Here is a 56,276-nt window from a genome sequence, read left to right as displayed (position 1 = left end):
GACAAGGCCTCCACAGAAGATCGACCCGCCGAACGATGCCCCACATCACCCACAGTGACCTCCGCATCCCTCCCAACCCCGCGCGCGTCGTCATTCGGCCCTTCCACATCGCTCCAGATTCCCGACCGCTGAAGCCGGGCCAGGTTTCGCGGGCGCGGCGCATCGTCGACGCCGTGCTGGCGATGGACATGCGGACCTGCGAGTCCGAGCTGGCGCTGGTGAACCAGGACTTCGGCGACCGACACTGGCAGACGCGCGGCGTCCATCTGGAGCGCTATGCCCAGATCAAGGCCCAGCTCGGTCTGAAGTCCGGCCTGCGCGAGACGCGCAAGGCGCTGATCGGCGCCTACTTCTGCCATGAGTACAGCTACGCCGGCGCGGCCCTGACCAACCCCAGCATCACCCCCCACCCGGACCAGTCCGGCCTGGTCGGCGGCGCGGTGCGGGTCGTCCTGTCGATGCGGGCGGTGGGTGAGGGCCACATCTCCTCGATCGCCTTTCGCGAGGGGATCGTGACACCCGACGGCGACCTGACCCTGATGCCCGAGCCCCGCGTCGCGATGGCCGCCCACGCCTATGATCCCCCGCCGGAGGGCATTCCGGAGGGTCCGGTGAGGGCTTGCCGCTATGACGAGGCCTCGCTCTCCGGCACGGTGATCTTCCCGTTCACCCAGGCCCAGCGAAACGGCCTGGAGGATCTGCGGCTCGTGCGGTTCATCGCGCCGGGCGAGGATCCGGTCTGGTACGGCACCTACACGGCCTACAGCGGCATGGCGATCGCCTCGGAGATGCTGGTCACCCAGGATTTCCGCAACTTCGATCTGCTGCCGATGAGCGGCACGGCGGCGCGCAACAAGGGCATGGCGCTGTTCCCGCGAAAAGTTGGCGGCCAGTACGCGATGATCGGCCGGCAGGACGGCGAGAACATCTGGTTCCTGCGCTCGGACGACCTGCTGGACTGGAACGGCGGCGACATGATCGTCTCGCCGCGCTTCCCCTGGGAGCTGGTCCAGATGGGCAATTGCGGCTCGCCGATGGAGATCGACGAGGGCTGGCTGCTGCTGACCCACGGTGTCGGCGCCATGCGCAAATACGCCATCGGCGCGGTGCTGCTCGACAAGGACGATCCGACGAAGGTGCTGGGCCGGACCGCGACGCCGCTGATCTCGCCGTCGGACGAGAACCGCGAGGGTTACGTGCCCAACGTCGTCTACACCTGCGGCGGCCTGGTCACCGGCCGGCGCCTGGTCCTGCCCTACGGCGTCGCCGACAGCTCGATCGCCTTCTGCTCGCTGGATATCGACGAGCTGGTGGGGGAGCTGGTCTAAAACCTGCCTCTCCCTATTGGGAGAGGTAGGACCTCTGCGCTACCTGAGCGCCGCGTTGATCTTGGCCAGGGCCGCAGAGCCGGGCGTGAGTTCGGCGTCGGTCAGGGCGTTCAGGGCGCGCGGCACGGTGTTCAGGGCGTCGTGCAGGTCCTCGGCTTCCGGGTCGACGTAGAGCAGGCCGGTGACGATCTCGCCGACGGCCTGACGCTCCTGGAGGTAGGCCATCGCACGGGTGCGGTCCGTCGCGTCGTAGTCGCTGGCCACCTTGCGCAGCAGCAGTGTCGAGCCGTCGTGCTGGGCCACCTCGACCAGCGAGCCGGGCTCGTAGGAGGTGGTCACCGGCACCCGGCCGAGCAGCACGTCGAGCCGGTTGACCGCCTCGTTGTGCTCCCGCACCCAGTCGAAGCTCTTGGTCGAGCCCTTGTGGTTGTTGAACGCGATACAGGGGCTCAGCACATCGATGAAGGCCGCGCCCTTGTGCGTCAGCGCCGCCTTGATCAGGGGCACCAGCTGGTCCTTGTCGCCCGAGAAGCTGCGGCCGACGAAGGTGGCGCCCAGCTGCAGGGCCAGGGCGACCAGGTCGATGCCGCTATCGGAATTGACCACGCCCTTCTTGGACTTGCTGCCCTTGTCGGCCGTGGCGGAGAACTGGCCCTTGGTCAGGCCGTACACGCCGTTGTTCTCGACGATGTAGGCCATGTTGACCCCGCGCCGCATGGCGTGGGCGAACTGGCCCAGACCGATCGAGGCGCTGTCGCCGTCGCCGGAGACGCCCAGATAGATCAGCTCGCGGTTGGCCAGATTGGCCCCGGTCAGCACCGATGGCATCCGGCCGTGCACGGTGTTGAAGCCGTGGCTGGCGCTGAGGAAGTAGTCCGGCGTCTTGGACGAGCAGCCGATGCCCGACAGCTTGGCCAGACGGTGCGGCTCAAGGTCGATCTCGAAACAGGCCTGAACGATGGCGGCGCTGATCGAGTCGTGGCCGCATCCGGCGCACAGGGTCGAGACCCGACCCTCGTAGTCGCGGCGCGTAAAGCCCAGCTTGTTGGTCGTCAGGGACGGATGATGGAACTGCGGTTTGACGATGTAGGTCATTGGGCCATCTCCCCGGCGGCGTTCACATCGACCGCGCCCATGCCCCGGGCCAGCTCGGCCTGGATGAAGCGCGCCGTGATCGGCGAGCCGTCGTAGTTGAGCACCTTCACCAGCCGGGCCGGATCGACCCCGCCCTCGTTGATCAGCAGCGCGCGAAGCTGGGCGTCGCGGTTCTGCTCGACCACGAAGACCAGCTCGTGATGGGCGATGAAGTCGAACACCTCGCCCGGGAACGGGAAGGCGCGGACCCGCAGGGCGTCGACATGCAGACCGCGAGCCTCGAGCCCCGCCAGGGCTTCGTCCATCGCCGGCGAGGTCGAGCCGTAATAGATGACGCCGTAGGCCGTCTGCTTGCCCGCCTTGCGCTGGATCGGCGCCGGAACGAGCGACTTGGCCGTCTCGAACTTGCGCAGCAGCCGTTCCATGTTGTCGACATAGACGGCGCCCTCCTCGCTGTAGCGGGCGTAGGGGTCGCGCGAGGTGCCGCGGGTGAAGTAGGCGCCCTTCGACGGATGGGTCGCCGGCAGGGTGCGGAACGGGATGCCGTCTCCGTCGACGTCCTTGTAGCGGCCGAAGTCCGCGCCGGCGTCGAGCATCTCGGCGGTCATGACCTTGCCGTGGTCGAGGACCTTGCTGTCATCCCACTTGAACGGCTGGATCAGCCACTCGTTCATGCCCATGTCGAGGTCGAGCATGACGAAGATCATCGTCTGCAGCCGGTCGGCGAGATCGAAGGCCTGGGCCCCGAACTCGAAACACTCGTTCGGGCCTTCCGGCAGCAGCAGGACGTGTTTGGTGTCGCCGTGGCTGGCGTAGGCCGCCGACAGGATGTCCGACTGCTGGGTGCGGGTCGGCATGCCCGTCGAGGGACCGCCGCGCTGCACGTCGAAGATCACCGCGGGGATTTCGGCGAAGTAGCTGAGGCCGATGAACTCCTGCATCAGCGAGACGCCCGGGCCTGAGGTGCAGGTGAAGGCCCGCGAGCCGTTCCAGCCGGCGCCGACGACGATGCCGATGGAGGCGATCTCGTCCTCGGCCTGGACAATGGCGTAGCGCGCCTCGCCCGTTTCCGGGTCGTGCCGCAGCTTCTTGCAGTAGTCGATGAAGCCTTCCGCCACCGAGGTGGACGGGGTGATCGGATACCAGGCGCAGACCGTCGCCCCGCCATAGACCGCGCCGAGCGCCGCGGCGGTGTTGCCGTCGACAAAGATGCGGTCGCCCACCGCGTCGGCGCGCTTCAGCTGCAGGCCGAGCGGCTTGAGGTTGGCCTTCGCATGGTTGAAGCCGATGCCCATGGCCTCGATGTTGGCCGGGATCAGCGCCGGCTTGGAGGCGTACTCCTCGGCCAGCAGGGCCTCGACGACCCCGGGCTCGATCCCGAGCAGGTAGGTCAGCGCGCCCAGATAGATGATGTTCTTCAGCACCTTGCGCTTGGACGGCTCGGCGTAGGCGGCGTTGCACAGGGCGGTCAGCGGGATGCCGACGACGGTGATGTCATCGCGGAACTTGCTGGCCGGCATCGGCTTGGTGGAGTCGTAGAACAGGTAGCCGCCGCTATCGATCTCTGCGACGTCGCGGTCCCAGGTCTGCGGGTTCATGGCGACCATCAGGTCGACCCCGCCGCGCCGGCCGAGCCAGCCCTGGCCGCTGACGCGGATCTCGTACCAGGTCGGCAAACCCTGGATGTTGGACGGGAAGATGTTGCGTGCGGCGACCGCCACGCCCATCCGGAGGATCGCCTTGACGAACAGGCCGTTGGCCGAGGCCGATCCGGATCCGTTGACGTTGGCGAACTTGACGACGAAGTCGTTCACAGCCTCGATCGGACGGGTCATTTCGAGCATCCCCCGCCAGCGTGGGTCATTTCGATGACGAACTTCTGCATGTCCCAGGCGCCCGTCGGGCAGCGCTCGGCGCAGAGGCCGCAGTGGAGGCAGACGTCCTCGTCCTTCACCAGCACACGGCCGGTCGGCAGGCTGCCGGAGACGTAGAGGTCCTGCGTCAGGTTCAGCGCCGGCGCCTTGAGACGGGGTCGCAGTTCCTCTTCCTCGCCGTTGACGGTGAAGGTGATGCAGTCCGTCGGGCAGATGTCGACGCAGGCGTCGCACTCGATGCACAGCGGCGCGGCGAAGACGGTCTGGACGTCGCAGTTCAGGCAGCGCTGCGTCTCGGCCCAGGAGCGGGGATCGTCGAAGCCCAGCTCGACCTCGGCCTTCACATCGGCCAAGGCCTCGGCGATCGGCAGCAGCGGCACCTTCTGACGGTCCTCGTCGGACACGTCATTGTCGTAGCTCCACTCGTGGATGCCCATCTTCTGGGAGGAGACGAGCACACCCGGCGGCGGCCGCAGGCGCAGGTCCGCGCCACGGCAGAAGTGGTCGATCGAGATGGCCGCGTCGTGGCCGTGCGCGACGGCCCAGATGATGTTCTTCGGCCCGAAGGCGGCGTCGCCGCCGAAGAACACATTCGGCAGGCTGGACTGGAAGGTCGTCTCGTCGACGACCGGCATGCCCCACTCGTCGAAGGTCAGGCCGATGTCGCGCTCGATCCAGGGGAAGCTGTTCTCCTGGCCGATGGCGACCAGGACGTCGTCGCATTCGAAATGCTGGTCCGGCTCGCCCGTGGGCTTCAGCGACCGCCGGCCCTTTTCGTCATAGACCGCGCCGACCTTCTCGAAGGTCACGCCGGTGAGCTTGCCGTTCTCGTGGGTGAACGCCTTGGGCACCAGGAAGTCGTGGATCGGAATGCCTTCGTGCTGGGCGTCTTCCTTTTCCCACGGCGAAGCCTTCATCTCGGCGAAGCCCGAGCGGACGATGACCTTCACATCCTCGCCGCCGAGACGGCGCGAGGTGCGGCAGCAGTCCATGGCCGTATTGCCGCCGCCAAGCACGATGACGCGCTTGCCGATCTGATCGATGTGGCCGAACGACACGCTGGAGAGCCAGTCGATGCCGATGTGGATGTTGGCGGCGGCCTCCTGCCGGCCGGGAACGTCGAGGTCGCGGCCGCGCGGCGCGCCGGTGCCGACGAAGATGGCGTCGTAGTCTTCCTTGAGCAGGGCGCCCAGGCTTTCCACCCGCTCGCCGAGCCGCATCTCCAGCCCGAGATCGGTGATGAAGCCCATCTCTTCGTCGATGACGCTTTCGGGCAGGCGGAACCGCGGGATCTGGCTGCGGATCATGCCGCCGGCCTTGGCGTCCGCGTCGTAGACGGTGACGTGATAGCCGAGCGGCGCGAGGTCGCGGGCGACCGTCATCGCGGCGGGGCCCGCCCCGACACAGGCGATGCGCTTGCCGATCAGCTGGGAGGGCGCCGACGGCATCCGGGCGGCGACGTCACCCTTGTTGTCAGCGGCGACGCGCTTGAGGCGGCAAATGGCCACCGGCTCCTCGTCGACGCGCCCGCGCCGGCAGGCCGGCTCGCAGGGACGGTCGCAGGTCCGCCCGAGAATTCCGGGAAAGACGTTGGACTTCCAGTTGACCATGTACGCGTCGGCGTGACGGCCTTGGGCGATCAGACGGATGTACTCGGGCACAGGCGTATGGGCCGGACAGGCCCACTGACAATCGACAACCTTGTGGAAGTATTCCGGCGCCTCGGTGTTCGTAGGCTCCAACGCGTAGAACTCCTCTCCCCCCGCTCCCGTGTCTGAGTGAGAAAGGCCGTCCCAGCTACTGAAGGACCGGCCGCCCTACGCCCGCACAAGATGCTCGAACATTTGTTTTAACGCGCGTTGTTCGGCCTATCCAGCCCGCCGCGACGATTAATCGCTTTCGGGCGTCAACGCCGGCGCGCGGGACGTCATGCCCGAGGCCGCCGCGTCGTCGGCGATCTGGTCGTCCGAGGCCGGATCGATGCCGGCGTCGCGCGGAACGGGGACCGCCGCGGCCTTGGGCTCCGGCGCCGAGGGGGCGGGAAGCGTGCCCGGATCGGGAAGCTGGCCGGCCGCCGTCGCCGCCGCGTCATCCGCCGCCGTACGGGTGTCCGCGCCGTCGCCGGACCCTGCGTTCAGGAACAGCAACGCCGACAACGTCAGCGCGATACCCGCCAGGATCCCGACCAGCAGCCAGAACCAGCTGCCCCCCGATTTCTGAGCCATGAGTCTTCTACCCCCTACGTGCCCTGCCAGGTTCTGACAGGACCGATATCAACATGGACGAACGCCGAGTCCGGATAGTAGCCGACCCCACCGCCCTGCAAGGTCAGCGCCGCGTCGCGGAAGCCGGTCAGCGACACGTCATTGAGTCGCACATCCATAGCCTTGCCTTCCATATGCAGGCTTTTCTTCGCCACCTGGCTGGAGCCGTTGGCTGCGGCGCTCTGGCCGCTCAGCATGGCGTTGGTCTGGACCGAACGGAAGGCCGAGATGATCCTGTAGGGCTCCTTCGAGCCGGTCAGCGACTGCAGCGTGAACAGAATGTCCAGCAGCCGCACATCGATCGGATGCACCTCGGTGGAGCGGAAGTCGCGCAGCAGCTTGTTGATCGCGCCCAGGGCGTCCCAGACGTACTTGCCGTCTTCCCAGTAGACCACCTCGAGGTTCTCGTCGGTGTGGAGGTGGCGGAACTTCAGATGACGCGGTCCGGGCGGCGGCGGCGTCAGCGGAACCGGCGACAGCAGGAAGTCCGGATAGGCGTCTTCGGGATCGTCGCGCGGTCCGTAGCCGTCGGCGGCCGGCGGCGCGGCGTCCTGGGCGCGCGCGGTCACGGCCGCGGTGGTCGCCAGCCCGGCCAGACCGGCCGTCAGCAGCGACCGGCGCGGGATCAAGCGCCGCGCCCCTGCGCCGCGATCCGCTGCATCAGCAGGGTGTCCCAGCCATAGGGGTCCTGGCGGAAGTTCACCTGGCCGTCGGGCGTCACATAGGCCGTCCAGTACAGCAGGAACACGGCCACCGGCCGGGCGACGGCCGCGCGGGTGGTCTTGCCGCCGGCTATCGTCGCGTCGATGGCTTCCGGCGTCCAGACCGGGTCACCCTCCATGATCGCGCGGGCGAGGGCCAGCGGCTTTTCGAGCCGGACGCAGCCGTGGCTGGCCAGCCGCGTGTACCGCGAGAAGCCGCCCTTGCTGGGCGTGTCGTGCAGGTAGACGGCGTAGGGATTGAGGAAGTCGAACTTGATCAGGCCGAGCGCGCTGCCCGGGCCCGGCGCCTGCTGCAGACCGCCACCCGGCAGGATGCGGAAGCCGGCGCTGGCGAGATAGGCGCGCCCCTTCGGGAACAGCTCACGCGCGGCGATGCCGGCCGGCACGTTCCAGGGCGGGTTCAGCACGATGCTGTGGATCTCGGACTGCAGCAGCGGCGTCTCGCCACCGTTGGGCTTTCCGGTCACCGCGCGCATGGACAGCGCCGGCTGGTCGTTCTTGTAGAGCGTCAGAACCCCGGCGGCGACGTTCACCTGGACCCGGTCGGCCGGCAGGGTCGGCGGCAGCCAGCGCCAGCGTTCCATATTGGCGACGATCTGGTCGAGGCGGCGCTGAACCGGGATGTTGAGCGCGTTGCGGGTCGAGGCGTTGACCACGCCCGTCGGCTCCAGGCCCATCCGCTTCTGGGCGCGCTTGACCGCCTCTGCCAGCGCCATGTCGAACAGCGGCTCGCCGACCGGCGCCAGGGCGCCCGGCGTCGCCGGGGCCGCAGGCTGGGTGCGCGCCGTCACGGCCGGTGCGGCGGGATCCTCTATGGCCAGTCGCGCACGCAGGGCCTCGACGGCGAAACCTGTCGAGCCGAGCTTGAGCTCCGGGCCCTCCGGCAACGACTGCCAGCCGCCCCGTTCGCGGATCGTCCGATAGGTGACCAGTCCGCGCTGCAGCGTCTCGTAGCCCGGATAGTCGGGCGGCAGGCTCTTCAGCCAGGCTTCCAGCCGATCATCATAGACCGCACGGGCCAGGCCCGCCCGGGCGTCGAACGGCATCGGCCGCAGGCCCCAGTCGTCGCGGAAGCCCGCGGGCGCCAGACGGCCGGTCTTGACGGCGCGGGCGTAGCGGATCGCGGCCTCGATCAGGCCGGCGTCGCCGGAGCTGCGCGGCGCGAACTCGCCGGGCTCGAAGCCGTGACGATCGGACTCGGCCAGGGTGCGCTGCAGGAGCGCGGCCTGGGCCGGCGTCAGGGTGATCGGCGCGGTGGGCGAGAGCGGCGCGGCGCGCGCCAACGAGGGCGAGGGCGACGGCGCCTGGGCCATCGCCGGCGACAGGGCGCTCACCATGACAGCCGCGGCAAAGCAGACCGTGGCGACTTTACGCGTCAGAAGCGGCATCGAACCCGTGCGCCCTTTCATTCCCAGCACCAAACCCTAGCAGAGCATTTATCGCTGCGCGCAACGTTGTCTCCCCTCACACGAAAAGAGATCACAGGTGTTGCAGTCCCGCCTGTTCCTCCCCCTGGAGGCGAATGCCGCCGCCCCTGATCGACAACGCCGGTCTGGCGAAGACGTTTCATGCTCCGGAGCCTGCACACTATCGCGTCGCACGTCTCGCAATCGGGCGCGTGTTGGGCCATATGAAGGCCATGACCGAGATCGCCACCACGCGCCCGTTCAAGACGGGCCTCCTGCGCGGCCTGCGCGGGCGCTGCCCCAACTGCGACAAGGGCCGTCTGTTCAGCAGCTACCTGAAGGTGGCGCCGACCTGCGAAGCCTGCGGGCACAACCTCGGCGCCTACAAGGCCGATGACGGTCCGGCCTATTTCACCATCCTGCTCGTCGGCCACCTCGTCGTCGCCCCGGCGTTCTTCTTCCCCTTCATGTGGGAGACCTCGCCCTGGGTGATCGTGCCGGTCGCGCTGTTCGCGCTGACGACCCTGATCCTGCTGCTGCTGCCGCGCATCAAGGGCGCCTTCCTGGGAGCCCTGTGGTCGATCCGGCCCGCGCCGGCCCACGGCTGACGCCTCACGCGTTTGTGGCCGGCGGCGCGATTGACCGGCGGCGGCGGGAATTGGACTGTCGGGTTTCCGACAGCACAGGAGCGCCCGCGTGGCCCACAAGTTCGAAATCTACAAGGACAAGGCCGGCGAGTTCCGTGTCCGGTTCAAGTTCAATGACGAAGTGATGTTCTCGACCGAGGGCTACAGCTCCAAGGCCTCGGCCCAGAACGCTATCGCCTCGATCAAGAAGAACGGTCCGGACGCGCCGACCGAAGACAACAGCTGACGGCCGCCGGCAGCGGACCTGAACAGCCCCCGGAACCTGACACCCTCGCCGGGAATTGATCTGGCGAAGCCGGGGCCGTTCTGTTCAGGAGACATCGCATGCTGGGGACCATCCTCATTGTCGTTCTTATTCTCGCGGTCATCGGGTCGCTGCCGACCTGGGGCCACTCCAGGTCCTGGGGCTATCTTCCCAGCGGCGGCCTGGGCCTTGTACTGGTCATCCTGATCATCCTGTTCCTGATGGGCAGGCTGTAGGGTCCGGCGCCCTTCCCCTCACCCCATGCCGCGCCTAACCTCCCCTGAACTGAACCGGTTCGGGGGGACGGCATGGCGGTGACGGAAACAGGCGTGTTCGGGGAAACGCCGGACGGCCCGCCGCCGCCCGGCATGACCGCCGGTCAGCGCCTGAAGGCGATCCTCGGCGGCTCGGCAGGCAATCTGGTCGAGTGGTACGACTGGTCGACCTACATCTTCTTCACTGTCTATTTCGCCAGCCACTTCTTCCCGGAGGGCGACCAGACCGCGCAGCTGTTCAAGGCCGCGGCGATCTCGGCCGTCGGCTTCCTCGCCCGGCCGCTCGGCGCGTGGCTGATGGGCGCCTATGCCGACCGCGCCGGACGGCGTGCGGCGCTGACCCTGTCGGTGTCGATGATGTGCGTCGGCAGTCTGGTCATCGCGCTGGCGCCGACCTACGCCCAGGTCGGCGCGCTCGCCCCGGCGATCCTGCTCGGCGCCCGGATTCTGCAGGGCCTGTCGGTCGGCGGCGAATACGGCGCCAGCGCCACCTATCTGTCCGAGGTGGCCGGCGCGAAGCGGCGCGGCTTCTGGGCCAGTTTCCAGTACGTGACCCTGATCGCGGGCTCGCTGTCGGCGCAGGGCATGGTCGTGCTGCTGCAGAACGTCATGCCGGAAGCCGACCTCAAGGCCTGGGGCTGGCGCATTCCGTTCTTCATCGGCGCCCTGCTGGCGGTGGTGGTGTTCTGGATCCGCAGCGGCATCCACGAGAGCCAGGGCTTCGAGAACGCAAAGGCCGAGGGCGAAAACCGCGGCCGGACGATGCTGCTGTTCGTCAAACACCCGCGCGAGACCCTGATGGTCATGGGCCTGACGGCCGGCGGCTCGCTCGCCTACTATGTCTACACCAGCTACATGCAGAAGTTCCTGATCAACACCTCGGGCTTCAGCAAGGCGACGGCCAGCGAGATCATGCTGGCGGCGCTGTTCTGCTTCATGCTGCTGCAGCCGCTCGTCGGCTGGCTGTCCGACCGGATCGGGCGCAAACCGCTGCTGCTGTTCGCCTTCGGCGGCGGCATGATCGCCACCTGGCCGCTGCTCAACGCCATTGCCGGAACAACCAGCGCGGTCACGGCCTTCGGGCTGATCATGATCGCCCTGGTGTTCCAGTCCGGCTACAGCGCCATTTCCGGCCTGTTCAAGGCCGAGATGTTCCCGGCCCACATCCGCGCTCTCGGCGTCGCCCTGCCCTACGCCATCGCCAACTCGATCTTCGGCGGCTCGGCCGAGGCGGTGGCGCTCAGCTTCAAGAAGGCCGGGCAGGAGAGCAACTTCTACCTCTACGTCACGGCGATCCTGGCGGTCGGCCTGTTGACGGTCATCCTGATGCCCGACACCCGCAGGACCAGCCTGATCAAGGAGGACTGACGGGCCGGTCGGGCCTAACCCGGAGGGTACGATGGACAGTCTGAACCTGCAGAACCCGGTTTTCGCGACCTGGATCATCGCCGCGGCGCTGATGATCCTGAAGGCCGTCGCCATGTCCTGGCTGACGGTCGTGCGGATGATGCAGGTGAAGGGGGGCTACCGCTCGCCCGAAGACCTGCGCAAGACGCCGCTGAACCCCGATCCCGATCCGCGCCAGCTCGAGCCCGACGAACGCGTCGAGCGGGTCCGTCGGATCCAGCAGAACGACCTCGAAAACCTGCCCTTCTTCCTGGTCGCGGGACTGCTGTTCGTCTTCGCCGAGCCGGAGCTGTGGCTGGCGCGGCTGCTGCTCTACGGCTACGTGGTCTCGCGCCTGCTGCACTTCGGCGCCTACATCACCGCCCAGACGCACGATGTGCGCGCCACGCTGTGGACCGTCGGGTCGCTGATCCTGATCGCCATGACCGTGATCGCGCTGCTGGCCGCCCTCGGAGCCTGATCATGCCGCTCGCCGACATCGCCGCCCTGGCGTTTTTCACCCTGTGCTGGCTGTTCTACGAGCAGCTGCTGCGGATGGTGTCGCGCGAGAGCAGCCTGAACACGGACATGACCGTCGTCCGCGCCGCCTGGATGCGCCAGATGGCCCGGCGCGAGAGCCGGTTCATGGACGGCCAGCTACTGGGCCACGCGCTCAATTCGGCCAGCTTCTTCGCCTCGTCCAACCTGCTGCTGATCGCCGCCGCCGCCGGGGTGCTGTTCGGCGGCGAGCGGTCGTTCGCGAGCCTCTCCAGCCTGGAGCTGATTCAGACCTCCTCGCGGATGCTGTTCGAGCTGCAGATGGCCGTGATCCTGATCGTGCTGGCGCGCGGCCTGCTGGCCTTCATCTGGTCGATCCGCCAGATGAACTACTGCCTGACGATCTTCGGCGCGACGCCAGAGGGCGAAGGCATCGACCCGGCCGAACTGGACGCCTTCGGCGAGGCCGGCGGCGAGGTGCTGAACCAGTCGTTGTCGGCGTTCAACGCCGGGGTGCGTGGCTATTACTTCGCCCTGGCGGCGGCAGCCTGGATGTTCGGCCCGATCGCCATGGCCATCGCCACGGTGGGCGCGGTCAGCCTGCTGGTCTGGCGTCAGCGGCAGTCGCCGTCGGCGAAGGCGATCCGCAAGCTGCGGGCGCGGATCGAGGGCTGAAGCCGGCGCCGACGCTTCAAACCAGGCCGTCATGGCCCGACTTGTTCGGGCCACCCAAGCGTGATGGCGCCCGGCGATTGGCCGCTGACGATCAGTGAGTCACCGTCCCGAACTGTGTGCTTGGGTGGCCCGAACAAGTCGGGCCATGACGGTGATTGGACTGAATACCGCGCTAGATCCCCAGTTCGGCCCGCACCTTCTTCGTCAGCTTCGCCGCGATCAGCCCGTGCGCGCTCTTCAGCCAGCCCTCGACCTCGCCGGCCTCCTGCCCGGCCAGGCTGGCGAACCAGACCCATTTGGCCCGCGCCAGATAGGGCGCCGGCTTGCCCGGCCCGGTCTCGGTCAGCACTTCGAAGGCGATGTCGCTGGCCTTGAAGCAGAAGGTGTCCGCCGCCGGGCCGTAGACGGCGAACATCTTGCCGCCGACCTTGTAGACGTGATCGTCGCCCCACTGGACGTCCATGGTGACGCCCGGCAGGGCGCGGCAGACCGCGTCGAAGGCCTGTGGCGTCACGCCCCGACGCCGACGCCGATCGGGCAGGTCACGCCGGTGCCGCCGATGCCGCAGTAGCCGTTCGGGTTCTTGGCCAGGTACTGCTGGTGATAGTCCTCGGCGTAGTAGAACGGCCCGGCGGTCGCGATCTCGGTGGTGATCGGCCCCATCCGCACCTTCGCCAGCGCCTGGGTGTAGGCGTCCCTGGAGGCCACGGCGGCCGCCGCCTGCCCCTCGTTCAGCGGATAGACGCCGGAGCGATACTGGGTGCCCACGTCATTGCCCTGGCGCATGCCCTGGGTCGGATCGTGGTTCTCCCAGAAGGCCTTCAGCAGGGCGTCGTAGCTGACGACCTTCGGGTCAAAGACCACCAGCACAGCCTCGGTGTGGCCGGTGCGGCCGCTGCAGACTTCCTGGTAGGTCGGATTGGGCGTCGAGCCAGCGACATAGCCGACCGCCGTGCTCCAGACGCCCGGGATCTGCCAGAAGATCCTCTCCACGCCCCAGAAGCAGCCCATGGCGAACACGGCCTCCTCCAGACCCTCGGGCCAGGGGCCCTTCAGCGGCCGGTCGTTGACGAAGTGGGTCAGGGCGGTGGGCAGTTCCTGCGCCCGGCCCGGCAGGGCGTCGGCGGCGGTGGGGATTTCCAGGGTCTTCTTGGCGAACAGCATGGCGTCCTCGACTATCGGTTCGCAGACAAGATAGGGCGCGGCCCGCCCGATTTCATCGGCTGACGCGTGATCATTGTTATGCCAGATTTGCATGACGGGATCACGGGGAGGAACCGACGATGATCCGCATGCACAGACTGGCCCTGATCAGCGCCCTGGCGCTCTCCTGTCTCGCCGGCGCGGCGCTCGCCGCAGGCGGCGGCGGCGGCGGCGGCAGCGGCGGCTCGGACATGGGCTCCAGCGGTCCGCAGTATGATCCGGTCGCCGAGTACCAGAAGGGCATCGCGGCCATCCAGGCCAGCAAGTTCGCGACGCCGAGCGCGCCTTCAGCCGGGTGACCCAGGCCGCGCCCAAGGCCCCGGAAGGCTGGTTCCTGCTGGGCTATTCCCGCGCCGCCCAGGGCGAGTTCAAGGCCGCGCGCAAGGCCTATGAACGCGCGGCAAAGCTCAAGCCCGAGGATATCGACACCCGCCGCGAACTGGCCTTGACCCTGGTCCGGCTTGGCGAGGTCGACGAGGCCAGGACCGAACTGGCCGCCCTCAAGGCCCGGGATGCGGCCTGCGCCGGCAAGTGTCCCGAGGCGACCGCGCTCAAGACGGCGGTGACAAAGGTCGAGGCCGCCCTGGCCGCGCCGACGCCGACGCCGACCTCTTCCCTGCTGTTCGGCGATCCCACGGGCGGCGAGCGCGCCTATGTCGCGGCCGTCGGACTGATCAATGAGCGCCGCTGGCCCGAGGCCCTGGCCGCGCTGGACGCCGCCAGCCGCGTCGTCGGTCCGCACCCGGACATCTTCACCTATCGCGGCTACGTCCTGCGCCGCATGGGCCGGCTGGACGAAGCCGAAGGCTGGTACAGGGCTGCCCTTACCATCGCGCCGAACCACCGTGGCGCCACCGAGTATTACGGAGAGCTCAAGGTGCTGCGCGGGGATATCGCCGGGGCGCGGGTGATGCTGGCCCGGCTCGAAAAGTCCTGCACCTACGGCTGCCCCGAAGCAGAGGATCTGCGCCGTTGGATCGAAGCCGGCGGCCAGCCGCTCTAGCCTTCGTCCTGGCGCTCGGGTCCCTCGCCGCTTCGGACGCCCCGCCGCTGGCCGAGATGCGCTGGCTCGCGCCGGGGGCGGATCCGGTCGCGGCGCTGGGCTGGCAACCATCGGAATGCCTGCCGGCCAAGCGCGGCTGGTCGCCTGACACGGCCCAGGCGGTCTTTGTCGGCCGGGTCGCGTTCCGGTCGCCGCTTCTGCTCGGCGGCCAGGCGGCGCGCGCCGGCGTCTCCTGCGAGACCTGCCACCGCAACGGCCGGACCAACCCTGACTTCCTCTTCCCCGGCGCTTCCGGCGCGCCCGGCACGGCCGACGTCACCTCTTCCCTGTTCAGCAGCCATCGGGGCAACGGCGTTGACGATCCTGTCGCCATCCCGGACCTCGGCGGCCCCCGCACGGCCCTGAAGGTCGACCGCGATCCGTCGTCCGCCGCGCTGAAGACCTTCATCCACGGCCTGATCACCGAGGAGTTTGACGGCCCCGAGCCGACGCCGGCGGTGCTCGCCGGCCTGACGGCCTATGTGCGGGCGCTCGATCCGGCCGCCTGCGGTCCGGCGGAACCCTTGCGGGCCGACGACTACCTGGGCGACGCCATCAGCGGCGTCATCGCCGCAGACGGCGCGCTTGAGTACGGGGATCGCGCCACGGCGCTCGTTATGGTCGCCGCCGCGCGCACGCGGCTCGGACGGCTCGACGAACGGTTCGCGGGCCTGCCGCGCAGCCTCGCGGGATTGCGCCGCGCCAACGCCGGCCTGGCCCGCCTCGAAGCCAGGATCCGCGCCCGCGACCCGCGCGCACGTGGCGCGATCAACACGTGGATCCGGTCCGCCGAGGCCCTGTCGCTGACCCTGCGTCGCGACGAACCGCGCTCGTTGTTCAATCACCGCCGCCTGGCGGCCCAAGCGCCCTTGCCCCGGAAGGGTCCATGAGTATATTGCGCGCCTTCCTGCGCCGGGGGCTTTGACCAGCTCCTGACCGGTGGTGCTGGTGAGGTGGCCGAGTGGTCGATGGCGCACGCTTGGAAAGCGTGTGTAGGTTAACGCCTACCGTGGGTTCGAATCCCACTCTCACCGCCATCCAGTCACGCGCTGAATCCCGCTTCAGGGAACGCCCCGAAATACCCCCGACTTTACCGTCGCTTGCGCCGGATCAGAGACGCGATCTGCGTCTCTCGTTGCCTGAATGCGGCCCCTCCAGGGCCTGAATTCCCCGCCCGTCTCTGCATCGCCGTAGTCGGTGTTGTTTCCCTCTGACCCGTGGCCCGACGACGACTACAGGGAAGATACAGGGAAAAGCGCCCAAATCGCGCTCTTCCCGGGTTTCGACGGACTCGCGCTATCGTAACTACGGCAAGGGATTGCGTCAGCCCCCGCCGCCAAATTCCCGCATCCGGAACAGGGAATTATTTCAGCCCGAACAGGGAAAAAACGCCGCGGATCAGGGACCCGCGACGCCGTATTAGGGAATAACAGGAAAGCTGATCTCAGCTTCGGAAGAGCGTGCGCTGAGCGTCCCAAGCGAGAGGCAGATCGCGGGTCATTATGGCTTGCAGGTTCATCGCCGCGGGCTGGCGTCCTTCGAGGATGGCGCGCTTCAGATCAGGGGCGAGGAAGGCCAGGCCCGACGCGCGGCCCATGCAAAATCGATCGAAGAGCGACGCGAGAAACTGCTCGGCGAAGCCAAGCGCTGGCGGCGGGCGGCTAGATCTGACGTTGATTGGGCCGTTCGATCCGGAGGGCTGAGAGCTGAGACTCGAACTTTCCGCGCCTAAGTTCCAATATCCGAAGTTTTCGTATCCTCAGGGGCAACATTCGCCAAAGCGGTCCGGCGATTGCGCACACCACCATCCGCACGGCCTAGCTCGGCCTGGGTGTTGAAGTTTTCGAAGGCTGTCGCGTACGCGTCATCCCAGACCACGGCCTTCATCCCGACAGTCTCGGCGAAGCCTCTTACCGATGACCGACCACCGGCCAGGTAACCCGAGAGACTGGCCTGTACTTCAACATCCCAAACAGCGCAGACCGGATGCAGACGGCCCGCACACATCGCAATGGCGACGCCTGCCCCCGGCACGACCGCTTGCTCCAGGCGCCTTGCGAGGTCGTCGGGAAGGCCGGGCATGTCACAGGGCAACGTGAGAAGCCGTTCTAGCCCCTGGTCGCGAGCGAATAACAGCGCCGCCGAGAGGCCGGCTAAGGGCCCCTCAACGCCCGGGTCGTCCAGCACCAGCGGCGCCGCGACCGGCCCCACCTGGTCCGGAGAGCGCACGGACACGGCGACTTGTGGCGACCAACTGCGCGCTCGGTCGAGGGCGTGGGCGATCAGGCTCCGGCCCCGGAAGAGGCGCAGCGGTTTGCCGCCGCCCATGCGCCGGCCTTCTCCTCCGGCCAGAACCACGACCAGAAGGCTCGGCGTCATCCCGCCCGCCCCCGGCGCGGTCGGCCACGTGTCACCTTCAGCGCCACGCTGCTTCGGCCCGTGGCGTCCGCGACGCTCTCGATCGAGGTTTCCAGGTCGCGCAACAGCCCGTCCTGGATCGAATAGATCCAGCCGTGGATCGACAACGTCTGGCCACGGCCCCACGCGTCCCGGACGAAAGGATTGTCGGCGAGGCTCTCGACCTGGGCCAGCACATTGCGTTCGCACACGAGGTTCACCCGGGCGTCGAAATCCAGGATGGCGTCCAGTTCGGCGGCGTCACGTCGGCAAAGGCACGCAACCGGCTGCAGCCAGTGATCGATCAGCCCATGACGCTGGCCTGACAGCACCGCCCGAACGCCGCCACAGCCATAGTGACCGCAGACAATGATGTGCCGCACCTTGAGGATCTCGAGCGCAAACTGGAGCACCGACAGGAAATTGGCGTCCTGTGGCGGGGCGAGATTGGCGACATTGCGGTGGACGAAAAGCTCGCCTGGATCGAGGCCCACGATCTCGTTGGCCGGCACGCGACTGTCGGAACAGCCGACCCACAGATAGTCCGGCCCTTGCTGGCTCGCCAGCCGGCGGAAGTACTCCGGGTCCACCCTCGCGCGGCCCGCCGCCCAGCGCAGGTTGCGGTCGAAAAGCTCGGCGATCACGCGCTGGTCTCCGCCGGGGCCATGCCGCGCCGCGCCGCCAGTCTTCGGGCCAGCCCGGCGAGGTCCTCGGATGTCAGTCGCTGGCGGGCGATCGGCAGGACCACCGCGTTCTCCAGCGCCAGATGGCGCCGCTCCTGCGCGGCGAAGGCCGAGAGGTCCCGTCGCCCCTCAAGGGTCGCACCGGGCGCGGCGCGGGTTTCCAGGCAGCGTTCGAGATAGGTGCGCACGACCTTGCCGAGCAGGCCGTCAGCCTTGTGTTCGGCCGACAGCACGCCAAGCACCCCTTCAACCTCGTCCTCGGCAAGGCAACGACGACGCAGCAGGGGGAACAGATCCTCTTCTTCGTCGATGATATGGATGGGAGCCTCGAACCGGAGAAAGTCGACCACCTCCGCAATGGGTCCGGGTTCGAAGAAGGTCGTCATGCTCAGCTGATCGATCAATCCGCAAAGCTGCCGATGCCGGAAGTGCTCGGCGAAGAAGAAGTCCAGAGGGCTCGCCATGAGATCGGACGAGATCGGTTCGATCCCGCCGTCAGCTTCGGGCGGCGGCGAAGCCCTCCCCCGGCTCACAGCTTCAGCTCAAGTGTCACCCAGACCTTGGTGCGGTCGGCGAACGCCGGAAGATCGCCATTGAACCGGGCGGCCTTCACCTCGAACGACAACCTTGGTGTCAGGGGCAAGGACGCCGAGGCATCGATCTCGCTCCCGTAGTCGAGACCGCCGTCGGCCTCAGAAAAGTCATGCACCGCTGCCGCCAGCTTCAGCTTGCGGCCCCCAAGCGGGACGGTCGCCCCGGCGCGGAGGTTGATGTCCTTCACGCCCCGGGCGGGCGTGGCGAGGAAGACATCCGCCCAGCCCTGGAACACATGCAGGGTCGCCAGCGGCGTGCCGAAGCCGCGCGCTCCGTCGCCGTCGAGCCTTTCCAGACCGAGGGTAATGTAGCGGCTGTCCGCCTTCAGGCCCGCAGCCAGGGCGAGGTAGTCCAGGTCGAAGTCGACAGGATTGGAGCCATAGTCGCCCTGGCGGGCGTACTCGACCTCCCAGGTCAGCGACGGACCGACCGCCAGCGGACGAGACCCGGTCAGTCGGGCGCCCCAGGTGGCGCTGGATTGCAGCGGGGCGGACTCGAAATCGAGCAGATAGCCGTAGGCGGTCAGCTGCCCGATGGGGGTCTTCGAGTCGAGCTGGATGACGTGGGAGTCGCTGTCCCACTCGCCCTGCGGACTGTCGTCGCCGAGGATCCGGTGAACGCGGTCGACGTAGATCCAGGTCAGTGTCGTGGTCGGGTTGACCTTGAACGCCACCTTCGCCGCATCGAAGGTCTGTTCGTTCTGGCGGAAGCCGACGTTGCCGACGAAGCGGGCATTGCCGAGCACGATCCGCTGGCGGCCTACCACGACGTTCGCCTTGGCGCCCGACCAGGAGATCTGGGCGCGATTGAGCTCGGTCGTTTCGGGGTCGAGAACGGTCGGATAGGCGACCTGGCCGTTGGTGGTGCTGTTGTAGCGGTCCGACAGGGCGCTGACGTTCTCACCCTCAACCAACGCCTTGAAACCCTTCCAGGCCGGGGTTTCGTAGCCCAGCCGGGTGCGCAGGGTCAGGGCGCCCGCCTCCTCGGCGAAGCCGGTCTGATCGACGAATTCGTAGCGCAGGCGGGCGTCGACGATCCAGTCGCCCTGCCCTTCGGCAGCGTGGGCGAGGCCGGGGGCCGACGAGGCGGCGATGGCGAGGGGGATGAGGCAAGCGGCCAGGTGACGACGCATGGCGATCAACGTCTCCGGATGAGGGTGAAGGTGGCCTTGGCAGGGACGAGCCGCGACTTGAGGATCGCGCCAAGTGCCGAAAGGGCGGGATCCTCGGCGCCCTGGGCTGCGGAAATGACCCGGGTCCAGGCTTCGTCGTCGCCGCCCTGGACGAAGTTGGCCACGGCGGCGCGGACCCAGTCCGCCGGCGCGGCGCCGTCGGTTTCCGCCGCAGCTTCGACCCGCGACAGCAGGCCGGCGTCGGTGGCTGCGAGCCAGGACAACAGACGGGGCGCCGCGGCTTCGTCGGCGATCATGTCGCCAAGGGTCGCGCCCTCGGTGGGGAGGCCGTCGGCCGAGATCACCAGGCCCACGCCGCGCGAACGGGCACGGTCGGCGAGGTCGGCCACGTACTGAACAGCGGCGGCTATCCAGGCGCGGCTTTCCAGGTGCATCCGGATGCGGCCGGCCACCTGCTCGAACGGCAGCTGACGGCCCTCGATACGGCGATCAAGACGCAGGACATGCCAGCCGAAGCGCGACCGCACGGGCTTTGACGAGATCTGCGCCGGCAGAAGCGCGGCGAAGGCCCGCTCGACTTCCGGGGCGAGATCGCCCGGCCCGAGCTGGCCGAGCGAACCGCCGACCGCGCCGGACGGACAGGCTGAATGCTCCCGCGCCAGATCGGCGAACCGCGCGGGCGTATCCCGCAGCATTTGTCCGACGGTCTCGGCCGCGAGCCGGGCCGCCTCGATGGCGGTGACATCCTCGCCCTCGCCCCCGAACAGGATGTGCGAGGCTTCATAGAGGACCGGCGTCCGAAAGCGGGCCGGGCTGGCGTCATAGACCCGCCGACACTCCGCCTCGCTCGGCGTCTCCGGATCAACTTCCTCCGCCAGAACGGCGCGAACGAGGGCTTCCTCTGGCGTCTCCTCGCGACCGCGTTCGTCGAGCTCCGGCTCTGCGACCAGACCGAGTTCTGCGGCGCGATCGAGCAGCAGGGCCCGCACCGCCAGGGCATGCGCGGCTGCGGCGCGGACCTCCTCCGGCGATCCGCCCGGGTGGTTCTGCGCCTCCTGGGCAATCAGGCTCTCCGGGATCTGAACGCCGTCGGTGACGACGTAGCGAAGGGCGCTCATGACTGCCCTCCCGGGCGGCGGGTGGCTTCGTGGCGTGTCGGCATGGCTCGTCGGGTGCGAACCAGCTGCCACCCGCGGCGGTTCAGGTACCAGACCGGCGCCGACAGCATGTGCACCAGCCGGGTGAACGGGAAGACGAGCAGGATCGTCAGGCCAAGCACGATGTGGGTCTTGAACACCCAGTGCACCTCGGCCAGCAGGTCGGCGCTGCCCGCCCGAAGGGTGAATATGCCCTGGGCCCAGGTCATGAACTTGAGCATCTCGTGGCCGTCGCGATGCTGCAGCGACTGCGGGATGGTCGCCAGACCGAGGCATAGCTGCGCGATCAGCAGGATGAGAATGCCCGTGTCGCCGAAGGTCGAGGTGGCGCGGATGCGGGGGTCGAAAAGGCGGCGGTGCAATAGCAGCAGGCCGCCTGCCAGCATGAGGACGCCCGCGCCGCCACCGGCGACGATGGCCAGCATCTGCTTGAAGCTGTGGCTGACACCCAGGGCGTCGAACACCCAGATCGGGGTCAGCAGGCCCACGAAGTGGCCGGCGAAAATCGCCAGGACGCCAAGGTGGAACAGCACCGAGCCCATGACCAGCTGGCGCCGGCGCAGAAGCTGGGAGGAGCCCGTGCGCCAGGTGTATTGCTCGCGGTCGAAGCGCACGACCGAGCCGATCACCAGCACCGACATGGCGATGTAGGGATAGACGCCGAAAAGGATGTGATTGAGGTCCATCGTCAGTTCCTCAGGCCGCGCCGGCGCGGCGACGCGCGGGCGCGGGGGCGTCGTTCATGGCGCGGACCAGATCGTCGGCCTTTGGACAGCCGACATCGGACGGGCCAAAGGTGACGGCGGTTTCAGCCCACAGTCGGTCGAGCGTCTCGAAGTCGCCGGGATCGTCATCCGGCTCCTGCATCAGCGAGGCGAGCGCCTCGGCGTCGGCCTCTGCGCCAGCGAGGGCGGTCAAGGCGCCGAACACTGCCCGGTATGGGCTCTGGCGCTTGTGCAGACGCTGCCCCATGGCGGCCAGGACATGGGCGGCTTCGCCCAGCAGCGAGGCCGCCTCGGCCTCGGGCAGCAGGGAGAGGAACTCGAGGAACACCGGCAGGTTATCGGGCAGCTCGTTGGCCGACAGTTCGACACCCTTGCTGCGATAGAGCTCCAGCAGGGCGACCATAGCCTGGCCGCGGTCGCGGCTTTCGCCGTGAACGTGCTCGTAGAGGTTCAGCGACAGCGAGCGGGTGCGGTCAAACTGCCAGACATAGCGTTCCTGCAGCTCGAACAGGTCGCCGTTCGCCAGTTCATCGGCCAGCCGGCCAAGCGAGCGGCGAACCTGGAGGGGAACCATGCCCTCTTCCTCGATCGCCTGTACGGCGGCTGCGGCCAGTTCCTGCGTGTCGGCGGTCGGATAGGCCAGCAGCACCGCCAAGGCCTTGTAGGTAAGGGCCATCTCAGACCTCCATGACGGGTTTGGCGCGCGAACGCGGATCGGAGCCGAACAGGCCCACCTCGGTGCGGCCGCCGGAGCAGCCGTTGCCGAAGGAGAAGCCGCAGTCGCCGCGGAGCTCGTAGGCGTCCTCGGCGGTCTCGCGGTGGGTCGTGGGGATGACGAAGCGATCTTCGTAATTGGCGATCGCCATGTACCGGTACATCTCCTCGATCTGGGCAGAGGTCAGGCCGACCCGCGCGGCCAGAGCGTGGTCAGTGACCCCCTCCACCGTGCGGGCGCGCATGAAGCCGCGCATGGCCATCATCCGCTCCAGCGCCGTGACGATCGGCGGCTCGTTGCCCGCGGTGAGCAGGTTGGCCAGGTAGCGGACCGGGATACGCAGACTGGCCACATCGGGCATCTGGCCGTCGTTCTCCAGCGCGCCCGAGGCGGCCGCCGACTGGATCGGCGACAGCGGCGGCACGTACCAGACCATCGGCAGGGTCCGGTATTCGGGGTGGAGCGGGAAAGCGACCTTCCACTCGATCGCCATCTTGTAGACCGGGCTTCGGCGTGCGCCCTCGAGCCAGGCTTCCGGCACACCGTCGAGACGCGCCTGGGCGATCACCGCGGGATCGTTCGGATCGAGGAAGACGTCGAGCTGGGCCTGGTAGAGGTCCTTTTCGTTCGGCGTCGCGGCGGCCGCCTCGATGCGGTCGGCGTCATAGAGGAGGACGCCGAGATAGCGGATGCGGCCGACGCAGGTTTCCGAACAGACCGTCGGCTGACCCACCTCGATACGCGGGAAGCAGAAGGTGCATTTCTCGGACTTCCCGGAGTCCCAGTTGTAATAGATCTTCTTGTAAGGGCAGGCCGACACGCACATGCGCCAGCCGCGACACTTGTCCTGGTCGATCAGGACAATGCCGTCCTCCTCACGCTTGTAGATCGCGCCCGAGGGACAGGCCGCCACGCAGGTGGGGTTGAGGCAATGTTCGCACAGCCTCGGCAGGTACATCATGAAGGTGTTTTCGAACTGACCGTAGATCTCCTTCTCGATGCCCTCGAAGTTGGAGTCTTCAGACCGCTTGGCGAACTCTCCGCCGAGGATCTCCTCCCAGTTGGGCCCCCACTCGATCTTTTCCATCCGCTGGCCGGTGATCTGCGAACGCGGCCGGGCCGTCGGAAAATGCTTCATCTCCGGCGCGGACTGCAGGTGGCCGTAGTCGAAGGTGAACGGCTCGTAGTAGTCGTCGATCTCGGGCAGATCGGGGTTGGCGAAGATCTTCGACAGGATCCGCCACTTGGCACCCATACGGGGTTCGATCTTGCCGTTGGCCTTGCGCCGCCAGCCCCCGTTCCATTTCTTCTGGTTCTCCCAATCCTTGGGATAGCCGATGCCAGGCTTGGTCTCGACGTTGTTGAACCAGGCGTACTCAACGCCCTGACGATTGGTCCAGACGTTCTTACAAGTGACCGAACAGGTGTGACAGCCGATGCACTTGTCGAGGTTCAGCACCATGCCGATCTGCGCGCGGATCCTCATTGGCCGAACTCCCGGGACTCGAGCGGCTCTTCGAGCCAGTCGACCTTGTTCATCTTGCGAAGGACGATGAACTCGTCCCGGTTGGAGCCGACGGTTCCGTAGTAGTTGAAGCCGTAGGCCAGCTGGGCGTAGCCGCCGATCATGTGGGTCGGCTTGAGCACCGCCCGGGTGACCGAGTTGTGGATGCCGCCGCGCCGCCCGGTGATCTCCGAGCCCGGCGTGTTCACGATCTTTTCCTGCGCGTGGTACATGAAGGTCGTGCCTTCACGGATGCGCTGGGAAACCACCGCCCGGGCCGTCAGGGCCCCGTTGGCGTTGAAAACCTCGATCCAGTCGTTGTCGACGATCCCGGCCTTGCGGGCGTCCGTCTCCGAAATCCAGACCACCGGCCCGCCGCGGTTCAGCGTCAGCATCAGCAGGTTGTCGGAATAGGTGGAGTGGATGCCCCACTTCTGGTGCGGGGTGATGAAGTTGAGGACGATCTCGATCTCGCCGTTGGGCTTGAGGCCCTTCACGTGCGTGGTCTTGAGGTCGATCGGCGGCTTGTAGACGCACAGCGCCTCGCCGAAGGCCCGCATCCACAGATGGTCCTGATAGAGCTGCTGGCGGCCGGTGAGCGTCCGCCAGGGGATCAGCTCATGCACGTTGGTGTAGCCGGCGTTGTAGCAGACCTTCTCGCTCTCGATGCCCGACCAGGTCGGCGAGGAAATGATCTTGCGCGGCTGGGCGAGCAGATCGCGGAAGCGGATCTTCTCGTCCTCCTTGGGGATCGCCAGGTGGGCGTGCTCGCGGCCGGTCTGCTTCTCCAGCGCGTGCCAAGCCTTGACCGCCACCTCGCCGTTGGTCTCCGGCGCGAGCATCAGGATGGTCTCGCAGGCGTCGATGTCGCTATCGATGCTGGGCATGCCCTCCGTGAGGCCCACGTCGAGTACCGCGCCGTTCAACTCGCGAAGCAGATCGACTTCGTGGCCGGTCTTCCAGGCGAGGCCCTTGCCGCCGTTGCCGACTTTGTCGAGCAGCGGACCGAGCGCCGTGAACTGCTTGTAGAGGTTGGGATAGTCGCGCTCGACGATGGTGATCTGCGGCATCGTCTTGCCCGGGACCGCGTCGCATTCGCCGAGGTACCAGTCCTTCACCTCGAACGCCTGGGCGAGCTCGCCAGGGCTGTCGTGCTGGATCGGGGTGAGGACGACGTCCTTCTCGACCCCCAGCACCTCCGGTGCGACCTCCGAGAACTTGCGGGCGATCGACTTGAAGATTTCCCAGTCCGACCTCGACTCCCAGGCGGGATCCACGGCCGCCGACAGCGGGTGGATGAAGGGGTGCATGTCGGAGGTGTTGAGGTCGTTCTTCTCGTACCAGGTGGCCGTCGGCAGAACGATGTCGGAGTAGACCGAGGTGGTCGACATGCGGAAGTCGAGGGTCACCAGGAGGTCGAGTTTCCCCTCCGGGGCCTGGTCATGCCAGACCACGTCGACCGGCTTGACCTTGCCGGTCTCGCCCAGGTCCTTGCCCTGGACGCCATGCGACGCTCCGAGCAGGTGCTTGAGGAAGTACTCGTGCCCCTTGCCGGAGGAGCCGAGCAGGTTCGAGCGCCAGACGAACATGTTGCGCGGCCAGTTGGCAGGATCGTCCGGGTCCATGCAGGACAGTTCGACCGAGCGGTCCTTGAGTCCGGCCACGGTGAAGGCCTTCGGATCAACACCCGCGGCGGCGGCAGCCTTAGCCACCTCAAGCGGATTGGTCTTCAGCGCCGGCGTCGACGGCAGCCAGCCCATCCGCTCGGCGCGGACGTTGAAGTCGATCATCGAGGCCTTCCACGGGCCTTCTGGCGCGGTCGGCGAGAGCAGTTCGTCGATGTCGACAGTCTCATACCGCCACTGGTCGGAGTGGGCGTAGAAGAACGATGTCGAGTTCTGCTGACGGGGCGGACGGATCCAGTCGGTGGCGAAGGCCAACGGGGCCCAGCCGGTCTGCGGCCGCAGCTTCTCCTGGCCGACGTAGTGGGCCCAGCCGCCGCCGGACTGACCGACGCAACCGCACATCACCAGCATGTTGATGACGCCGCGGTAGTTCATGTCCATGTGGAACCAGTGGTTCATCGCCGCGCCGATGATCACCATCGACTTGCCGTTGGTCTTCTCGGCGTTGGTGGCGAAGCCGCGGGCCACGGCGATGATCTGCTCGCGCGGCACGGTGGTGATCGCTTCAGCCCAAGCCGGCGCATAGGGCTGCAGATCGTCGTAGGAGGTCGGCATGCAGTCGCCGCCGAAGCCCTGGTCGACGCCGTAGTTGGCGAGAAACAGGTCGTAGACGCAGGCGACCATCGCCTCGCCGTCCTTCAGCATCACGCGGCGGACCGGCACATTCCGCGTCAGCACGTCGGGATGATCAGTCGAGGCGAAGCCGTTGGAGGCGGTGTTGGCGAAGTAGGGGAACCGCACCCCAGCGACTTCGTCGTGCGCGTCCTTGAGGCCCAGCTTCAGCGTGGTCTCGCGGTCCGCAGCGTCGCGTTCTTCGAGGTTCCAACGGCCGTCCTCGCCCCAGCGGAAGCCGATCGAGCCGTTCGGCACGACGATCTCGCCACTGGCCTCGTCGATGGCGACAGTCTTCCAGTCGGGATTGTTGGCCTGCTCCAGATCGCCAACAAAATCGGACGCGCGCAGCAGGCGCTCGGGCACAAGGCCGCCCTCCTGCGGAACCAGCCTGACCAGCATGGGGAGGTCGCTGTACTTGCGCAGGTAGTCGCGGAAGTACGGCACCTGCTTGTCCAGATGGTACTCCTTGAGGATCACGTGACCGAAGGCCATGGCCAGGGCCGCGTCGGTTCCCTGTTTCACCGGCAGCCACAGATCGGAGAACTTCGAGGCCTCCGAGTAGTCGGGACAGATGACCACCGACTTGGCGCCGCGATAGCGGGCCTCGGTGTAGAAGTGGGCGTCCGGGGTTCGGGTCTGCGGAACGTTCGAGCCCCACAGCAGCATGAAGCTGGAATTGTACCAGTCGGCGCTTTCGGCCACGTCGGTCTGCTCGCCCCAGGTCTGGGGCGAGGCCGGCGGCAGGTCGCAGTACCAGTCGTAGAACGAGCCACAGGCCCCGCCGAGCAGCTGCAGATAGCGCGCGCCGGCGGCGTAGGAGACCATCGACATGGCCGGGATCGGGGAGAAGCCGAACACACGGTCAGGGCCCCACCGCTTGACGGTATGAGCATTGGCCGCCGCGATGATCTCGGTGACCTCGTCCCAGTCCGCCCGCACAAAGCCGCCGGAGCCGCGCATGCTGGTGTAGGACTTGCGCGCCGCAGGATCGTCCTGGATCGAGGCCCAGGCCGCCACCGGCGCCAGGGTCTCGCGCGCCTTACGCCACAGACGCAGCAGGCGCGAGCGGACCAGCGGATACTTTACCCGGTTGGCCGAGTAGAGGTACCAGCTGTAGCTGGCGCCCCGCGCGCAGCCGCGCGGCTCGTGATTGGGCAGCTCCGGCCGCGTGCGCGGATAGTCGGTCTGCTGGGTCTCCCAGGTGACGATCCCGCCCTTGACGTAGATCTTCCACGAACAGGAGCCCGTGCAGTTCACGCCATGGGTCGAACGAACGATCTTGTCGTGCCGCCAGCGGGACCGATAGGCCTCCTCCCACGTGCGGTCGTCGTCGTTCATAACCCCGTGGCCGTCTGAGAACAGCTCGGTCTTGCGCGTGAAGAACGCGAGGCGGTCGAGGGTATGGCTCATGCCGCGAGCTCCGGAACTGGGGTCATCGTGGGGGTGTTCAGAAGCGACCGGCGGCGGGCGTAGAAGACCCAGTTCACCACCACGCAGCTCAGGTAGAAGCCGAGGAAGAGGAACAGCGCCGTCTCCGGACCGCCGGTGGCCTTGAGCGAGTCGCCGAAGGCCTTGGGGATGAAGAAGCCGCCATAGGCGCCGATGGCCGAGCTGAAGCCGACGATGGCCGCCGCCTCCATGTCCGCGGCCTTCAGGCGGGTGACCAGGTCAGCCTTCGGCATCAGCCGGGGCATGTCCGCGCGCACGATCGCGGGGATCATCTGGAAGGTCGAGGCGTTGCCCACGCCGGTCCAGAAGAACAGCCACAGGAAGGCGCTGAAGAAGAGCGGGAACGACGGCGCTGCGCCCATGGCGCCGACGCCGTAGAGCACGCCCAGCACCCCGACCGAGAGGGCCAGGAACACCCAGTGGGTGACATGCTGGCCGCCCCACTTGTCGGACACCCAGCCGGTCAGGGCGCGAGACAGGGCGCCGATCAGGGGGCCGAGGAATGCGATCTTCAGCACCATCACCGCTGGAAACAGCGTCTTGGCCAGCAGCGGGAAGGCCGCCGAAAAGCCGATGAACGAGCCGAAGGTGCCGACGTAGAGGTAGCACATGATCCAATTGTGCTTGCGCTGGAACACCACGGCCTGGGTGGCGAAGGAGGCCTTGGCTGAGCTGATGTCGTTCATGCCGATCCACGCGGCGGCTGCCGCGGCCAGGATGAAGGGAACCCAGACGAAGCCGGCGTTCTGCAGCCAGATCTGGCTCTCGACACCCTTTTCAACGGCGATCTGCGGCGCACCGACCACCGGAGCGAAGGCGCCCAGGGTGATGACCACCGGGATCAGGAACTGCATCACGCTGACGCCGAGGTTGCCGAACCCGGCGTTGATTGCCAGCGCGTTGCCCTTCTCCGCCTTGGGAAAGAAGAAGGAGATGTTCGACATCGAGGAGGCGAAGTTGCCGCCGCCGAAGCCGCACAGCAGGGCCAGGATCACGAAGGCGATGTAGGGCGTGTCAGGGTTCTGTACGGCCAGGCCGATGCCGATCGCCGGGACCAGCAGGGACAGGGTTGAGAGCACCGTCCACATGCGGCCGCCGAAGACCGGGACGATGAAGCTGTAGAATATCCGCAGGGTCGCGCCCGACAGGGCCGGCAATGCCGCCAGCCAGAACAGCTGGTCTGTGGTGAAGGTGAAGCCGATCAGCTTCAGCTTGGCCACGACCATCGACCAGACCATCCAGACCGAGAAGGCCAGCAGAAGGTTGGGGACCGAAATCCAAAGGTTGCGGGTCGCGACCTTCTTGCCGGTGGACGCCCAGAACGCGGGATCCTCCGGACGCCAGTCGTCCAGCACGTGCTTGGGGGTCGGGACGGAAGCCATCGGGCGCTCCTTGAGGGTCAGCTGGCGGCCGCGACCGGCGCCGGGGCGACGGGAGCGGGACCGCTGGAGGGACTGGGGTGCAGGCCGGACATTTCCGGCAGTTCAGGCAGATCGGACAGCCCGGGCGTCCGCGCCCGCTCCATCCGCCGGATGGCGAAGTGCATCCAGGTCAGGGCCGAGGCGACCAGCACGAACAGCAGCATGAAGCAGCTGGTCCACACGCCTGTGATGTCATTGAGCAGGCCGAATGTGATCGGCAGGACAAAGCCGCCAAGGCCACCGACCAGGCCGACCAGACCGCCGACCGACCCGATATTGCCCGGGTAGTAGACCGGGATGTGTTTGAACACCGCCGCCTTGCCCAAGCTCATTGCGAAGCCAAGGCAGAACAGCAAGACGATGAAGGCGCCCAGGCCCGTTTCCAGGTGGAAGCTGATCGGACCGTGAATACCGGAGACGGTGTAGCTGGTCGGCGGGTAGGACAGCAGGAATGTGCAGACCGCACTGACGCTGAAGGTGATGTACATCACCCGCCGCGCGCCGATCTTGTCCGACAGCCAGCCGCCGAAGACGCGGAACAGAGAGCCCGGGATCGAGTAGGCGGCGGCGACCATGCCGGCGACCTTGATATTCAGGCCATACACCCCGACCAGATAGTGCGGCAGCCACAGGGCCAGGGCGACGAAGGCCCCAAAGACGAAGAAGTAGTAGAGCGAGAAGCGCCAGACCTGCAGCTTCATCAGCGGCGTGAACTGCATCGCGGTGCTGACCGGCTTGGCGCCGGTGCGGCGGCGTTCGACCAGCGCGGGATCGTCGCGGGTGAGCAGGAAGAAGGCCACTGCGATCACCGCGAGAGCACCGGCCCAGATCTGGGCCACCGACTGCCAGCCAAAGGCAATCATCACGAACGGAGCCGCAAATTTCGTCACCGCAGCGCCGACGTTGCCCGCGCCGAAAATCCCCAGCGCCGTGCCCTGCTTTTCCTTCGGGAAAAATTTGGACACGTAGGCGATGCCCACGGCGAACGAACCGCCGGCCATCCCAACCCCGAGCGCAGCGATCAGAAACTGCGGATAGGTCTCGGCGTAGGACAGCAGAAAGGTCGCCAGAGCCGCGGACAGCATGACCATCAAGTTGACGACCCGGCCGCCATATTGGTCGGTCCATACGCCGAGAAGAACCCGCACCAGCGAGCCCGTCAGGATCGGTGTGCCTGCCAGCAGGCCGAACTGCGCTTCGCTGAGACCCAGGTCCTGCTTTATCTGGACCCCGATGATCGAGAAGATCGTCCACACCGCGAAACAGGCGGTGAAGGCGAAAGTGCTCATCCAGAGCGCCGAACCGGCGCCGACTGCGGCTTTGGGCGAGTCCCCGACCATCTGCGAAACCGTTTTTCCGCGCCGGCGACGATCACCGGCTGATGCCCTGTTTCTGATGCAGCGACAGCGCGGAACAATTGATCCGAGTCAAAGAAGCCCATATTCCGTGGAGCATTGGAAAGTATTTCAGCAAATCCAACCGAAGTATTGATCTGATTATTGGGCTGGATTGACTTAGATTTGATTTAGACTTGATTTTCATCAAGTGCATGTCCTGTTGCAGATGGGGGTTGATCCACATCAAGGCACGACGGCGCGCGAGTCGTTGAACTCAAATGACAGGATTGGGGAGAATGGGCATGCCCATGCGCAGCGCCGATGTCGAACGTGTCCGGGCACTCCCCCTGTTCAAAGGGGCTCTGCCGCGTACCTTTGACAGTCTGATCGCAGGCGCCTTCCTGCAGAAGTTTCCTGCGGGCACGACGCTGTTGATGGAGGGGGACCCGGTCGACTTCCTCTACGTGCTGATCGAGGGGCTCGCCGAGTTGCAGGGCACCTGGAACGACAAGGAAACGACCCTTGCCGTCCTGCGTCCGATTTCCACCTTCATCCTTGCCGCGGTTGTACTGGACGCAGACGCCTTGATGACCGCGCGAACGATCGAACGATCCGACATCCTGATGATCTCGGGCGAGGCCGTGCGCCGCGCCATGAAGGAAGACGCCGGTTTCGCTGTCGCCGTCGCCGAAGAGTTGTCGGGCTGCTATCGCGGCCTCGTTCGCACCGTGAAGAACCAGAAGCTGCGCGGCGCGTCCGAACGGCTGGCCAACTATCTGCTGGCCGAACAGGTCAGCCAGGGCGGCGGCCCCACCCTCACCCTCCCCCATGAAAAGCGGGTGCTCGCTTCCCTGCTGGGCATGACGCCGGAGAACCTCTCGCGCGCCTTCGCCAATCTCGCGGACTATGGGGTCTCGGTGAACGGCCCGGACGTGTCGATACACCGCCCTGTCGTGCTCGACCGCCTGGCCAAGCCCGACCGTCTGATCGACAGCCACCTGCAGCCCTCCGCGGCCCGGGTGGGTGTGGCGGCGCGGGAGTGCAGCGCGAGCGACAGCACTGTCGGCGCCCTGAACTGATCAGCCGCCCAGCTGGGCCAGATGCCGCGTATCGCCGGTGACCTGCTCTGCGAGCCGGTGGCCCGCCGCCTTGCCGCCCAAGGCCCCGGCGATGCGCTCAACAAGCGGCTGACGATCGGCGTCATCAACAAGCAGATCCCGCAGATCGATACCGCCATCTCCAAACAGGCATAGCCTCAACTTGCCCCTGGCCGTCACCCGCAGGCGATTGCAGCCGTCGCAGAAGCCGGCGCCATAGGGCGCGATCAGGCCTATGCGTCCACGGTGATCGGGATGGACGTATTCAACTGCCGGCCCGTCATCCTGACCGCGCGTCCCCGGCGTCCAGCCGCCGGACTCAAGCCAGGACCGCAAGAGCTGTCCGCCGACATGCTGACGCGCGAAATAGTCGGCGTTGTCGCCGGTCCGCATCAGCTCGATGAAGCGCACCGCGACAGGTCGGTCGCGGACGAAATCGGCGAACTGGGCGAACTGGTCCGGGCCGGCGGCATCCTTCAGCAGAACCGCGTTGATCTTCACCGAGGGCACGCCGAGCTCAAGCGCGCGATCCAGCCCGCCCATCACAGCGGGCAGACGGTCGTGTCCCGTGATCTGGTGGAACAGCGTCCGGTCCAGTGAGTCGACACTGGCGTTGAGATTGGTCAGGCCGCCCGCGCGCCAGTCGTCGATCTGCCGCGCCAGGTTCCAGCCGTTGGTTGTCACCGCGACCTTGTCGACACCCGGTGTGTCGTGGACACGTCGGATAATCTCGCCCAGGTCACGGCGCACGGAGGGCTCGCCGCCGGTCAGCCGAACCTTGCCCACGCCCAGCCCGGCGAAGGCTTCGACCAGCCGACCAATTTCCGAAACCGTCAGGAAGGGACGCGAGGCGGTCTTCTGGTAGCCGTCGGGCAGGCAATAGGTGCAGCGGAAATTGCACACCTCGGTGATCGACAGTCGAAGGTATTTGAAGCGCCGGCCGAAGCCGTCGACGAGACGGGACATCGGGTCCACCTCTGCGGAGTGTCGACCTTCGTGGGGCGACACAGGTGCCTCGCGTTGATCCCGCTTGAGGGCCAATCGATGCATTGTCGTGCTCATGATGCGAGCCGCGGTCGGAGGAGCATCGGGCCGTAGCGAACAATGAAAAGGGCAAAGGCCGCCACCCAGAATATCGCCGCCGCGACCAGCAAGACGGCGACCGCGCCAGGAGCAAAGGCTGCCGCGATGCGGCAGACCGCCGCCAGGTTGATTGCCGCGTAGAGCGCCACGGTCGCCCGGTCCGCATGGCGCTCCCGGCCCGTGTGCCCGAGCGTTGCGCGGGTCATCATGGCAAGGGTCATGACCCCGGCGGCTCCGCTCATCAACGCATGGATTCCCGCCGTGCGGGGCACGATGGCGGGGACGAGGATGTGGGCTCCGGCGAGGATCAGGCCCAGGCCCAGCCAGCCATATCCCGCGTGCAGGCTCCATAGCAGCGGCTCCGACAGCATCTGCCCGGTCCGCCAGCGCGACAGGCGGATCAGTGTCGCTAGTCCAGCAATGCACAGGGCGATGCCGGTCAGGCGCTGATCCGGAACTGTGATCCAGCACGCTGCCGCCGCAGCGACCAGAACAACCCCGGCCTGATCAAGCCTGTCAGCCTGCGCCGGAAGCGGCGCACGCCCGACCTGGACCATCCAGTTGCGGGTGAAACTCGGCACGGTCCGGCCGCCGATGAAGGCGATCAGCATGGCGATCATCGCCACTGCGCCGCGTTCGGCCGCCGGGCCAAGCTCCGGCCAGAACAGCCGGCTGTGAAAGGCGAGATTGGCGAGCGCCAGCAGGGTGACCATCACAGCCACAGGCAGATTGCGCCAGTTGCGACCGGCGAGAACCTCACGCCAGACCACTCCGGCGAAGACGACCAGGAATGCTGCGTCCACAAGTGCGGCTGCAGGCTGCGCGGGTCCCAGCAGCATGGCCAGCCGGCCCGCGAACCAGAGCGCGGCGAGAGCGGCCAGCGGCACGCCCAAGACCGGCAGGCGGCCGGTCCAGTTGGGCACGGCGGTCAGCAGGAAGCCGGCGACAACGCCGCCGACATAGCCGAACAGCATCTCGTGCACGTGCCAGTTACGATCGATCATCGCGGCCGCCGGACCGCCCAAATGGGCCCAAAGCCAGAGCGGCAGCGCCAGCGCCGCCCAGATCGCCGCCCCCAGGAAGAACGGCCGAAAGCCGAAGCTGAACAGGGCCGGCCCGGAATACTGACGGCGCGCGGCGGCGGAAGTCATGACGGTCTCACCTGTTGGATCAGGCGAAAGCCTTAGACCTGGCCGCGCAAGGCCGCCTTGTCGAATGTCAAATGCCAACTAGCCGCATTTGGAATGACCGCAGTCGAGACAGGTGTCGCAGCCTTCCTTGCGGACAAGCGCCGCCGCCCCGCAACGCGGACAGCAAGCAAGGCGCGGGGCAGCCTCCGCTGACGGAGGCGCAAGCTCCTGCGAGGGACCTGGCGCTGTCCCGGCGCCGGTCATATGTCGCTCCACCACGCCCCCGATCGCCGCCAGCAGCGAGGGAACATACCTGCCGTCCAGCCAGGCTCCGCCGCGCGGATCAAACACCGCCTTCAGCTCTTCGGCGACAAAGGACACGTCGCCGCCTCGGCGGAAGACGGCCGAGATCATCCGCGTCAGCCCCACGGTCCAGGCGTAGTGGTCCATGTTGCGAGAATTGACGAAAATCTCGAACGGCCGCCGGCCATCGGCGTCGACCGTGTCGTTGAGCGTGACGTAGACGGCGTAGTCGCTCTCGGGCCACTTGATCTTGTAGGTCATGCCCTCGAGGGCCTGCGGGCGGCTCGCCAGATGCGGTTCCAGCGGCCTGGTCGCCGCGCTTGTCGGCGGCGGCGTGACACTGAGCACCGAGCCGGTGATCGCGTTGGGCCGATAGGTCGTCAGGCCCTTGCAGCCGAGCCGGTATCCGTCGAGGTAGATGTTCGAGAAGGTCTCGAAACTGATGTCCTCGGGACAGTTGACGGTCTTGGAGATCGAACTGTCGACAAGGGTCTGGGCCGCCGCCTGCATACGCAGATGGTCGGCGGGAACCAGGGTCTGGGCGCTGACGAACAGGCTCTCGGGCGGAGGCAGATCGCCGCGCAGGGACTTCCAGACCGTCAGGGCGTAGTCCTCGACAGGCTCTTCCCGGGTCGACCCGTCGGCCTGCCGGACCTTGCGGCTGTAGGCATAGGCAAACACCGGCTCAACGCCTGATGAGACGTTGCCGGCGAGGATCGAGGTCGTGCCGGTTGGCGCAATCGAGGTGAGGCAGCCATTGCGAAGCCCGTGGGCGCGAACCAGATCGAGGGTCTCCTCATCCAGAGACACCAGGTTCGGCCGATCCAGCATGGAGTCCTGATAGAGCGGGAACATCCCCTTCTCGGCCGCAAGCCGCGCCGAGGTCCGGTAGGCCTCCCGCTTGATGACGCCCAGCCACTGCTTCGTCAGCTCAACCGCCCGATCATCGCCATAGCGAGCGCCGCAGAAAGTCAGGGCGTTGGCCAGGCCGGTGATCCCCAGCCCCAGCCGCCGCTTCCACCGGGCCTCTGTTGCCTGGGCTTCGAGCGGGAAACGGGAGATGTCGATGACATTGTCGAGGAAGCGCACCGCCGTGCGCGTAAGCTGACCCAACTCTTCCTCATCGATCGTCGCGCTCGCCTCGAAGGGCGACCGCACCAGCCGGGCCAGGTTGATCGAGCCGAGCAGACAAGCGCCGTAGGGGGGCAGCATCTGCTCACCGCACGGATTGCTGGCGAGGATCTCCTCACAGTAGGCGAGATTGTTGGCGGCGTTGACCCGGTCAATGAAGATCACGCCGGGCTCGGCGCTGTCATAGGTCGCGCGCATCAATCGCGCCCATAGATCCGCCGCCGGCAGAACGCGATGCACCTTGCCGCCGAAGGTCAAGGGCCAGTCGTCGCCGGCCTTGAGCGCCGCCATGAAGGCGTCGCTGACCAGGACTGACAGGTTGAAGTTCCGAAGCCGTCCGGCGGCCCGCTTGGCGTCGATGAAGGCCTCGATGTCAGGGTGATCGATGCGCAGACAGCCCATCATCGCGCCACGGCGTTGCCCCGCGGACATGATGGTGCGGCACATGGCGTCCCATACATCCATGAAGCTGAGCGGACCCGAGGCGTCAGCCGCCACGCCGGACACGAAGGCCCCCGCTGGCCGGATGGACGAGAAGTCCATGCCGACCCCGCCACCCTGCTGCAGGGTCAGCGCCGCCTCCCGCACATGGTCAAAGATGCCGCCCAGATCGTCCGGGATCTTCCCCATGACGAAGCAGTTGAACAGGGTCACCGACCGGGCCGTGCCCGCGCCGGCGATGATCCGCCCGGCGGGCAGGAAGCGATGATCGCGCAGGGCCTCGTAGAACTCGGCCTCGATCGGCTCCCGGATCTCCGGGTCTTCGGCCGCGGCGACCGCATAGGCAATGCGCCGCCACGTGTCCTCGACCGCGCCCTCGCCCGGCTCGCCCTGCGGCGTGAAACGGTATTTGCTGGACCAGATTTCGCCGGCAAGCGGAGTATCGAACGCCATGGGACGCCTCTTTGGAAGTCATCCGGCAGGCTTCCAGAGTCCCTGCGGCGCCCGCTAGGGCGGCGGCGCTGTCGCACCCGAAGATATTTGGCAGGCCGACGCTTGCTGAGGATCAACCGCGAGCGCGGCGGGCTTCAAGGCGCTCACGGTCGTCACGGTCTAGGCTCCGGCCAAAGGAGACACCTATGCCGTTTGACAGCGCCGTCGCCGCGGAGCGCATGCTGGAGAATGCGTGGACCCAAGCCGGTCCCGCCGCCCTGATCGACCACATCGTTCAGCGTTTCCATGACGTTCATCGGGCCCAGTTCCCGAAGGCCATCGCTCTCGCCCGGCGTGTCGAGGCCGTCCATCAGGATCATCCCCGTTGTCCACAGGGCCTTGCCGACCACCTCGCGGTGATGGCTGACCACCTGATCTCGCATCAGGCTCGGGAAGAAGCTGTTTTGTTTCCCCTGATGCTGGCCGGGGGTCACCCCCTGATCGGTCACCCGATCAGCCGGATGGAAGCGGAACACCGCGATGTCGACGAGCAGCTTCTGCGTCTGGCCATGCTGACCACCGATTGCACGCCGCCTACGGACGCCTGTGGCTCCTGGCGCTTGCTCTACCGCGCCTGCCAAGAAATCACCGGCGATCTGCGCGAGCACATGCGGCTGGAGAACAACATCCTGTTCCCGATGTTCCTGGACGGATCCTAAAGGTCGAGGACCTCGACCCGGTCACCCGAAGGGGCCGCCGGCGCGCCGGGTCTGCGGCGTACGAGCAGGTCTGACGCCGCCAGAGCCCGTTGGGCGGAAGAGTCCTGGTCGTCCATCAGGCTTACACCGCCCTGATCGGCCCGAGCCCGGTGGAAGGTCTCCCGATTGCCCTCGTGATCCATCGATCCGACAAGCGTCATTGATCGCCAGGCCCATGCCTTGCGAGGATTGCGCCCGCCCAGGCCGGCCAGCAGCGGGGCGAGGAACAGGCGCGCTGTCACCAGAGCCGAGGTCGGATTGCCGGGCAGGCCGACGATGATCGCCCCGCCTGCGCGGCCAACCCACACCGGCTTTCCCGGCTTGATAGCGACCTTGCTGAACAGTAGGTCCAGACCCAGGGGCGAGAACATCTCGCGGGCGAAGTCCCGCTCGCCAACAGACGCGCCGCCGGTTACCACCACCACATCGGCCTCAGCTACGGCCAAGGCCGCCGCAGCTCCCAGGTTCGAGAGGTCATCGCCGCAGAGCCGGCGAGATACGACTTCTGCGCCCCAGTCCTCCGCGAGGGCTGCGACTCCGAAGGAAACGCTTTCGGGGATCGCGTCGGGCCGAAGACCCGGGGTCCCGGGCGCGGCGAGCTCATCGCCCGTGGCGAGGATCGCCACCGTGGGGCGCCGGTAGACGTCGAGGATCGCCAGATTGGCGGCGGCGGCGGCGACCATCCGTTGTGCATTCAGACGACGACCTGACGGCACGAGCAGGTCGCCCGCCTGAAAGTCGGAGCCCGCCAGCCGAATGTGCCGCCGCCCACAAAAGGGGCGGTCGAAAGCGGCGAAATCCCCCTCCCGCCGCACATCCTCCTGGATGACCACACGGTCGGCGCCATCAGGCACGGGTGCGCCGGTGAAGATGCGGACACAGCCCCCTGCCGGCAGGGGTCCAGCGAACCCGGCTCCGGCGAAGGACTCACCCATCACCGCCAGGCGGGCGGGCGTCACGGCGAGGTCGCCCTCACGGATGGCGTAGCCATCCATCGCCGAAACGGCGGCCGAGGGCGATGCGCGGCTGGCCAGCACGGGCGTTGCAAGCACTCGCCCGCGCGCGTCGCAAAGCGCCACGGTTTCAGTCCCGAGCGGAAGGGCTATTCCTGCAATCAGGACGGCCGCCTCATCGAACGCGATCACGGGCAAATGTCCCGGAAGCGCGGGATCTGCCCCACCAGAGAACAGGGCTTGAAGCGGCTGTCGAGTTCCATCGACAGGACCAGATCCCAGGCGTCCCGGCAGGCTCCGGTCGAGCCGGGCAGGCAGAAGATGAACGTGTCGCCTGCCTGACCGGCGAAGGCCCGCGACTGGAGGGTAGCGACCCCAACCGTCCCCTGGCTGGCCTGATGGAAGACCACGGAAAAGCCGTCCATCTCGCGTCGGAACAGCGGCTTGATCGCCTCTGGAGTCACGTCGCGCGGCGAAAAGCCGGTGCCCCCTGTGGACAGCACCACGTCGATCGCGGGGTCTGCCACCCAGGCGGCGACCTGGTCGCGGATCGGCTCAATGTCGTCCTTGACGATGGCCCGCTCGACAAGGCGATGCCCTGCCGCCGACAGCCGGTCGATGAGCAGTCCGCCGGATGTGTCCGTCTCCTGGGATCGGGTGTCGGACACGGTCAGGACCGCAATGTTAAGCGGCAGAAATGCGCGGTCTGGATCGATGCCGGCCACAAGGAGTCTCCGTAGCCGGACCAAGCCGGCGCGAGGTGCCCGGCAAGGCGCACCAGCGCACCACGACCGGGTCAGGCGACTGACTAGCGCGTTGGGATGACGGGGCACTTGTCGCACATCAAATGGCCGGGCGACCGCAATCAGGCCGGATCAGAAAATTGTTCCACCGGACCCCGGAGAGCCTGAAACACTTGATCCAGCGCATTTTCGGAGCTTCAGCGGGCAGCCTAGCCTTTGGGCAAGCCAAGAAGGAGGTCGCCAATGACCCACCTCGCCCACGAACTCGCCCAGGAATTCCCGGCCCATGTCGAGCTGATCCAGAAGCTCCGGCATGCCGATCGGCACTTCAGCGGACTCTGTGACCGCTACCACAGCGTAAACCGGGACATTCACCGAATCGAAGCCGGCGTCGAGCCTGCATCCGACGAGCGGCTGGAGACACTGAAGAAGCAGCGGTTGGCCATGGCGGATGAAGTCGCGACGGTGTTGGGGGGACACCAGGGCGCTCCCTAATTGGCCGTTTTGTCCATGCGGAAGTCAGGCGGCGCGAGAAGCAGCCCCTGCCAAGGACGCCTTCGAGTCATTGTCGGAAATCATGTCGCTCGTTCGACGCATTGGCTGCGCGGAATCCCGGAAGACCGCCTAGTTGCCGGCTAGGAAGACCCGCAAGGCCGCCAGATAGCCGTCGAAATTCTCGCGGCGGATGTTGTGGCCAGCGTTGGGAATCAGGACTGTCGTGATGTTCGGATTGAGGGCCATCGCCTCGTCGGCGATCTCCGGCGTGACCAGAGCGCCGCGCGCCGGCTCGCCGAGGATCAGCAGGATCGGGGCGCTGATGGTCCGAAGCGACTCCTGCCAGGGCGAGCGATAGTCCGGCATGGCGTCCGGATCGACCTGACGCTTGCTGGCCACCCACGCCGGAAACTCGTCCTCATGCCAGTCCGGCGATGTCTTTCGACCCAACGCGATGATGTCCGCCTCGGACATGGCCTGGAAGGCTTCCACCTGATCGCGGAACTTGCGCCGGCGGAGTGCGGCCGCCGCTGGATCGGCGACCGGCAGGAAGGGCGGATCTTCAAGAATGACCTTCGACGCCAGCCCCGGATAAGCACCGGCAAAGTCGGCGGTGGCGCGCGCGCCAACCGAATGGCCCATCACGATCGGCGATCGCAGCCCCAGGAAGTCGATCGCCTCGGCGATATCGCGGCTGGCGTGATCCGGTGGGGCTCCGGCCATGCGCGAGCTGCCCCCATGGCCGCGAGCATCGAGCATGATGACGTCGAAGTCCGGCGCCAGGGCCGCCGCCAGCCGGCTCCAGCAGAGGCCATTGTCCGTCAGGCCGTGGGACAGCACCAACGACGGGCCATCGCCTCCGGTACGGTGGTAGGCCAAATGACCGCCGGTCACCGGAATGCGACCCTCGCGGGTCACCACGCGTAGGCCTCGGGCGCAGGACCACAGACAGGGAAAATCCCGTCGATCGCCGCCAGCGACTCGTCGTCCAGCCGGATGTCGGGCACATGCAGAACCGAGGTCAGCTGGTCGAGGTTGCGCGGGCCGATGATGGTGGCCGTCACGCCGTCCTGATGCAGCAGCCAGGCCAGGGCGACCGCGCCGGGCTGTTCCCCTATGGCCCGACAGAGGTCGCCGAAGCGGGAAAGTTGCCCGGACCGGGCGACGGCCGCCGCCTTCGCTTCGGCCGACTGGCGTCGACCATCCGCATCCATGGACGCGCCGGCCAGCAGGCCGCCGGCCAACGGGCTCCAGGGGATGAGGCCCAGGCCGTATTCGCGGCAGGCGGGGATCACCTCCAGTTCAGCGCGGCGTTCCAGCAGATTGTAGAGACCCTGCTCCGACACCAGGCCCAGCCGGCCCCGGCCCTCCGCCTTCTCGTTGGCCTGGGCGATCTTCCAGCCGGGGAAGTTGCTCGAGCCGACGTATGTGATCTTGCCCTGGCTGATCAGCCGGTCGGTCGCCTGCCAGATCTCTTCCATCGGCGCGGTGCGGTCGATGTGATGCAGCTGGTAGAGATCGATGTGCTCGACCCCGAGCCGGCGCAGGCTCGCCTCGCAGGCCATCTGGATGTGCCGCGCCGACAGGCCCCGGTCGTTGACGTCGTCGGACATCGGCTCGTGAACCTTGGTGGCGAGCACGATCCGGTCGCGGCGGCTACGATCCTCTGCGAGCCAGCGGCCGAGCAGGCTCTCGGTCGCACCCACGCCCAGATGGCCGCCGTACTGGTTGGCCGTGTCGATGAAGTTGATCCCGGCGGCGACGGCGGCGCCAAGAATGGCGAAGCTCTCAGGCTCGGGGGTGCGCGGGCCGAAGTTCATCGTGCCGAGGCACAGTTCACTCACCTTCAGCGCGGTTCTGCCAAGCCTTCGGTACTTCATGGGATGTCTTCCGGACGGCAGGTTCAGGGCGCGCGTAGGGTCGGACCGGTGACAAGCGTTACGCTCGAATCCGCCACACAGTAGCGGATCAGACGCTGGGCGTGTTCGGACAGGTTCCTGGCGTCACGATAGCTGATGCCCGGGACGATCGGCTCGCGGAACCACGGCGCATAGAACTCGAGGTTCGGGATGGCGCGGATGGCCTCGGAAATGTTCGGCGTGCCGCCGTGCCAGGCCCGCACATCCCGCACCATGATGGCACCGGCGGGGGCCGGGCAGACCGTGCTCAGCCGCATCCATTCGGGCTCGGCGTCGAGGCTGGGGATCGGCGTGCGGGAATGCTGCGTGCCGGGGATCTGTCGGGTAGGGCCATTCAGACGGGTGACCTCCTGGGGCAGGAAGTTCACGCAGACATAGGGACAGGGCAGATCGCGGATCGTGAGTTGGCCGCGCGGATCATGGAAAGCGCTGAAGGGGGTCGTTTTGTTGCTCTGCCAGTCGCGAATGTCTGAATGCAGCGGCTGGTATTCCACCGCGCCCGGCAGGCAGAAGTCGCCGCTCGCCGCCCGCAGCGAATAGTCCGGCGAGCCGAAGATCGCGCTGACGAGCTCGGTAACCGTCGGAATGTCGAGCAGCATCTGCCATTCGGGGCGGTGCAGCTGACTGCGGGTCAGGCTGGAGCCGCCGAACGAATAGCGATGCGATCCCCGGTTGCCGGCGCGGTCCTGATCCAGCGCCAGGATGTCGGCGGCCACCGCGCTACAACCCTGGCCGAGGATATCGATCTGCTCGCTGTTCAGCACGTTGGCGATGACCACGAAACCGTCCCGCCGGAACAGCTCGACCGCGTGGGCAGTGTCGCCGGGCTGGAGGATGTCCAGCCCCTTGATGCCGTTATTGGCTTCGAGATGCGCCCGGAGGGCGGCGACCTCTGGGGTGTCCAGCGACCGGTCGGTCGGGAGTGATGCGGGCAGGGTGTCATAGGTCATCGGGACCCTCCGTGGCGTACTGACCGCCGCCCGGACGGAGCAGCGGAATGGATGTGTTGACCGGCCGCTCAGCCGGGAGCCGGGCCGCGTCCAAGCCCCACTGCTATCTCGGCGTGGCGGGCGCGCGTGATGTTGTAGGAAACAAAGATCAGGAGCGCGACGATCGCGATAACCGCCGGGACAGGCCCCCAGACCATTACGAGACGGAACTGAACGTCAGCAGGCAGGACCGCCCCGACGGTCTGGCCGAGCTCCGCAGGAAAACGCACGAGATCCAGCGCAACCCCGGCCACCATAACGCCTAGCCCCGATGCCGCCTTGTTGGCAAATCCGAGTCCCGCGAAGTACAGACCTTCTCGACGATGCCCGAACAGGTGCTCATGCTCGTCGGCGGCGTCCGCCATCATCGACGGATAGGCCACCGACACAAACCCGGTGCCGATGCCGGCGACGAATGAGTTTATTTGCATCGGCAGAAGCGCGGCATCGCCCTGCGGCAGATAGAATCCGGCAAGCATAGACCCCTGCAGCACCAGCCAGTTGGCGATGAGCAGTCCGAAGCCGAGGATGACAACGTACTTCTTCTCCATTGCCCTCTGCAGGATCGGCGCGCCCGCGACGCCCAGCAGCATGCCGACCATGTAGGCATAGCCGATGAACTGGATCAGCTCGCTCTTGATGTGCCAGACGAAGACGAAGGCGTGGGCGTTAAGCGTCGCGTTCAGGCCGAGCGCCACGAACAGGATGACCGCCGACAGGAACAGGATGCGGAACGACCTGTTGCGGAAAATCTCTCCGACTTCCCTTGGCAGCCTTTTCCATAGAGACGAAGGCGTATGTCCTGGCTGGGGCAGGCCAGCGGCATAGCGCCGTACGCCCAGACAACACAGGGTCATGCACACCAGAAGGAGGCCTGCCACTGACCAGCCAAAGCCTGGGTAGCCATCGGGCAATTGCAGTCCGCCGTTGGCAAAGAACACGGAATAGCCAACCGCCGTCACGACGACAGCTGACAGAATGCCCGCTACGGCGCGATACATGACGACACTCGTGCGTTCGCCGTAGTCGGTCGCCAGTTCCGCGCCCAGTGCGAGGTAGGGCACGGTGAACAAGGATATGGCGCTTCGCGCCGCAATCGACATGACCGCCAACCATCCGAAAAGCGCGAACTGGTCCAGGCCACGCGGCGGCGAAAACAATAATCCGACCGACAGCGCCAGCAGTGGCGCCGCAACAAGCATGAGCGGCAGACGGCGGCCCAGTCGGGATTTCAGATTATCGGACCAGGAGCCGATCAGGGGGTCGACTGCTGCGTCGAAAGCCAGGCCCACGGCCAGGGCGGCCCCGACCAGCGCCCCGGATAAACCGAGAACAGCTGAGTAGTAGAAGAAAATGAAGCCGAACGCGGCGTCGAACCCGCCATTCTGGCCCGCCTGACCCAGGCTGTAGGCGAGCTTGACGAGGAGTGGCGGCTTCGGCGGCGTCTCGGCCAGAGGTGATTCAATGGTGGCCAAACACTTCTTCCCCAATGTGCCGGACGGGTTTCTCCCGCCTCGCTGCGTGATCCGCCGATTTCGTATCCTAACCCCGCCTCCTCAACGCGGAACCAGCGCTACGTCGGCAACGGCGTCCCCGGACCCTTGCGACCTTTCCGGCATCTTCCCTGGTGGAAGAAGAGACGCCGGGCCCGCGAGGGTCCCGGCGCCAGTCATGAGGTCGTCAGGGAGGTTGCTGGATCAGAAGGCCTTGGACACGATCAGGCCGTAGGTCCGCGGCTCAAGCAGGCGCGCGTTCCGATAGCGGCCGACCAGCGCGTCCTCGATGATGATGTTGGTGATGTTGTCGCCGTCCGTCAGGTTCTTGATGAAGAAGCGCACCTCCGTCTGGGTCGTGTCGTTGCGGAAGCGGGCCTGCAGGTCGATCACGCCCCACGAGTCGATGCGATCGGTCGGCGAGTTGTATTCGCGAGCGAAGTAGGAGTCCTGCCACACCGCGTCCACACGCCAGGTCGAGGTCCAATCACCCCAGATCGGGCCCGTCGTATACTGACCCCCGAACTTGACCTTGGCCGGGGGTGAGTGAGGCAGCTGGTTGCCCGCGAGGTTCACCTGCACAGTAGGGGTCGTGGCCGTCAGGCTCTGAGCCGGATTGGCGGCGTCCTCGCTGAAGAAGGTCCCGATTTCCGTGTTGAGGGTCGAGAGGTTGGCGTCGAAAAGCCACTGATCGTTGGGCGCGTAAACGAACTCGGCCTCGAAGCCGTAGATCGTCGCGTCGGCGTTGCGGGTGACGACGCCGCCATTGATGCGCTGCCCGAGCTGGAGGCCCGAGTAGTCATAGTAGAAGGCCGAAAAGTTGGCCTGCATCCGGCCGCCCAGTAGAGTGTTCTTGGCCCCCGTTTCATAGGCCGTGACCGTCTCGGGTCCGTAGGTCGGAACCGTTCCGCTGTTGTTCAGTCCGCCGCCCTTGTAGCCGGTGGAGACCGAGCCGTAGACGAGGGTGGTGTCGGTGAAGGACAGGTCCGGTGACCAGTCCAGCGCCGCCTTGTAGGTCGCCTTGTTCCCCGAGTACTCGGAGTAGCTCCAGGGCACGAGCCCCGACAGGACGATCGAGCGCGACTCGCCCGAGCGCTGCTCGTCCGTGTAGCGGGCGCCAAGGGTCAGGCGAAGGGTCTCAGACAGCGTGAAGTAGGACTCGCCGAACAGCGCCCAGGTCTCGTTCTTGCCGTTCCGTGTCAGGGCTGACACGCGCCAGGTCTCTGCCGGACGGCCATTTGCGCGTTGGAAATACTCGATCGCCGGGTGCCAGGTCTCGAAGCCGCTCGAGCTGGTCCCCTTGAGACCGAACACGCCGATCAGGAAGTTGAACCCGCCGTCGAAGTCGGAGGCCAGTCGCAGTTCACCCGTCGTCGTTGTGCTGCGGGTCGAAAAGCTGTCAGTGGTCAGCAACCGGTTGGTGGTGACCACCGTGTTGCGGTCCTTGTTGTAGGTGATCGGTGCGGTGAAGCGGAACGGCAGGTCGGCGTTGTCCCAGTCGGTGTTCTGCTCCGACGATCCCTCGGAATAGGCCAGGACGGTCGAGAGCTTCACCGGCCCGAAGTCGTGGTCGAGGTTGAAGGTCGCGAAGTCCTGGTCCAGGAGGTATGTGGGATCGGTGTCTGCTTGGACCTTGCGCAGATCATGCGGATTGGGCGCGCCGGCATAGATATTTCCGCCGACCGGGAACGGCGTGAAGAACCGGGACAGGGTCTGCAGGATCGTGGTGTTGGCGTCCGGAGAGTCAAAACCCAGCTGCCGCGGATCGCACCCGAGCACGGGGTGCGCCTTGCACAGGCGCTTGCCTTCGCGGGCGCGCGAACTGTCCTCATCATATCGGCCCACGATCAAGGTGGCGTCGGTGTTGTCGCCGAGATCGAAGGTCACGGTGCCGCGCACGGCCCACTGGCTGCGACCGTCAATGTCGTTGCCGGTGCCGAGGTTCTCTGTGTAGCCGTCGCGTTGCAGGGAGTAGCCGGCGAGGCGAACGGCGACCCGCTCGCCGAGGGGAATGTCGACCGCGCCGCCGATCCGCACATTGGAGAAGTTGCCCAGCTGAACGCTGACGTCACCGCCGAAGTCGCTCCCCGGACGCTTGGTGATCAGGTTGATCGCGCCGCCGGTCGTGTTCCGGCCGTAGAGCGTGCCCTGGGGACCGCGCAGCACCTCGATGCGCGCCATGTCGAAGAATTCGTTCTGCGGAAGGTAGCCAATGGCGGCGCCGTTGACGAACGACTGCACGCCCAGGTCGGACGAGCCGAGCGCGTTGGTGCCGATGCCCCGCAGCGTGAAGCGGTCATTGCCGGTCAGAACGGCGTTGGGGATCGAGAACTGGATATCCGTGGCGTCTTCAATCTGGGCGCGATCGAGCGTCGCTTCCGAAAAGGCGCTGACGGCCAGCGGCACGTCCTGCAGAGCCTGCTCGCGCTTTTGCGCCGTCACGATGATCGCTTCGACCCCGGTCGCCGCCGGCGTGGACTCCGCAGCCGACGCGGCCGTCGGGCCGAAAATCGCCGCCGCGCACAGGGCCATGACCGAGGCGCCGGCAAGCATGCTCGTTGAACGTGATGTCCAGGTATTCATTGGATCCCTCCCCTTCGGCGGGCGCTGACCGCACCGCTATTGTATTGTTAGTCAATAGAGGTAAGCGGGCGGATGCGGACGCGTCAAGCGTTATTATTCACCCCGTCAATAGCGGTGCTGACGGATAGCGCCGGCAAGCAAGGGGGCCGATTGACGGCTGGCGTGATCGGACAGTATCGCTACTGACGAAGCTTCCAACAGAGAGCGGGGCGCACGCCTTGACCATCAGCGTCACGATTGCAGCCTCGGACGGCTGCCGGCTGCATCTGAAACGGGGCGGATCAGGGCCGGTGATCGTGCTGTGTCACGGTTTCCCGGACTACTGGCGGGGATGGCGGGCCCAGATCGACGCCCTCAGCAGACGGTTCACGGTGATCGCGCCCGACGGCCGCGGCTGCAATCTGTCCGGCAAACCGGTGGAACTGTCCGCCTATCGGCTGGAAAGGTTGACGGCTGACCTGGACGACATTCTGGACCGGCAAGCCGGCGACAGGCCCGTGCTTCTGGTCGGTCACGATTGGGGCGGCGCCGTGGCTTGGACCTATGCGGCCACGCGCCCGGAGCGACTCGCCGGCCTGTGTGTGCTCAGCGCGCCGCATCCCGCCATCCTTGCGGCAGCCCTGCAAGACGACCCGGCCCAACGGCGGGCGTCAGCCTATATGCCGCGCCTGAGAGAGCCTGGCGCCGAGGGTCTGTTCGAAGCTCACGACTACCGCGCGCTGCGCGGCATGCTTGATCGTCTCCGGTCCATGGGACTGTCTGACGATGCCGATGAAGCCGCCTATATTGAAGCTCTGTCGCGCCCCGGCGCCCTGACCGGCGCGCTCAACTGGTACCGCGCGAACCCGATGGAGGCCGGCGCGCCGACCGTGGCGGCGGGACCGGTGACCTGTCCGGTAGAACTCTTATGGGGCGATCAGGACGAGGCGCTTCTGCCCAGCCTGGCTGAACGCCATCGGTCCCTGGCGCCAGATCTGACGATCCGGATGTTTGAGGGCGCAGGACACTGGCTGCAGCGCGAACGCGCAGAGTCCGTTAGCGCCGTGATCGCCGCCTTCGCCGACAAGGCATTTATGGCTGGGCGGAAGGATCCCGGCGCAGGCTGAAGCCGAGCGACCAACGCTTCGAGAACCCCTTGGCAACACCGCCGGACGGCAACGGCTTCAGATAGTCCGCGCGATCGGTGTCGCCCTTCAGTGTTAGGTCCAGAAATGCGACGATGAAGTGGGCGCTGATGGCGCGCAGGCGGTCCTTGCGCCAGACGGGCTCCTCGAAGCCCTCAAACGAGGAGAAGGCTGTTCGCGCCGCCGCCGGGGCGTCAGCGCCAACGAGGTTGTGACGGGCGTTGGCGAAGACCAGCATCCGCCGGTCCGCCCCGGTCAACCCTTCATAGATCCGCTGCGCGCCATCGGCATAGCCAGCGACATCGTCCTGGTCGCCGACGATCAGCAGCGTCGGCGCCGTAACGCGCGACAGCGCCGCGGTCGACCAGCTCCGGTTCTCTGTCTGACCGCCCCACGGCGCGATCAGCACCAAGGCCTTCAGGCCCTCCGCCGGCTGCGCCTGGCCCTCGGCCTGATTGGCTAGCAGGTCGCCCGGGATGCGGCGGTAGAAGGGGCTGGCGGTATCGTAACCCGCGCCGGCCGTGGCCAGCGCGCCAAAGCCGCCCATGGAATAGCCGATCAGCGCCAGACGGTCGGGATCGAACGCCCCCGCCAATGCAAAGTCCGGGTCATGGGCCAGCCCGCGCAATCGCGCGATGACGGCCTGCTGATCGCGAGCCCGGTTCGCCGCGACGTGCGCGAAGGACAGGGCGAAGCCCCCCGCGTCCTGGAACGGCGGGTCTTCATGATCGATCGCCGCGACGAGATAACCACGGGACGCCAGGGTCTCGGCGAGATCGGCGGTATAGGTCGCCCAGCCGCCATACCCGTGGGAGAAGACGACCAGTGGCGCGGCAGTTTTGAGCGGCGCCGCGCCTCGCTGCGCACAGCCGGGAATCTCGAACACGGCGTCCGGCTGACCCGGGCGGCGGACGTGCCCCTCATAGGCCTTCGGCGCGATCACGCTGGCGCCACCGGTGGCTGGGTACCAGACGGTGACCTTCAGCGTCCGGTCCGTCCTGACGATACGGCCTGTCAGCAGGTTTGACGCCGGGAGGTCCGGTCGCCCCGCAACCGTCACCGGGACGGTCATGACGCCGACGGACGCAGCGCCGGCGCGGGCCAGCTCCGGCGCGTCGACCGCGGCCCCGCAGGCAAGCGCCGACGTCGGGGTGGAGAGGAGAACCGTCGCGAGAAGGGGCAATATAAGGCCGTGCATGGAAGTCGTCTCCGGCGTGTCTTGGTCAAAAAAAGCCCCGGCGCGAGGCCGGGGCGAGAAGCCTTTGCGCAAGGCGGATCGAGGACAGGCGAGGTGGAGGCGCTGTGGCCAACCCACCTCCGGGCCACGTCGCCAAGGTGCGGTTTCCCGCCGCCGCCGTCAACTATTATATTAATCGTCAATAATGAATTGCGGGCGGATCAGCCGGCGGCGGCGGCGCAGTCAGCCAAGCGGGCGGCGACCTGCTCGGGGGACAGGCCCGGGGTGTAGAGCTCCGATCCCAGGCCGAAGCCCGCAGCCCCGGCAGCGCGCCAGTCCGCCATCTGCGTCGGGCCTACACCGCCGACCGCGAGCACCTTCACGGCGCGGGGAAGTACGGCCTTCAAGGCCTTGAGATGCCCCGGTCCATAGGTCGACGCCGGAAACAGTTTGAGAAACCGGGCTCCGGCGGCGACGGCGCCGAAGGCCTCGGTGGCGGTGGCTACGCCCGGCAAGGACTCGAGACCCAGCGCCAGGGTCCGGGCGATGACGGCGACATCAGCGTTGGGCGAGACCACGAAGCCGCCGCCGATCGCGTGCAGCGCCTCGACCTGATCGCCGGTCAGCACCGTTCCGGCCCCGACCGCCATCGTCTGGCCGAAGCGGCGCACCAGGCGACCAATGCTCTCCAGCGGATCGGACGAATTGAGCGGGACTTCCATCGCCCGCACGCCGCCGGCGTATAAGGCCTCGCCCACGGCCACAGCCTCGTCGGGGGTCACGCCCCGAACGATGGCGATCAGGGGCAGGGCATCGAGCGCCTCGTCGATCGTCATGGGCGGATTCTTTCCACAAGGGCCATCAGGCCGGTGAGCGCGGCGGCGTCGCCATCCAGGATCTCGCTGGCCCGCCCCCGTCCGGCCAGGGCCTGGCGATAGGCGGCGCACAGGGCTGTGTCACCGATCAGGGTCACCGGCATGTCGGTGGTCGCGCCAAGCAGCCGGGGCCCGGCCGCCACGTCGGCGCCGATCAGCAGACCCGACAGGAAGGCGGGTTCCTGCCCCGGCGGGAGATCGCCCGTGAGTCGCCGCGCGCGAACGCCGAACAGGCGGGCGGACAGGTCGTCTCCTTCCCCGGCCGCGGCCAGGCCGGCCGCGAAGCCGGCGGCATCGCCGGGATCGCCTTCGGCCGCGAGAACGCTGTGAGTGTTGAGCACCGCGAACAGTTCGCCGGTCATGACGGTGACGAAATCGATGATCCGCCCGTCCTCGACGCACACCCATTTCGCATGCGTTCCGGGCAGGCAGAGGAGGCGCGGTTCCGTCGTCCGGGCCAGCGCGCCGAAGACCTGGAGCTCCTCGCCGCGCATCACATCCGGTCCGTGATCCGCGCTGCAGGTCCGAACGCCCGGCGCGATCCAGACGCCAGGGGCTGGTCTCACGACGGCCGCTTGCAAAGACCCGAGGGTCGCCGGACAATTGACATAGGGTGCCGCCGTCCAGCCGAGGTTCGATCCCGCCATACCGCCGAGCAGAACCGGCAGGCCTTCAGCCTCCAGCGCGGGGCGAACGTCGGCGTCCAGCCGCGCCTCGACCTGGCCGGAGCCGATGCGCGACACGCCGAGAGGGAAGCTGGCCATGGCGCGGGTGACGCCGTCCTCGACCCGCCAGGCCCTGACGTTGGTGGTGCCCCAGTCGCAGAGCAGCCAGGCTCTCACGTCCGACCGCCGTCGATGACCAGGTTCTGGCCGGTGATCAGGGCGCTGTCGTCGGCCGCGAGGAACAGCACCAGCCGGGCGACGTCGTCCGGCTGGATCCGCCGCTTGAGCGCGACCTGCTCCATCCAGGCTGCTTCGGCCTCGGGCGTCAGCCACAGGACCAGCTGGCGTTCGGTGACCACCCAGCCGGGCGAGACCGCGTTGACCCGGATGCCGTCGACGCCCCACTCCCGCGCCAATGACTTCGAGAGTCCGATCACCGCCGCCTTGGCCGCCGTGTAGGCGCTCAGATCGGCAGGTCCCAGCAGGGCGTTGATCGAGGAGAAGTTGATGATCGCTCCGCCGCCGGCGACCTTCATGCCCGGCTGGACGGCACGGGCGGCCAGGAAGGTCGGGTCGAGATTGACCGCCAGCCCGGCCCGCCAGGTGGCGACGTCGGTCTCCGAGGCGGGACGGCGCTGGTCGTTGGCCACGTTATTGACCAGCACCCTGATCGGCCCGCGTCGGATGGCGGCGTCGCCGATGGCCGCCTCAAGGGCCTCCGCCCGGGTTACATCGCAGAGGGCGAACTCGACGTCGCTCCCCAGCCGCAGGGCGAGCGCTTCCCCCGCTTCGCGGGCGATGTCGATGAAGCTCACCACGGCGCCCTGACCGGCGAAGGCCTCGACCAGCGCCGCGCCGATGCCCGTCGCGCCGCCGGTGATAAAGACGTGTCGCCCCTTCAGGCTCGGGTAGTGGGCGTAGACGGACATCAGTGCGACTCCCGGCTCACCGTCTCGCCGCTGGCGCCGACGAGGAAGTCGAGGTCGCAGCCTCGATCGGCCTGCAGAACCGTGTCGACGTAAAGCTTTGCCCAGCCCCGGACATAGGGCGAGGCTGGACGGGCCAGAGACGGATCCGCCCGGCGCCGCTCTAGTTCGGCCTCGTCGACCATCAGCGTCAGCTGACGCGCCGGACCATCGAGTGCGATGAGGTCTCCGTCCCGGACGAGCCCGAGGGGTCCGCCGGCGTCCGCTTCCGGATTGACGTGCAGGACGACGGTGCCGAAGGCCGTTCCGCTCATCCGGGCGTCGGAGATGCGGACCATATCGCGCACGCCCTTCGCCAAGAGCCTGGCCGGCAGGGCCATATTGCCGACCTCCGGCATGCCCGGGTAGCCCTTCGGCCCGCAGCCCTTGAGCACCAGAACGCAGGTTTCATCGACGTCCAGATCCGGGCTGTCGATGCGCGTCCTGTAGTCCTCGATCGACTCGAACACGACCGCCCGACCTGTGTGGGTCAACAGTTCCGGTGACGCTGCGCTCGGCTTCATGATCGCCCCGCCAGGGCTGAGGTTGCCGCGCAGCACCCAGAGTCCCGAGTTCGCCGAGACCGGCGCCTCCAGCGACCGGATGACCTCGGGATTGTCGCAACGGGCCATGCCGGCGATCTCCGCCTGGGTAACCCCGGCGACCGTGATGGCCCCGCCGCGCAGGTGCGGACCCAGGGCCTTGAGCACCGCCGGCACGCCGCCCGCGTAGCAGAAGTCTTCCATCAGGAACCGGCCGGACGGCATCAGATCGACGAGCAGGGGAATATCCCGGCCCAGAAGATCAAAGTCGTCCTGCGTCAGTGGCACGCCCAACCGGCCGGCCAGGGAGATCAGGTGCAGTACCGCGTTGGTCGAGCCGCCGATCGCCGCGTGCGTCAGGATGGCGTTCTCGAACGCGGCGCGGGAGGCGATCGCCGACATCCGCACATCGTCGCGGACCAGTGACACGATGCGCCGGCCGGTCAAGTGGGCCAGGGTCGCGCGGCGCCCGTCCACCGCCGGCAGGGCGGCGTTTTCCGGCAGACTGAGGCCCAGCGCCTCGACCAGGCTGGCCATGGTCGAAGCCGTACCCATGGTCATGCAGACGCCATGGCTACGCGACATGCCGCGCTCGGCGGCCATGAAATCGGCCAGCGTCATTTCGCCTGCACGGACGGCTTCCGAGAACTTCCAGACGTCGGTGCCCGAGCCGATATCCTTGCCGCGGAACTTGCCGTTGAGCATCGGCCCCGAGGAGACCACCATGGTTGGCAGATCGACGCTGGCCGCGCCCATCAGCTGGCCGGGCGTTGTCTTGTCACAACCGCCCAGCAGAACGACCCCGTCGATCGGGTTGCCGCGAATCGACTCCTCGACCTCCATCGCCAGCAGATTGCGGAACAGCATCGCCGTCGGACGCATCTGGGTCTCGCCCAGCGACATGGCCGGAAACTCGAGCGGGAGTCCGCCGGCCTCCCAGACGCCGCGCTTCACATGGTCCGCCAGGTCGCGCAGGCCTGCGTTGCAGGGCGTCAGCTCGGACCAGGTGTTGCAAATGCCGATGACAGGTCGGCCGTCGAACGCGTCGTCCGGCAGACCCTGACTTTTCATCCAGCTGCGGTGGATGAAGCCGTCGCGGTCCAGTTTTCCGTAGGTGCGTGCGCTTCGCAGCGGCTTGCGAGACAAAGGAGAGCCTTCCCTGAAGGTCGCGACCCAAACTTGGTCCCGTCCGGAATGGCTTCTATTGTATTATTCGTCAATAGTCGGGCCAGACCTCGCCGCCAGCTGCTTCGCGCCGCCAGTGATGATCTGAACGCACATCTCCTCGGCCGTGGGGATGTCGACCTGCCCTTCGGCCACCAGTTTCCCGGCGCGGTCGGTCATGGCCATCAGCATCTGGACGGCGAGCAACGCCATCTCGCGGCTAAACCCGTACTCCCGCCGCGTCTCGCGGACAAAGTAGCGCACAGTGCGCTCAAGACCCGCGGCGGATTCCGCCTCCATGAGCCGAGCCACCGACGGATCGGCAAGCAGGGTCTGGATCAGGGCGCCGCGCTCGCTGGTGTGCTCGAGATAAACCCGGGTGGTTTGCCGGATCAGCTCTTCGTAGGACTTCGCCTCGAGCGCCCGCTCCATGCCGCGGCTGTCGAGGTCGGCCTGCTCCCGATGCAGCAGCGAGGCCAGAAGGACCTCCCGGCTCGGGAAATAGTTGTAGACCAACGCCTTGCTGACCCCGCTTTCGCGCCCGAGCCGTTCCATCGACACCGCTGATAGCCCCTCCTCCAGAATGAGCTTCGCGGCGTCATCCAGGATCTGGGAGCGACGGACTTCCGGGGCCAGTCGGGTGCGTTTTCGGGGTTCAGCGAGCGTCATTCAGATCATCCGGCGAGAGTCCGCCATCATCCCGCAATGTGCGCCGGGCGCAACGGCCCGTAGCGCGTCATCGTCACTCATCCCGGGCGCCAGATCGAAACGCCGGCGGGCGGGAGCTCCCGACCGCCGACGAGGAACACCGCGTCATCAGGGGCGGGGGCCAGGCGCAGTTCGGGCGCGTAGTTGACCGCAAGGACGAGATCGCCCCGACGACTGACGCGGACGCCTTCGGCCAGGAGCGCCGCCGCAAGTCCCGCGCGATCCGCCGCATCCGCCAGGACGACGTCCAGCAAAGCCGCGTCCGGCGAACAGGCGAGGTAGTCGCATCGGCCGGACCGAAGCCAGGCCGGACCGCCGTCATCGAACCGGCCGAGGATCCGTGCGTCCGTCTCGATGTCCTCGCGCCAGGCCTCGCCGGCGAAGACCCCGGCTGCGGTCGTCACCGGCAGGGGCGTGCCGGGGCGCAGGCTTTCGACGCGCAACACCCGCATCGGCAGGAGCGCCGACAGGTCGCCGGGCGGCAGGCCGGCGGGGATATGCAGATCAGTGGTCTTCGAGCCCGCGCGGGCGCCGAAGACCGTGACGGCGCCACAGCCCTCGAACGCGGCCAGCGCCTCGGGCGACAGGATCGGCAGACAGGGCGCGACCACAAGGGCGTAGGCGGACAGGTCGACGCCCGGAGGCACGATGTCCACGTCCAGCCCCCGACCGCGCAGCGCCGAGTACCAGGCAAAAGCCTCCTTCAGCGCGCGGAAGCCCTGCCCCTGGGGCTGGATTCCGGTGACCCAGTCACTCTCGTACGAGAAGACCAGAGCCACCGGAGAACGACCCCGGGGCACGACGTCACCGACGCGTGCGAGATCGGCCGAGACCTGGCGCGCCTCGCGGCCACCCGTATCCTCGGTGCGGTCCGGCCGGTTGAGGCCGGCGTGCATCTGTTCCTGGGCGAACGGCGCCTGGCGCCAACGGAAATAGGAGACGACTTCCGCGCCGTGCGCGAAGGCCTCCCAGGTCCAGGCGCGAACCATCCCGGGCAGCGGCGCCGGATTGAAGCCGGCCCAGTTCACCGGCCCGGGCTGCTGCTCCATGACCCACCAACGACCCCGGCCGCAGCCACGGTAGAGGTCGTGATGGAAGGCGGCGATGTCAGGATGGCCCTGACGCAGGTAGCGCGCCTTGTCCTCCGGACTGAACCAGAACTGCTCGAGGAAGCCGAGCGGATAGCTGTCCCAGGTGGCGACATCGAGGTCTCGGCCGACCGCGAAATGGTCGAACTCGGTGTAGAAGCCCATAAAGTTGTGGGTGATGTCCCGGCCCGGCGAGTGCCGGCGCAGGATGTCGACCTGCAGGCGATTGAAGCTGACTACCTCGTCCGACGCGAACCGATTGTAGTCCAGCCGTTGGCTGGGGTTGGCTTCGGTCACGGTCAGGTTGGGAGGGTCAATCTCGTCGAATGTGCGGTAGTCCTGGGACCAGAACACCCCGCCCCACGCCGCGTTCAGCGTCGCGATATCGCCGTAGCGACGCACCAGCCAGAGGCGGAAGCGCCGCGCGGCGGCGTCCGAATAGCTGATCGTGGTGTCGTGGCAGCCGTACTCGTTGTCGGTCTGCCAGGCCGTTACCGCCGGATGATCACCGTAGCGACGGGCCATGACCTCGACGATGCGCGCGCATTCGCCCCGGTAGCCTTCGTGTGAAAAGCAGTAGTGCCGCCTGGACCCGAATTTGCGGGGCCGGCCCGACGCATCGACAGCCACCATGTCGGGCGTCCTGTCGACCAGCCATTTGGGCGGGGTCGCGGTCGGGGTGCACATCACGACTTTCAGGCCCGCAGTGTGTAGGGTCTCCACCGCCGCGTCGAGCCATTCCCAGTCGAGCCGGCCCGGTTCCGGCTCGATCCGGCTCCAGGCGAATTCGCCGATGCGGACCAGGGCGATCCCGGTCTCGACCATGCGCCGTGCGTCGTCGGCCCACCACGCGCGCGGCCACTGTTCGGGGTAGTAGCAAACGCCGAGCTGCATCCCGGTCTATCCTTCAAAGTAGAGCGGCGCGGCGCCGGCGACGTCCAGCACGACCGCGAACACACCGCCGGCCAGAGGCTGGGCGGACAGCTGGGCGTCGGTGAGGTCATCACGGGCGCTGGTGATGAACAGGGTGGCCCCGCCCGGTCCTCCGAACGTGCAGCTGGTCGGCCGCTGCACGGGCAGATCGATCACCCGATCCAGCCGGCCATCGGGGGCGTAGCGAACGACCCGCCAGCCGTCCCATTGGGCGTTCCACAGGAAGCCTTCTGAATCGATCGCCGAGCCATCGGGCGTGGCGGCCTGACCCATCGTCCCTGCGAACTCGTGGCGGACGCCGAGGCCATCGGGTGTGATTTCGACCGCGGATATTCGCTGGTCCAGAGAGTCCGCCAGATAGAGCCGCTGTCCGTCCGGTGATGTGCGCAGAGTGTTGGCGATGCCCCAGCGCTCAACGACGCGACGGCCGATCCAGTCAGGCCGGACCTGATAGACCGCGCCCGACCGGCGGGCCGCACGGGCGTGCATCGTCCCGAACCAGAAGCTGCCGTCCGCCCCGACGTTGCCGTCATTGCTGCGGTTTTCGGCGGGCTCGTCGGGCGTGGGCCAGCGCAGCGTGAACGCGCCGGACACGGGGTCGAACACCCCTGCGCCGGCGGGGGTGGCCGCGACGAAGCCGCCCGCCCGTCGCAGGCCAAGCGCGGTGATTTGCACCGCAGCCGGAATCGTCCCGAGTGCGCGAGAAGCGGGTTCAAACCAGTGGACCCGCCGCGCATGGATATCGACCCACCAAAGCCGACCGTCCCGCGGATCCCAACATGGGCCCTCGCCCAAGGTGCAGCGGCTGTCTGCGACGCAAACCACAGTCATGGCTGGCGCTCCGAACCCGGGCGCGCCGGGCCAGCCAGCGACGCCCGGCTGTCGCGCACCGCCGCCCTCTCCTGACCCAACCCTGACCTCGCCATGCCGACTCCACCGGGACCACCGCCCGACTCGAGCGACCCGGATCGATGCTATTGACTATTTGTGTAATAGAACAGTAGGTCGACGGGGAAAGGATGTTTCCAATGATCAAGGGCGTGCATCACGTCGGCCTGTCGGTCAGCAATCTGGACCAGGCCGTGGCGGACTACGGCGCGGTGGCCGGGCTGACCGAGATCGCCCGCTTCACGGTCGAGAACACCGACCAGGCGCGCCGCCTGATGGGCCTGCCCGCGGTGTCCGCGAAGGTAGCGCTGCTCAAGGGCGTCAACGCCTGCCTGGAACTGTTCGAGTTCGCAGTTCCCGCTCCGGGCGCTCCTTCCAGCCCGCCGGTCAACGCGCCGGGCATCACCCATATTTGCGCCCAGGGCAGCTCGATAGACGACCTGTATGCCAGCCTCATCCCTAAGGGCTTCAGCTTCCCCGAGTCTCCGGTCGACCTCGGCACGGGCTTCCTCTACGCCTACGGT

53 protein-coding genes and 1 tRNA gene (2 of these 54 running past the window's edge) are annotated in these 56,276 nt (G+C 67.1%); 17 read left to right on the top strand and 37 right to left on the bottom strand.

The genetic code is table 11. The annotated features are described in order from the left end of the window. Together AC3WJT_RS08340 and AC3WJT_RS08335 are read left to right on the top strand one after the other, a co-directional pair. Nucleotides 1-132 carry the final stretch of a glycosyltransferase family 4 protein gene (locus tag AC3WJT_RS08340; protein ID WP_492342644.1) on the top strand. 2,319 nt of this gene lie to the left of the window's left edge, so only the last 132 of its 2,451 coding nucleotides appear in the window; its start codon lies beyond the left edge, outside the window; it ends in the stop codon at nt 130-132. Then, nucleotides 36-1,328: a glycoside hydrolase family 130 protein gene (locus AC3WJT_RS08335; RefSeq protein WP_492342643.1), complete on the top strand. Its 1,293-nt coding sequence runs from the start codon at nt 36-38 to the stop codon at nt 1,326-1,328. The genes AC3WJT_RS08340 and AC3WJT_RS08335 overlap by 97 nt, the downstream gene beginning before the upstream one ends. Before the next feature lie 39 nt (nt 1,329-1,367). Here AC3WJT_RS08335 and AC3WJT_RS08330 read toward each other — a convergent pair whose 3' ends face one another. From AC3WJT_RS08330 to AC3WJT_RS08305, 6 genes are all read right to left on the bottom strand, one after another. Beyond that, nucleotides 1,368-2,423, bottom strand: coding sequence for a 2-oxoacid:ferredoxin oxidoreductase subunit beta (locus AC3WJT_RS08330; protein ID WP_492342642.1), 1,056 nt, complete (start codon nt 2,421-2,423; stop codon nt 1,368-1,370). After that, nucleotides 2,420-4,258 (bottom strand): 2-oxoacid:acceptor oxidoreductase subunit alpha, encoded by a 1,839-nt coding sequence (locus AC3WJT_RS08325; RefSeq protein WP_492342641.1) that lies wholly within the window; start codon nt 4,256-4,258, stop codon nt 2,420-2,422. The genes AC3WJT_RS08330 and AC3WJT_RS08325 overlap by 4 nt, the downstream gene beginning before the upstream one ends. Continuing rightward, nucleotides 4,255-6,039 (bottom strand): FAD-dependent oxidoreductase, encoded by a 1,785-nt coding sequence (locus tag AC3WJT_RS08320; RefSeq protein WP_492342640.1) that lies wholly within the window; start codon nt 6,037-6,039, stop codon nt 4,255-4,257. The genes AC3WJT_RS08325 and AC3WJT_RS08320 overlap by 4 nt, the downstream gene beginning before the upstream one ends. Before the next feature lie 147 nt (nt 6,040-6,186). Beyond that, the gene (locus AC3WJT_RS08315; protein ID WP_492342639.1) at nt 6,187-6,522 is read right to left on the bottom strand and encodes a hypothetical protein; all 336 of its coding nucleotides are present in this window, start codon (nt 6,520-6,522) and stop codon (nt 6,187-6,189) included. A 14-nt stretch (nt 6,523-6,536) separates the two neighbouring features. Further along, nucleotides 6,537-7,190, bottom strand: a complete 654-nt coding sequence (locus AC3WJT_RS08310; protein WP_492342638.1) for a peptidoglycan L,D-endopeptidase MepK — start codon at nt 7,188-7,190, stop codon at nt 6,537-6,539. Then, the gene (locus tag AC3WJT_RS08305; protein ID WP_492342637.1) at nt 7,187-8,671 is read right to left on the bottom strand and encodes a L,D-transpeptidase family protein; all 1,485 of its coding nucleotides are present in this window, start codon (nt 8,669-8,671) and stop codon (nt 7,187-7,189) included. The genes AC3WJT_RS08310 and AC3WJT_RS08305 overlap by 4 nt, the downstream gene beginning before the upstream one ends. A gap of 134 nt (nt 8,672-8,805) precedes the next feature. Between AC3WJT_RS08305 and AC3WJT_RS08300 the strand changes: the two genes are divergently transcribed. From AC3WJT_RS08300 to AC3WJT_RS08275, 6 genes are all read left to right on the top strand, one after another. Further along, entirely contained in the window at nt 8,806-9,297 is a 492-nt protein-coding gene (locus AC3WJT_RS08300) for a DUF983 domain-containing protein (RefSeq protein WP_492342636.1), read from the top strand. Nucleotides 9,298-9,385: 88 nt separating this feature from the next. Next, nucleotides 9,386-9,562, top strand: coding sequence for a YegP family protein (locus tag AC3WJT_RS08295; protein WP_492342635.1), 177 nt, complete (start codon nt 9,386-9,388; stop codon nt 9,560-9,562). Nucleotides 9,563-9,660: 98 nt separating this feature from the next. Next, nucleotides 9,661-9,816, top strand: a complete 156-nt coding sequence (locus tag AC3WJT_RS08290) for a DUF3309 domain-containing protein (RefSeq protein ID WP_492342634.1) — start codon at nt 9,661-9,663, stop codon at nt 9,814-9,816. A gap of 72 nt (nt 9,817-9,888) precedes the next feature. Continuing rightward, nucleotides 9,889-11,223 (top strand): MFS transporter, encoded by a 1,335-nt coding sequence (locus AC3WJT_RS08285; RefSeq protein WP_492342633.1) that lies wholly within the window; start codon nt 9,889-9,891, stop codon nt 11,221-11,223. 31 nt (nt 11,224-11,254) lie between these two features. Continuing rightward, nucleotides 11,255-11,722: an MAPEG family protein gene (locus AC3WJT_RS08280; RefSeq protein ID WP_492342632.1), complete on the top strand. Its 468-nt coding sequence runs from the start codon at nt 11,255-11,257 to the stop codon at nt 11,720-11,722. A 2-nt stretch (nt 11,723-11,724) separates the two neighbouring features. Next, nucleotides 11,725-12,414, top strand: coding sequence for a DUF599 domain-containing protein (locus AC3WJT_RS08275; RefSeq protein ID WP_492342631.1), 690 nt, complete (start codon nt 11,725-11,727; stop codon nt 12,412-12,414). A 172-nt stretch (nt 12,415-12,586) separates the two neighbouring features. Here the strand turns inward: AC3WJT_RS08275 and AC3WJT_RS08270 are convergent, their stop codons facing one another. Together AC3WJT_RS08270 and msrA are read right to left on the bottom strand one after the other, a co-directional pair. Further along, complete coding sequence (locus tag AC3WJT_RS08270) at nt 12,587-12,928, bottom strand: MmcQ/YjbR family DNA-binding protein (protein ID WP_492342630.1); 342 nt, start codon at nt 12,926-12,928, stop codon at nt 12,587-12,589. Further along, nucleotides 12,925-13,578: a peptide-methionine (S)-S-oxide reductase MsrA gene (gene msrA, locus AC3WJT_RS08265; protein ID WP_492343337.1), complete on the bottom strand. Its 654-nt coding sequence runs from the start codon at nt 13,576-13,578 to the stop codon at nt 12,925-12,927. The genes AC3WJT_RS08270 and msrA overlap by 4 nt, the downstream gene beginning before the upstream one ends. A 119-nt stretch (nt 13,579-13,697) precedes the next feature. Here msrA and AC3WJT_RS08260 point away from each other — a divergent pair, with 119 nt between their 5' ends. The 4 genes from AC3WJT_RS08260 (at nt 13,698) to AC3WJT_RS08245 (ending at nt 15,696) form a co-directional block, all read left to right on the top strand. Beyond that, nucleotides 13,698-13,916: a hypothetical protein gene (locus tag AC3WJT_RS08260; RefSeq protein WP_492342629.1), complete on the top strand. Its 219-nt coding sequence runs from the start codon at nt 13,698-13,700 to the stop codon at nt 13,914-13,916. After that, nucleotides 13,913-14,620, top strand: a complete 708-nt coding sequence (locus tag AC3WJT_RS08255) for a tetratricopeptide repeat protein (RefSeq protein WP_492342628.1) — start codon at nt 13,913-13,915, stop codon at nt 14,618-14,620. The genes AC3WJT_RS08260 and AC3WJT_RS08255 overlap by 4 nt, the downstream gene beginning before the upstream one ends. Further along, on the top strand, nt 14,590-15,549 hold the full coding sequence (locus AC3WJT_RS08250) for a hypothetical protein (RefSeq protein ID WP_492342627.1): 960 nt from the start codon (nt 14,590-14,592) through the stop codon (nt 15,547-15,549). The genes AC3WJT_RS08255 and AC3WJT_RS08250 overlap by 31 nt, the downstream gene beginning before the upstream one ends. A gap of 57 nt (nt 15,550-15,606) precedes the next feature. Beyond that, nucleotides 15,607-15,696, top strand: a tRNA-Ser gene (locus tag AC3WJT_RS08245). A 691-nt stretch (nt 15,697-16,387) separates the two neighbouring features. Here AC3WJT_RS08245 and mobA read toward each other — a convergent pair. The 11 genes from mobA to AC3WJT_RS08190 form a co-directional block, all read right to left on the bottom strand. Beyond that, nucleotides 16,388-17,038: a molybdenum cofactor guanylyltransferase gene (gene mobA / locus AC3WJT_RS08240; protein ID WP_492342626.1), complete on the bottom strand. Its 651-nt coding sequence runs from the start codon at nt 17,036-17,038 to the stop codon at nt 16,388-16,390. Next, nucleotides 17,035-17,700: a carbonic anhydrase gene (locus tag AC3WJT_RS08235; RefSeq protein WP_492342625.1), complete on the bottom strand. Its 666-nt coding sequence runs from the start codon at nt 17,698-17,700 to the stop codon at nt 17,035-17,037. Before AC3WJT_RS08235 ends, mobA begins: the two co-directional genes overlap by 4 nt. Next, the gene (locus AC3WJT_RS08230) at nt 17,697-18,203 is read right to left on the bottom strand and encodes a hemerythrin domain-containing protein (protein WP_492342624.1); all 507 of its coding nucleotides are present in this window, start codon (nt 18,201-18,203) and stop codon (nt 17,697-17,699) included. The genes AC3WJT_RS08235 and AC3WJT_RS08230 overlap by 4 nt, the downstream gene beginning before the upstream one ends. Before the next feature lie 65 nt (nt 18,204-18,268). Then, nucleotides 18,269-19,465 (bottom strand): alginate export family protein, encoded by a 1,197-nt coding sequence (locus AC3WJT_RS08225; RefSeq protein WP_492342623.1) that lies wholly within the window; start codon nt 19,463-19,465, stop codon nt 18,269-18,271. Nucleotides 19,466-19,470: 5 nt separating this feature from the next. Next, on the bottom strand, nt 19,471-20,583 hold the full coding sequence (locus AC3WJT_RS08220) for a peptidylprolyl isomerase (protein ID WP_492342622.1): 1,113 nt from the start codon (nt 20,581-20,583) through the stop codon (nt 19,471-19,473). Next, nucleotides 20,580-21,308, bottom strand: coding sequence for a respiratory nitrate reductase subunit gamma (gene narI / locus AC3WJT_RS08215; RefSeq protein ID WP_492342621.1), 729 nt, complete (start codon nt 21,306-21,308; stop codon nt 20,580-20,582). Before narI ends, AC3WJT_RS08220 begins: the two co-directional genes overlap by 4 nt. 10 nt (nt 21,309-21,318) lie before the next feature. Continuing rightward, nucleotides 21,319-22,023, bottom strand: coding sequence for a nitrate reductase molybdenum cofactor assembly chaperone (gene narJ, locus AC3WJT_RS08210; protein ID WP_492342620.1), 705 nt, complete (start codon nt 22,021-22,023; stop codon nt 21,319-21,321). A gap of 1 nt (nt 22,024) precedes the next feature. After that, nucleotides 22,025-23,548 (bottom strand): nitrate reductase subunit beta, encoded by a 1,524-nt coding sequence (narH, locus tag AC3WJT_RS08205; RefSeq protein WP_492342619.1) that lies wholly within the window; start codon nt 23,546-23,548, stop codon nt 22,025-22,027. Further along, entirely contained in the window at nt 23,545-27,276 is a 3,732-nt protein-coding gene (locus AC3WJT_RS08200) for a nitrate reductase subunit alpha (protein WP_492342618.1), read from the bottom strand. The genes narH and AC3WJT_RS08200 overlap by 4 nt, the downstream gene beginning before the upstream one ends. Beyond that, a complete protein-coding gene (locus AC3WJT_RS08195) occupies nt 27,273-28,697 on the bottom strand; it encodes an MFS transporter (RefSeq protein WP_492342617.1) in 1,425 nt (474 codons plus the stop codon). The genes AC3WJT_RS08200 and AC3WJT_RS08195 overlap by 4 nt, the downstream gene beginning before the upstream one ends. 17 nt (nt 28,698-28,714) lie before the next feature. Then, the gene (locus AC3WJT_RS08190; protein WP_492342616.1) at nt 28,715-30,025 is read right to left on the bottom strand and encodes an MFS transporter; all 1,311 of its coding nucleotides are present in this window, start codon (nt 30,023-30,025) and stop codon (nt 28,715-28,717) included. Nucleotides 30,026-30,375: 350 nt separating this feature from the next. On the opposite strand from AC3WJT_RS08190, the gene ftrB reads away from it, so the two are divergent. Continuing rightward, entirely contained in the window at nt 30,376-31,152 is a 777-nt protein-coding gene (gene ftrB / locus AC3WJT_RS08185) for a transcriptional activator FtrB (RefSeq protein WP_492343336.1), read from the top strand. Here ftrB and moaA read toward each other — a convergent pair whose 3' ends face one another. The 3 genes from moaA to AC3WJT_RS08170 all read right to left on the bottom strand — a co-directional run bounded on the left by moaA (nt 31,153) and on the right by AC3WJT_RS08170 (nt 35,711). Next, nucleotides 31,153-32,136, bottom strand: a complete 984-nt coding sequence (gene moaA, locus AC3WJT_RS08180) for a GTP 3',8-cyclase MoaA (protein ID WP_492342615.1) — start codon at nt 32,134-32,136, stop codon at nt 31,153-31,155. It abuts the gene before it with no gap. 92 nt (nt 32,137-32,228) lie between these two features. Next, complete coding sequence (locus AC3WJT_RS08175) at nt 32,229-33,404, bottom strand: NnrS family protein (protein WP_492342614.1); 1,176 nt, start codon at nt 33,402-33,404, stop codon at nt 32,229-32,231. 78 nt (nt 33,405-33,482) lie between these two features. Then, nucleotides 33,483-35,711, bottom strand: coding sequence for an adenosylcobalamin-dependent ribonucleoside-diphosphate reductase (locus AC3WJT_RS08170; RefSeq protein WP_492342613.1), 2,229 nt, complete (start codon nt 35,709-35,711; stop codon nt 33,483-33,485). Between the two features lie 185 nt (nt 35,712-35,896). Here AC3WJT_RS08170 and AC3WJT_RS08165 point away from each other — a divergent pair, with 185 nt between their 5' ends. Next, nucleotides 35,897-36,409, top strand: coding sequence for a hemerythrin domain-containing protein (locus tag AC3WJT_RS08165; protein WP_492342612.1), 513 nt, complete (start codon nt 35,897-35,899; stop codon nt 36,407-36,409). Here the strand turns inward: AC3WJT_RS08165 and AC3WJT_RS08160 are convergent. Further along, nucleotides 36,406-37,593, bottom strand: a complete 1,188-nt coding sequence (locus AC3WJT_RS08160; protein WP_492342611.1) for a molybdopterin molybdotransferase MoeA — start codon at nt 37,591-37,593, stop codon at nt 36,406-36,408. The genes AC3WJT_RS08165 and AC3WJT_RS08160 overlap by 4 nt on opposite strands. Beyond that, on the bottom strand, nt 37,590-38,150 hold the full coding sequence (gene moaB / locus AC3WJT_RS08155) for a molybdenum cofactor biosynthesis protein B (protein ID WP_492342610.1): 561 nt from the start codon (nt 38,148-38,150) through the stop codon (nt 37,590-37,592). The genes AC3WJT_RS08160 and moaB overlap by 4 nt, the downstream gene beginning before the upstream one ends. Nucleotides 38,151-38,387: 237 nt before the next feature. Between moaB and AC3WJT_RS08150 the strand changes: the two genes are divergently transcribed. After that, a complete protein-coding gene (locus AC3WJT_RS08150) occupies nt 38,388-38,639 on the top strand; it encodes an HP1242/YdcH family protein (RefSeq protein ID WP_492342609.1) in 252 nt (83 codons plus the stop codon). A 129-nt stretch (nt 38,640-38,768) separates the two neighbouring features. Here the strand turns inward: AC3WJT_RS08150 and AC3WJT_RS08145 are convergent, their stop codons facing one another. From AC3WJT_RS08145 to AC3WJT_RS08125, 5 genes are all read right to left on the bottom strand, one after another. Beyond that, on the bottom strand, nt 38,769-39,560 hold the full coding sequence (locus AC3WJT_RS08145) for an alpha/beta fold hydrolase (RefSeq protein WP_492342608.1): 792 nt from the start codon (nt 39,558-39,560) through the stop codon (nt 38,769-38,771). After that, nucleotides 39,554-40,519, bottom strand: coding sequence for an aldo/keto reductase (locus tag AC3WJT_RS08140; RefSeq protein WP_492342607.1), 966 nt, complete (start codon nt 40,517-40,519; stop codon nt 39,554-39,556). Before AC3WJT_RS08140 ends, AC3WJT_RS08145 begins: the two co-directional genes overlap by 7 nt. A gap of 23 nt (nt 40,520-40,542) precedes the next feature. Continuing rightward, nucleotides 40,543-41,508: a phytanoyl-CoA dioxygenase family protein gene (locus tag AC3WJT_RS08135; protein WP_492342606.1), complete on the bottom strand. Its 966-nt coding sequence runs from the start codon at nt 41,506-41,508 to the stop codon at nt 40,543-40,545. 68 nt (nt 41,509-41,576) lie between these two features. Beyond that, on the bottom strand, nt 41,577-43,022 hold the full coding sequence (locus AC3WJT_RS08130) for an MFS transporter (protein WP_492342605.1): 1,446 nt from the start codon (nt 43,020-43,022) through the stop codon (nt 41,577-41,579). Nucleotides 43,023-43,244: 222 nt separating this feature from the next. Then, the gene (locus tag AC3WJT_RS08125) at nt 43,245-45,623 is read right to left on the bottom strand and encodes a TonB-dependent receptor (RefSeq protein ID WP_492342604.1); all 2,379 of its coding nucleotides are present in this window, start codon (nt 45,621-45,623) and stop codon (nt 43,245-43,247) included. A 218-nt stretch (nt 45,624-45,841) separates the two neighbouring features. Between AC3WJT_RS08125 and AC3WJT_RS08120 the strand changes: the two genes are divergently transcribed. After that, nucleotides 45,842-46,729: an alpha/beta fold hydrolase gene (locus tag AC3WJT_RS08120; protein WP_492342603.1), complete on the top strand. Its 888-nt coding sequence runs from the start codon at nt 45,842-45,844 to the stop codon at nt 46,727-46,729. Here the strand turns inward: AC3WJT_RS08120 and AC3WJT_RS08115 are convergent. The 8 genes from AC3WJT_RS08115 to AC3WJT_RS08080 all read right to left on the bottom strand — a co-directional run bounded on the left by AC3WJT_RS08115 (nt 46,695) and on the right by AC3WJT_RS08080 (nt 55,695). Further along, nucleotides 46,695-47,945 (bottom strand): alpha/beta hydrolase family protein, encoded by a 1,251-nt coding sequence (locus tag AC3WJT_RS08115; RefSeq protein ID WP_492342602.1) that lies wholly within the window; start codon nt 47,943-47,945, stop codon nt 46,695-46,697. The two genes, AC3WJT_RS08120 and AC3WJT_RS08115, sit on opposite strands and share 35 nt — an antisense overlap. Nucleotides 47,946-48,145: 200 nt before the next feature. Next, nucleotides 48,146-48,760 (bottom strand): 2-dehydro-3-deoxy-6-phosphogalactonate aldolase, encoded by a 615-nt coding sequence (locus tag AC3WJT_RS08110; protein WP_492342601.1) that lies wholly within the window; start codon nt 48,758-48,760, stop codon nt 48,146-48,148. Beyond that, nucleotides 48,757-49,641 carry a 2-dehydro-3-deoxygalactonokinase gene (locus tag AC3WJT_RS08105; RefSeq protein WP_492342600.1) on the bottom strand — a complete coding sequence of 295 codons (885 nt, stop codon included), beginning with the start codon at nt 49,639-49,641 and terminating at the stop codon, nt 48,757-48,759. The genes AC3WJT_RS08110 and AC3WJT_RS08105 overlap by 4 nt, the downstream gene beginning before the upstream one ends. Continuing rightward, nucleotides 49,638-50,393, bottom strand: a complete 756-nt coding sequence (locus AC3WJT_RS08100) for an SDR family NAD(P)-dependent oxidoreductase (RefSeq protein ID WP_492342599.1) — start codon at nt 50,391-50,393, stop codon at nt 49,638-49,640. Before AC3WJT_RS08100 ends, AC3WJT_RS08105 begins: the two co-directional genes overlap by 4 nt. Continuing rightward, on the bottom strand, nt 50,393-52,117 hold the full coding sequence (locus AC3WJT_RS08095) for an IlvD/Edd family dehydratase (protein WP_492342598.1): 1,725 nt from the start codon (nt 52,115-52,117) through the stop codon (nt 50,393-50,395). Before AC3WJT_RS08095 ends, AC3WJT_RS08100 begins: the two co-directional genes overlap by 1 nt. 63 nt (nt 52,118-52,180) lie before the next feature. Further along, complete coding sequence (locus AC3WJT_RS08090) at nt 52,181-52,804, bottom strand: TetR/AcrR family transcriptional regulator (RefSeq protein WP_492342597.1); 624 nt, start codon at nt 52,802-52,804, stop codon at nt 52,181-52,183. Between the two features lie 77 nt (nt 52,805-52,881). Continuing rightward, a complete protein-coding gene (locus tag AC3WJT_RS08085; protein ID WP_492342596.1) occupies nt 52,882-54,825 on the bottom strand; it encodes a beta-galactosidase in 1,944 nt (647 codons plus the stop codon). A gap of 6 nt (nt 54,826-54,831) precedes the next feature. After that, nucleotides 54,832-55,695, bottom strand: coding sequence for an SMP-30/gluconolactonase/LRE family protein (locus AC3WJT_RS08080; RefSeq protein ID WP_492342595.1), 864 nt, complete (start codon nt 55,693-55,695; stop codon nt 54,832-54,834). Between the two features lie 197 nt (nt 55,696-55,892). Here AC3WJT_RS08080 and AC3WJT_RS08075 point away from each other — a divergent pair, with 197 nt between their 5' ends. Beyond that, on the top strand, nt 55,893-56,276 hold the 5' end (the start) of the coding sequence (locus tag AC3WJT_RS08075; protein WP_492342594.1) for a VOC family protein. Its footprint extends 585 nt past the window's final position; 384 of the gene's 969 nt are visible here — the first part of the coding sequence; it begins with the start codon at nt 55,893-55,895; its stop codon lies off the right edge, out of view.

The organism is Caulobacter sp. FW305-C-30-S16 (genome assembly GCF_058783025.1).
The sequence above is the reverse complement of the archived record's forward strand: the minus strand, read 5'-3'. Positions and strand labels throughout refer to the sequence as shown.

Bases quoted from the DNA above. Each gene is read 5' to 3' on its own strand.
- AC3WJT_RS08175 (WP_492342614.1), bottom strand. From the start codon at position 33,404: ATGACTTCCGCCGCCGCGCGCCGTCAGTATTCCGGGCCGGCCCTGTTC.
- AC3WJT_RS08220 (WP_492342622.1), bottom strand. From the start codon at position 20,583: ATGAGCGCCCTTCGCTACGTCGTCACCGACGGCGTTCAGATCCCGGAG.
- AC3WJT_RS08325 (WP_492342641.1), bottom strand. From the start codon at position 4,258: ATGACCCGTCCGATCGAGGCTGTGAACGACTTCGTCGTCAAGTTCGCC.
- AC3WJT_RS08080 (WP_492342595.1), bottom strand. From the start codon at position 55,695: ATGACTGTGGTTTGCGTCGCAGACAGCCGCTGCACCTTGGGCGAGGGC.
- moaA (WP_492342615.1), bottom strand. From the start codon at position 32,136: ATGTCCCGTCTCGTCGACGGCTTCGGCCGGCGCTTCAAATACCTTCGA.
- AC3WJT_RS08150 (WP_492342609.1), top strand. From the start codon at position 38,388: ATGACCCACCTCGCCCACGAACTCGCCCAGGAATTCCCGGCCCATGTC.
- ftrB (WP_492343336.1), top strand. From the start codon at position 30,376: ATGCCCATGCGCAGCGCCGATGTCGAACGTGTCCGGGCACTCCCCCTG.
- AC3WJT_RS08090 (WP_492342597.1), bottom strand. From the start codon at position 52,804: ATGACGCTCGCTGAACCCCGAAAACGCACCCGACTGGCCCCGGAAGTC.
- AC3WJT_RS08305 (WP_492342637.1), bottom strand. From the start codon at position 8,671: ATGCCGCTTCTGACGCGTAAAGTCGCCACGGTCTGCTTTGCCGCGGCT.
- msrA (WP_492343337.1), bottom strand. From the start codon at position 13,578: ATGCTGTTCGCCAAGAAGACCCTGGAAATCCCCACCGCCGCCGACGCC.
- AC3WJT_RS08280 (WP_492342632.1), top strand. From the start codon at position 11,255: ATGGACAGTCTGAACCTGCAGAACCCGGTTTTCGCGACCTGGATCATC.
- AC3WJT_RS08195 (WP_492342617.1), bottom strand. From the start codon at position 28,697: ATGGCTTCCGTCCCGACCCCCAAGCACGTGCTGGACGACTGGCGTCCG.
- AC3WJT_RS08140 (WP_492342607.1), bottom strand. From the start codon at position 40,519: ATGAAGTACCGAAGGCTTGGCAGAACCGCGCTGAAGGTGAGTGAACTG.
- AC3WJT_RS08290 (WP_492342634.1), top strand. From the start codon at position 9,661: ATGCTGGGGACCATCCTCATTGTCGTTCTTATTCTCGCGGTCATCGGG.
- AC3WJT_RS08335 (WP_492342643.1), top strand. From the start codon at position 36: ATGCCCCACATCACCCACAGTGACCTCCGCATCCCTCCCAACCCCGCG.
- mobA (WP_492342626.1), bottom strand. From the start codon at position 17,038: ATGACGCCGAGCCTTCTGGTCGTGGTTCTGGCCGGAGGAGAAGGCCGG.
- AC3WJT_RS08230 (WP_492342624.1), bottom strand. From the start codon at position 18,203: ATGGCGAGCCCTCTGGACTTCTTCTTCGCCGAGCACTTCCGGCATCGG.
- AC3WJT_RS08165 (WP_492342612.1), top strand. From the start codon at position 35,897: ATGCCGTTTGACAGCGCCGTCGCCGCGGAGCGCATGCTGGAGAATGCG.
- AC3WJT_RS08260 (WP_492342629.1), top strand. From the start codon at position 13,698: ATGATCCGCATGCACAGACTGGCCCTGATCAGCGCCCTGGCGCTCTCC.
- AC3WJT_RS08135 (WP_492342606.1), bottom strand. From the start codon at position 41,508: ATGACCTATGACACCCTGCCCGCATCACTCCCGACCGACCGGTCGCTG.
- AC3WJT_RS08285 (WP_492342633.1), top strand. From the start codon at position 9,889: ATGGCGGTGACGGAAACAGGCGTGTTCGGGGAAACGCCGGACGGCCCG.
- narJ (WP_492342620.1), bottom strand. From the start codon at position 22,023: ATGGCCCTTACCTACAAGGCCTTGGCGGTGCTGCTGGCCTATCCGACC.
- AC3WJT_RS08110 (WP_492342601.1), bottom strand. From the start codon at position 48,760: ATGACGATCGACGAGGCGCTCGATGCCCTGCCCCTGATCGCCATCGTT.
- AC3WJT_RS08330 (WP_492342642.1), bottom strand. From the start codon at position 2,423: ATGACCTACATCGTCAAACCGCAGTTCCATCATCCGTCCCTGACGACC.
- narH (WP_492342619.1), bottom strand. From the start codon at position 23,548: ATGAGGATCCGCGCGCAGATCGGCATGGTGCTGAACCTCGACAAGTGC.
- AC3WJT_RS08085 (WP_492342596.1), bottom strand. From the start codon at position 54,825: ATGCAGCTCGGCGTTTGCTACTACCCCGAACAGTGGCCGCGCGCGTGG.
- AC3WJT_RS08115 (WP_492342602.1), bottom strand. From the start codon at position 47,945: ATGCACGGCCTTATATTGCCCCTTCTCGCGACGGTTCTCCTCTCCACC.
- AC3WJT_RS08300 (WP_492342636.1), top strand. From the start codon at position 8,806: ATGCCGCCGCCCCTGATCGACAACGCCGGTCTGGCGAAGACGTTTCAT.
- AC3WJT_RS08225 (WP_492342623.1), bottom strand. From the start codon at position 19,465: ATGCGTCGTCACCTGGCCGCTTGCCTCATCCCCCTCGCCATCGCCGCC.
- AC3WJT_RS08275 (WP_492342631.1), top strand. From the start codon at position 11,725: ATGCCGCTCGCCGACATCGCCGCCCTGGCGTTTTTCACCCTGTGCTGG.
- AC3WJT_RS08170 (WP_492342613.1), bottom strand. From the start codon at position 35,711: ATGGCGTTCGATACTCCGCTTGCCGGCGAAATCTGGTCCAGCAAATAC.
- AC3WJT_RS08315 (WP_492342639.1), bottom strand. From the start codon at position 6,522: ATGGCTCAGAAATCGGGGGGCAGCTGGTTCTGGCTGCTGGTCGGGATC.
- narI (WP_492342621.1), bottom strand. From the start codon at position 21,308: ATGGACCTCAATCACATCCTTTTCGGCGTCTATCCCTACATCGCCATG.
- AC3WJT_RS08190 (WP_492342616.1), bottom strand. From the start codon at position 30,025: ATGAGCACTTTCGCCTTCACCGCCTGTTTCGCGGTGTGGACGATCTTC.
- AC3WJT_RS08200 (WP_492342618.1), bottom strand. From the start codon at position 27,276: ATGAGCCATACCCTCGACCGCCTCGCGTTCTTCACGCGCAAGACCGAG.
- AC3WJT_RS08100 (WP_492342599.1), bottom strand. From the start codon at position 50,393: ATGTCCGTCTACGCCCACTACCCGAGCCTGAAGGGGCGACACGTCTTT.
- AC3WJT_RS08125 (WP_492342604.1), bottom strand. From the start codon at position 45,623: ATGAATACCTGGACATCACGTTCAACGAGCATGCTTGCCGGCGCCTCG.